58 protein-coding genes (2 of these 58 cut by a window edge) are annotated in these 55,550 nt (G+C 62.3%); 47 read left to right on the top strand and 11 right to left on the bottom strand.

Going from position 1 to position 55,550, the window contains the following annotated elements:
* The 6 genes in view from ACZCWR_RS31965 to ACZCWR_RS31990 are tightly spaced (at most 50 nt apart) and all read left to right on the top strand, a layout consistent with a single transcriptional unit that may run on beyond the window.
* Window positions 1–58: the 3' portion of an amidase gene (locus ACZCWR_RS31965; RefSeq protein WP_487306687.1), read on the top strand. Its footprint begins 1,460 nt before the window's first position; the window shows 58 of its 1,518 coding nt (coding positions 1,461–1,518); the start codon falls outside the window, past its left edge; its stop codon occupies window positions 56–58.
* Between the two features lie 50 nt (window positions 59–108).
* The gene (locus ACZCWR_RS31970) at window positions 109–1,335 is read left to right on the top strand and encodes a transporter substrate-binding protein (RefSeq protein ID WP_487306688.1); all 1,227 of its coding nucleotides are present in this window, start codon (window positions 109–111) and stop codon (window positions 1,333–1,335) included.
* 23 nt (window positions 1,336–1,358) lie between these two features.
* Window positions 1,359–2,225 (top strand): branched-chain amino acid ABC transporter permease, encoded by an 867-nt coding sequence (locus ACZCWR_RS31975; protein WP_487306689.1) that lies wholly within the window; start codon window positions 1,359–1,361, stop codon window positions 2,223–2,225.
* Window positions 2,225–3,316: a branched-chain amino acid ABC transporter permease gene (locus tag ACZCWR_RS31980; RefSeq protein ID WP_487306690.1), complete on the top strand. Its 1,092-nt coding sequence runs from the start codon at window positions 2,225–2,227 to the stop codon at window positions 3,314–3,316. Before ACZCWR_RS31975 ends, ACZCWR_RS31980 begins: the two co-directional genes overlap by 1 nt.
* Window positions 3,313–4,032 carry an ATP-binding cassette domain-containing protein gene (locus ACZCWR_RS31985; protein ID WP_487306691.1) on the top strand — a complete coding sequence of 240 codons (720 nt, stop codon included), beginning with the start codon at window positions 3,313–3,315 and terminating at the stop codon, window positions 4,030–4,032. The genes ACZCWR_RS31980 and ACZCWR_RS31985 overlap by 4 nt, the downstream gene beginning before the upstream one ends.
* A gap of 11 nt (window positions 4,033–4,043) precedes the next feature.
* On the top strand, window positions 4,044–4,748 hold the full coding sequence (locus ACZCWR_RS31990; protein ID WP_487306692.1) for an ATP-binding cassette domain-containing protein: 705 nt from the start codon (window positions 4,044–4,046) through the stop codon (window positions 4,746–4,748).
* On the opposite strand, the gene ACZCWR_RS31995 is transcribed toward ACZCWR_RS31990, so the two are convergent.
* The gene (locus ACZCWR_RS31995; RefSeq protein WP_487306693.1) at window positions 4,749–5,447 is read right to left on the bottom strand and encodes a DJ-1/PfpI family protein; all 699 of its coding nucleotides are present in this window, start codon (window positions 5,445–5,447) and stop codon (window positions 4,749–4,751) included.
* A gap of 77 nt (window positions 5,448–5,524) precedes the next feature.
* Here ACZCWR_RS31995 and ACZCWR_RS32000 point away from each other — a divergent pair, with 77 nt between their 5' ends.
* The gene (locus tag ACZCWR_RS32000) at window positions 5,525–6,493 is read left to right on the top strand and encodes a GlxA family transcriptional regulator (RefSeq protein ID WP_487306694.1); all 969 of its coding nucleotides are present in this window, start codon (window positions 5,525–5,527) and stop codon (window positions 6,491–6,493) included.
* A 3-nt stretch (window positions 6,494–6,496) separates the two neighbouring features.
* Here ACZCWR_RS32000 and ACZCWR_RS32005 read toward each other — a convergent pair whose 3' ends face one another.
* Window positions 6,497–9,676, bottom strand: a complete 3,180-nt coding sequence (locus ACZCWR_RS32005; RefSeq protein ID WP_487306695.1) for a bifunctional diguanylate cyclase/phosphodiesterase — start codon at window positions 9,674–9,676, stop codon at window positions 6,497–6,499.
* A 373-nt stretch (window positions 9,677–10,049) separates the two neighbouring features.
* Between ACZCWR_RS32005 and ACZCWR_RS32010 the strand changes: the two genes are divergently transcribed.
* The 8 genes from ACZCWR_RS32010 to ACZCWR_RS32045 are packed head-to-tail and all read left to right on the top strand — an operon-like array spanning window position 10,050 to window position 15,334.
* A complete protein-coding gene (locus ACZCWR_RS32010) occupies window positions 10,050–11,072 on the top strand; it encodes a CobW family GTP-binding protein (protein ID WP_487306696.1) in 1,023 nt (340 codons plus the stop codon).
* Entirely contained in the window at window positions 11,059–11,562 is a 504-nt protein-coding gene (locus ACZCWR_RS32015; protein ID WP_487306697.1) for a DUF1097 domain-containing protein, read from the top strand. The genes ACZCWR_RS32010 and ACZCWR_RS32015 overlap by 14 nt, the downstream gene beginning before the upstream one ends.
* A gap of 27 nt (window positions 11,563–11,589) precedes the next feature.
* The gene (gene nthB, locus ACZCWR_RS32020; protein WP_487306698.1) at window positions 11,590–12,333 is read left to right on the top strand and encodes a nitrile hydratase subunit beta; all 744 of its coding nucleotides are present in this window, start codon (window positions 11,590–11,592) and stop codon (window positions 12,331–12,333) included.
* 17 nt (window positions 12,334–12,350) lie between these two features.
* Complete coding sequence (gene nthA / locus ACZCWR_RS32025; protein ID WP_487306699.1) at window positions 12,351–12,968, top strand: nitrile hydratase subunit alpha; 618 nt, start codon at window positions 12,351–12,353, stop codon at window positions 12,966–12,968.
* A 10-nt stretch (window positions 12,969–12,978) separates the two neighbouring features.
* The gene (locus tag ACZCWR_RS32030; protein WP_487306700.1) at window positions 12,979–13,320 is read left to right on the top strand and encodes a nitrile hydratase accessory protein; all 342 of its coding nucleotides are present in this window, start codon (window positions 12,979–12,981) and stop codon (window positions 13,318–13,320) included.
* A 24-nt stretch (window positions 13,321–13,344) separates the two neighbouring features.
* Window positions 13,345–13,554 (top strand): CbtB domain-containing protein, encoded by a 210-nt coding sequence (locus tag ACZCWR_RS32035; protein WP_487306701.1) that lies wholly within the window; start codon window positions 13,345–13,347, stop codon window positions 13,552–13,554.
* Window positions 13,555–13,567: 13 nt separating this feature from the next.
* Window positions 13,568–14,320, top strand: coding sequence for a CbtA family protein (locus ACZCWR_RS32040; RefSeq protein ID WP_487306702.1), 753 nt, complete (start codon window positions 13,568–13,570; stop codon window positions 14,318–14,320).
* 60 nt (window positions 14,321–14,380) lie between these two features.
* Entirely contained in the window at window positions 14,381–15,334 is a 954-nt protein-coding gene (locus ACZCWR_RS32045; RefSeq protein WP_487306703.1) for a GlxA family transcriptional regulator, read from the top strand.
* Here ACZCWR_RS32045 and ACZCWR_RS32050 read toward each other — a convergent pair.
* Entirely contained in the window at window positions 15,312–16,385 is a 1,074-nt protein-coding gene (locus ACZCWR_RS32050; RefSeq protein ID WP_487306704.1) for an Ldh family oxidoreductase, read from the bottom strand. The genes ACZCWR_RS32045 and ACZCWR_RS32050 overlap by 23 nt on opposite strands.
* A gap of 142 nt (window positions 16,386–16,527) precedes the next feature.
* Between ACZCWR_RS32050 and ACZCWR_RS32055 the strand changes: the two genes are divergently transcribed.
* The 11 genes from ACZCWR_RS32055 to ACZCWR_RS32105 all read left to right on the top strand — a co-directional run bounded on the left by ACZCWR_RS32055 (window position 16,528) and on the right by ACZCWR_RS32105 (window position 27,456).
* Entirely contained in the window at window positions 16,528–17,052 is a 525-nt protein-coding gene (locus ACZCWR_RS32055) for an FAS1-like dehydratase domain-containing protein (protein WP_487306705.1), read from the top strand.
* 48 nt (window positions 17,053–17,100) lie between these two features.
* Complete coding sequence (locus ACZCWR_RS32060) at window positions 17,101–17,550, top strand: hotdog family protein (RefSeq protein ID WP_487306706.1); 450 nt, start codon at window positions 17,101–17,103, stop codon at window positions 17,548–17,550.
* Window positions 17,547–18,770: a CaiB/BaiF CoA transferase family protein gene (locus ACZCWR_RS32065; RefSeq protein WP_487306707.1), complete on the top strand. Its 1,224-nt coding sequence runs from the start codon at window positions 17,547–17,549 to the stop codon at window positions 18,768–18,770. Before ACZCWR_RS32060 ends, ACZCWR_RS32065 begins: the two co-directional genes overlap by 4 nt.
* A complete protein-coding gene (locus tag ACZCWR_RS32070) occupies window positions 18,770–19,939 on the top strand; it encodes a CaiB/BaiF CoA transferase family protein (protein WP_487306708.1) in 1,170 nt (389 codons plus the stop codon). Before ACZCWR_RS32065 ends, ACZCWR_RS32070 begins: the two co-directional genes overlap by 1 nt.
* 21 nt (window positions 19,940–19,960) lie before the next feature.
* Window positions 19,961–20,893 carry a hydroxymethylglutaryl-CoA lyase gene (locus tag ACZCWR_RS32075; RefSeq protein WP_487306709.1) on the top strand — a complete coding sequence of 311 codons (933 nt, stop codon included), beginning with the start codon at window positions 19,961–19,963 and terminating at the stop codon, window positions 20,891–20,893.
* A 108-nt stretch (window positions 20,894–21,001) separates the two neighbouring features.
* Window positions 21,002–22,330 carry a citrate synthase gene (locus ACZCWR_RS32080; protein WP_487306710.1) on the top strand — a complete coding sequence of 443 codons (1,329 nt, stop codon included), beginning with the start codon at window positions 21,002–21,004 and terminating at the stop codon, window positions 22,328–22,330.
* A gap of 260 nt (window positions 22,331–22,590) precedes the next feature.
* The gene (locus ACZCWR_RS32085) at window positions 22,591–24,039 is read left to right on the top strand and encodes an MFS transporter (RefSeq protein WP_487306711.1); all 1,449 of its coding nucleotides are present in this window, start codon (window positions 22,591–22,593) and stop codon (window positions 24,037–24,039) included.
* Between the two features lie 24 nt (window positions 24,040–24,063).
* Window positions 24,064–25,458 carry an MFS transporter gene (locus ACZCWR_RS32090; protein WP_487306712.1) on the top strand — a complete coding sequence of 465 codons (1,395 nt, stop codon included), beginning with the start codon at window positions 24,064–24,066 and terminating at the stop codon, window positions 25,456–25,458.
* Window positions 25,459–25,460: 2 nt separating this feature from the next.
* Window positions 25,461–26,336 (top strand): SMP-30/gluconolactonase/LRE family protein, encoded by an 876-nt coding sequence (locus ACZCWR_RS32095; protein WP_487306803.1) that lies wholly within the window; start codon window positions 25,461–25,463, stop codon window positions 26,334–26,336.
* A gap of 50 nt (window positions 26,337–26,386) precedes the next feature.
* The gene (locus ACZCWR_RS32100) at window positions 26,387–27,127 is read left to right on the top strand and encodes a dienelactone hydrolase family protein (RefSeq protein WP_487306713.1); all 741 of its coding nucleotides are present in this window, start codon (window positions 26,387–26,389) and stop codon (window positions 27,125–27,127) included.
* On the top strand, window positions 27,127–27,456 hold the full coding sequence (locus tag ACZCWR_RS32105; protein WP_487306714.1) for a cupin domain-containing protein: 330 nt from the start codon (window positions 27,127–27,129) through the stop codon (window positions 27,454–27,456). Before ACZCWR_RS32100 ends, ACZCWR_RS32105 begins: the two co-directional genes overlap by 1 nt.
* 120 nt (window positions 27,457–27,576) lie before the next feature.
* Here ACZCWR_RS32105 and ACZCWR_RS32110 read toward each other — a convergent pair whose 3' ends face one another.
* Entirely contained in the window at window positions 27,577–27,780 is a 204-nt protein-coding gene (locus ACZCWR_RS32110) for a cold-shock protein (protein WP_487306715.1), read from the bottom strand.
* Between the two features lie 240 nt (window positions 27,781–28,020).
* Entirely contained in the window at window positions 28,021–28,986 is a 966-nt protein-coding gene (locus ACZCWR_RS32115; RefSeq protein ID WP_487306716.1) for a 2-hydroxyacid dehydrogenase, read from the bottom strand.
* Between the two features lie 205 nt (window positions 28,987–29,191).
* Here ACZCWR_RS32115 and ACZCWR_RS32120 point away from each other — a divergent pair, with 205 nt between their 5' ends.
* The 3 genes from ACZCWR_RS32120 to ACZCWR_RS32130 all read left to right on the top strand — a co-directional run bounded on the left by ACZCWR_RS32120 (window position 29,192) and on the right by ACZCWR_RS32130 (window position 31,136).
* On the top strand, window positions 29,192–29,887 hold the full coding sequence (locus ACZCWR_RS32120; protein WP_487306717.1) for a nucleotide-binding protein: 696 nt from the start codon (window positions 29,192–29,194) through the stop codon (window positions 29,885–29,887).
* A 69-nt stretch (window positions 29,888–29,956) separates the two neighbouring features.
* A complete protein-coding gene (locus tag ACZCWR_RS32125) occupies window positions 29,957–30,364 on the top strand; it encodes a DUF6632 domain-containing protein (protein WP_487306718.1) in 408 nt (135 codons plus the stop codon).
* Between the two features lie 10 nt (window positions 30,365–30,374).
* The gene (locus tag ACZCWR_RS32130; RefSeq protein WP_487306719.1) at window positions 30,375–31,136 is read left to right on the top strand and encodes a 3-oxoacyl-ACP reductase; all 762 of its coding nucleotides are present in this window, start codon (window positions 30,375–30,377) and stop codon (window positions 31,134–31,136) included.
* Here the strand turns inward: ACZCWR_RS32130 and ACZCWR_RS32135 are convergent.
* Complete coding sequence (locus ACZCWR_RS32135) at window positions 31,126–31,569, bottom strand: cupin domain-containing protein (RefSeq protein WP_487306720.1); 444 nt, start codon at window positions 31,567–31,569, stop codon at window positions 31,126–31,128. The two genes, ACZCWR_RS32130 and ACZCWR_RS32135, sit on opposite strands and share 11 nt — an antisense overlap.
* A gap of 225 nt (window positions 31,570–31,794) precedes the next feature.
* Between ACZCWR_RS32135 and ACZCWR_RS32140 the strand changes: the two genes are divergently transcribed.
* From ACZCWR_RS32140 to ACZCWR_RS32200, 13 genes are all read left to right on the top strand, one after another.
* The gene (locus ACZCWR_RS32140) at window positions 31,795–33,210 is read left to right on the top strand and encodes an MFS transporter (protein WP_487306721.1); all 1,416 of its coding nucleotides are present in this window, start codon (window positions 31,795–31,797) and stop codon (window positions 33,208–33,210) included.
* A gap of 27 nt (window positions 33,211–33,237) precedes the next feature.
* Window positions 33,238–34,257, top strand: coding sequence for a hypothetical protein (locus ACZCWR_RS32145; protein WP_487306722.1), 1,020 nt, complete (start codon window positions 33,238–33,240; stop codon window positions 34,255–34,257).
* A gap of 108 nt (window positions 34,258–34,365) precedes the next feature.
* On the top strand, window positions 34,366–36,105 hold the full coding sequence (locus tag ACZCWR_RS32150) for an acetolactate synthase catalytic subunit (RefSeq protein WP_487306723.1): 1,740 nt from the start codon (window positions 34,366–34,368) through the stop codon (window positions 36,103–36,105).
* Window positions 36,106–36,110: 5 nt separating this feature from the next.
* The gene (locus tag ACZCWR_RS32155) at window positions 36,111–37,115 is read left to right on the top strand and encodes a dihydroxyacetone kinase subunit DhaK (protein WP_487306724.1); all 1,005 of its coding nucleotides are present in this window, start codon (window positions 36,111–36,113) and stop codon (window positions 37,113–37,115) included.
* A gap of 1 nt (window position 37,116) precedes the next feature.
* Window positions 37,117–37,773, top strand: a complete 657-nt coding sequence (locus ACZCWR_RS32160) for a DAK2 domain-containing protein (protein ID WP_487306725.1) — start codon at window positions 37,117–37,119, stop codon at window positions 37,771–37,773.
* Entirely contained in the window at window positions 37,757–38,905 is a 1,149-nt protein-coding gene (locus ACZCWR_RS32165; RefSeq protein WP_487306726.1) for a CaiB/BaiF CoA transferase family protein, read from the top strand. Before ACZCWR_RS32160 ends, ACZCWR_RS32165 begins: the two co-directional genes overlap by 17 nt.
* A 31-nt stretch (window positions 38,906–38,936) precedes the next feature.
* Window positions 38,937–39,944, top strand: a complete 1,008-nt coding sequence (locus ACZCWR_RS32170; protein ID WP_487306727.1) for an ABC transporter permease — start codon at window positions 38,937–38,939, stop codon at window positions 39,942–39,944.
* Window positions 39,945–39,950: 6 nt separating this feature from the next.
* Window positions 39,951–40,721 carry an ATP-binding cassette domain-containing protein gene (locus ACZCWR_RS32175; protein WP_487306728.1) on the top strand — a complete coding sequence of 257 codons (771 nt, stop codon included), beginning with the start codon at window positions 39,951–39,953 and terminating at the stop codon, window positions 40,719–40,721.
* Window positions 40,718–41,647 (top strand): CoA transferase subunit A, encoded by a 930-nt coding sequence (locus tag ACZCWR_RS32180; protein ID WP_487306729.1) that lies wholly within the window; start codon window positions 40,718–40,720, stop codon window positions 41,645–41,647. Before ACZCWR_RS32175 ends, ACZCWR_RS32180 begins: the two co-directional genes overlap by 4 nt.
* A complete protein-coding gene (locus ACZCWR_RS32185; RefSeq protein WP_487306730.1) occupies window positions 41,640–42,404 on the top strand; it encodes a CoA-transferase subunit beta in 765 nt (254 codons plus the stop codon). Before ACZCWR_RS32180 ends, ACZCWR_RS32185 begins: the two co-directional genes overlap by 8 nt.
* Window positions 42,405–42,411: 7 nt before the next feature.
* Window positions 42,412–43,095, top strand: a complete 684-nt coding sequence (locus ACZCWR_RS32190) for a CoA-transferase (RefSeq protein ID WP_487306731.1) — start codon at window positions 42,412–42,414, stop codon at window positions 43,093–43,095.
* Between the two features lie 130 nt (window positions 43,096–43,225).
* Window positions 43,226–44,275 (top strand): LacI family DNA-binding transcriptional regulator, encoded by a 1,050-nt coding sequence (locus ACZCWR_RS32195; RefSeq protein WP_487306732.1) that lies wholly within the window; start codon window positions 43,226–43,228, stop codon window positions 44,273–44,275.
* Complete coding sequence (locus tag ACZCWR_RS32200) at window positions 44,272–44,946, top strand: HAD family hydrolase (protein WP_487306733.1); 675 nt, start codon at window positions 44,272–44,274, stop codon at window positions 44,944–44,946. The genes ACZCWR_RS32195 and ACZCWR_RS32200 overlap by 4 nt, the downstream gene beginning before the upstream one ends.
* Here the strand turns inward: ACZCWR_RS32200 and ACZCWR_RS32205 are convergent.
* The 3 genes from ACZCWR_RS32205 to ACZCWR_RS32215 are packed head-to-tail and all read right to left on the bottom strand — an operon-like array spanning window position 44,943 to window position 47,665.
* The gene (locus tag ACZCWR_RS32205) at window positions 44,943–45,761 is read right to left on the bottom strand and encodes a hypothetical protein (RefSeq protein ID WP_487306734.1); all 819 of its coding nucleotides are present in this window, start codon (window positions 45,759–45,761) and stop codon (window positions 44,943–44,945) included. The genes ACZCWR_RS32200 and ACZCWR_RS32205 overlap by 4 nt on opposite strands.
* A complete protein-coding gene (locus ACZCWR_RS32210; RefSeq protein WP_487306735.1) occupies window positions 45,758–46,660 on the bottom strand; it encodes a CoA transferase subunit A in 903 nt (300 codons plus the stop codon). Before ACZCWR_RS32210 ends, ACZCWR_RS32205 begins: the two co-directional genes overlap by 4 nt.
* A gap of 15 nt (window positions 46,661–46,675) precedes the next feature.
* Window positions 46,676–47,665 (bottom strand): sugar ABC transporter substrate-binding protein, encoded by a 990-nt coding sequence (locus ACZCWR_RS32215; protein ID WP_487306736.1) that lies wholly within the window; start codon window positions 47,663–47,665, stop codon window positions 46,676–46,678.
* Window positions 47,666–47,881: 216 nt separating this feature from the next.
* On the opposite strand from ACZCWR_RS32215, the gene ACZCWR_RS32220 reads away from it, so the two are divergent.
* From ACZCWR_RS32220 to ACZCWR_RS32235, 4 genes are read left to right on the top strand one after another with little or no spacing between them, the layout of a single operon-like run.
* Complete coding sequence (locus ACZCWR_RS32220) at window positions 47,882–48,970, top strand: LacI family DNA-binding transcriptional regulator (protein ID WP_487306737.1); 1,089 nt, start codon at window positions 47,882–47,884, stop codon at window positions 48,968–48,970.
* A complete protein-coding gene (locus tag ACZCWR_RS32225; protein ID WP_487306738.1) occupies window positions 48,967–49,854 on the top strand; it encodes a CoA transferase subunit A in 888 nt (295 codons plus the stop codon). Before ACZCWR_RS32220 ends, ACZCWR_RS32225 begins: the two co-directional genes overlap by 4 nt.
* A 9-nt stretch (window positions 49,855–49,863) precedes the next feature.
* Window positions 49,864–50,670: a CoA-transferase subunit beta gene (locus ACZCWR_RS32230; RefSeq protein ID WP_487306739.1), complete on the top strand. Its 807-nt coding sequence runs from the start codon at window positions 49,864–49,866 to the stop codon at window positions 50,668–50,670.
* 22 nt (window positions 50,671–50,692) lie between these two features.
* The gene (locus ACZCWR_RS32235) at window positions 50,693–51,910 is read left to right on the top strand and encodes a CaiB/BaiF CoA transferase family protein (RefSeq protein ID WP_487306740.1); all 1,218 of its coding nucleotides are present in this window, start codon (window positions 50,693–50,695) and stop codon (window positions 51,908–51,910) included.
* Between the two features lie 172 nt (window positions 51,911–52,082).
* Here the strand turns inward: ACZCWR_RS32235 and ACZCWR_RS32240 are convergent, their stop codons facing one another.
* Window positions 52,083–52,952, bottom strand: a complete 870-nt coding sequence (locus ACZCWR_RS32240) for a manganese catalase family protein (protein ID WP_487306741.1) — start codon at window positions 52,950–52,952, stop codon at window positions 52,083–52,085.
* An 877-nt stretch (window positions 52,953–53,829) separates the two neighbouring features.
* On the opposite strand from ACZCWR_RS32240, the gene ACZCWR_RS32245 reads away from it, so the two are divergent.
* Entirely contained in the window at window positions 53,830–54,918 is a 1,089-nt protein-coding gene (locus ACZCWR_RS32245; protein WP_487306742.1) for a lipopolysaccharide biosynthesis protein, read from the top strand.
* 44 nt (window positions 54,919–54,962) lie between these two features.
* On the opposite strand, the gene ACZCWR_RS32250 is transcribed toward ACZCWR_RS32245, so the two are convergent.
* On the bottom strand, window positions 54,963–55,550 hold the final stretch of the coding sequence (locus tag ACZCWR_RS32250) for an SGNH/GDSL hydrolase family protein (protein WP_487306743.1). Its footprint extends 696 nt past the window's final position; only the last 588 of its 1,284 coding nucleotides appear in the window; its start codon lies off the right edge, out of view; it ends in the stop codon at window positions 54,963–54,965.

The following is a 55,550-nucleotide window of genomic DNA, read 5'->3' on the forward strand; positions in this document are numbered from 1 at the left end:
GACCATCTATCGCGGCGCGTATGCATTCGAACAATCCGTAGACTGGATGAAGCTCTAAGCCCGACCCTCGTTATCTAACCGTTGCGCGTCCCTTTCCGGAACTTCCATATGGATCGACGTTCGTTTCTGAAGTCGTCCGCGGCGTCGGTGGCCGCGGGCATGGCGGGATCGTTTCCCTTCGTGGCCGAGGCCGCTGATGAGATTCTCGTCGGCGGTATTACCGATCAGTCGGGCGGCCTCGATATCTACGGCAAGCCGATGGCGGATTGTCTGACCATCGCTGTCGAGGAATGGAACGCGCAGGGCGGCCTGCTCGGCAAGCAGATCAAGCTGCTCAACTACGATCCGCAGTCGAGCATGCAGCTTTACACGCAGTTCGCGCAGCAGTCGGCGTTGAAGGACAAGGTGGCGGTGGTGCATGGCGGCATTACGTCGGCCTCGCGCGAAGTCATGCGGCCGGTGTTGGACCGTTACCGCACGCTTTATTTCTACAACACGCAATACGAAGGCGGCGTGTGCGACCGCAACACGTTCTGCACGGGCGTGACGCCGGGGCAGACAGTGGCCAAGTTGATTCCTTATGCGATGAAGCAATGGGGCAAGAAGGTCTACGTGGTCGCGGCGGACTATAACTACGGGCAGATCACCTCGCAATGGGTGAAGAAATTCGTTCAGGACAACGGCGGATCGGTCACGTCAATCGACTTCTTTCCGCTCGATGTCACCAACTTCGGTTCCACGATTTCAAAGATCGAATCGGCCAAGCCGGACATGCTCGTGTCAGCGCTAGTCGGCGGGTCGCATGTTTCGTTCTATCGTCAATGGGCGGCGGCGGGGCTGCACAAGAAGATTCCGCTCGCCTCCACCACATTCGCGGGCGGCAACGAGCAGATCATTCTGTCTCCTGACGAATGCGACGGCTTTCTGGTGTCGTATAACTACTTCGAAAATCTGGACAATCCCACCAACAAGGCTTTCAAGGAGCGCTTCCACAAGCGCTTCGGCGCGGATTATCCGAACATCACCGAACTGGCGATGGGCACGTACCAGGGCTTCAATCTCTGGGCGCAGGGCGTGAAGAAGGCGGGCAGCATCGACCGCATGAAGGTGATCGAGGCGCTCGAATCTGGAATCAGCATCGATGCGCCGAGCGGCAAGGTGTCCATCGATCCTGCCACGCACCATTGCGTGCTCAACGTGAGCATTGCACAGGTGAAGAACCACAAACTCGATATCGTGCAGACGTTCCAGAATCAGCCGCCGGTCGATACGAGCGCCGTGTGCAATCTGATCAAGAACCCGCGCGACAATCAGCAGTACGTCATCAAGCTTTGAAGCGGTCATAACGAGGAACGACGATGGATCTAGCCGCGATCATCCTGATTCAGATTCTGTATGCGATAGCGAGCCTGGTGGTGATTTCGTCGGGCCTCGCCGTCATCTTCGGCATGATGAAAGTAATCAATCTCGCGCACGGCGAATTCATGATGCTGGGCGCGTATGCCGCCATCGAGGCGATGCGGCTCGGCGTGAATCTGTGGATAGCCATTCTCGTCGTCGCGCCGATCGTGGTTGCGTTGATCGGCGTCGTGCTCGAACGCGTGTTCATTCGGCGGCTCTATGGCCGCATGATCGACACGATGCTCGCGACGTGGGGTTTGTCGCTGCTGCTGATCGGCATCGTCACGTCGATCGCGGGCAACACGACTACAGGCATCTCCGCGCCGCTCGGCAACTTTGCCATCGGGGGATATTCGGTGAGCAGTTACACGCTCGTCATCATCGCGGTGGCGGTGGTGCTTGGCGTGGCGTTGCGTTGGGTGTTGCTGCATACGTCGCTCGGGCTGATCGCGCGCGGCACCATGCAGAACCCGCAAATGGCCGATGCGCTCGGCATCGCGCCGGGACGTGTCTATTCGATCACCTTCGCGGTCGGCGCGGCCTTGTCGGGGCTCGCAGGCGCATTGCTCGCGCCGATGACCGGCGTCGTGCCCACGATGGGCGGCGCGTTCGTCGCGAAGGCGTTCATCACGGTGATCGGCGGCGGGCCTGCGATCGTCGCGGGACTGGTGAGTTCTTCCGCGCTGTTCGGTGCGATCAACCAGATCGCGACCTTCGCGTCCACGCCCGTGTTCGGTGAAGTGGCGCTGCTGATCGGCGCCATCGTGATGTTGCGGCTGCTGCCGCGCGGCATCACCGGACGCTTCTTCAAGGGAGCATTGTGATGACGCCGTTCGAGGGTGCCCGCTCCATTCCCGTGCCCGACGCGCTCTCGCGTTTCTCGAAGTCGTGGAAAAGCGCGGCGTTGTCGCTGGCGGTGGGCGTCATCATGCTGATCGTGCTGCCGCGTGTGCTCGACGACTTCGCGCTCGTGCAGGCCACCGTCTATGCCGTCATGGCGATCCTTGCCGTGAGTCTCGGTTTCGTGTGGGGATTCGGCGGCATTCTGTGTTTCGGGCAATCGGCGTTTTTCGGGCTTGGCGCATACACGTATGCCATCGCCGTGACGAACATGGGCGACAGCACGGTGCCGTTTCTGCTCGCCATCGTCTTGCCTGCGGCGTTTGCAGCGGTGCTCGGCTATCTGATTTTCTACGGGCGATTGTCGGATGTGTACATGGGCGTCATTACCCTGACTGTCACGCTGATTCTGTTCAATGTGGTCAACTCCACCGCTGGCCCCGAATGGAAAATCGGCAATGCACCGCTTGGCGGATTCAATGGCATTCCTAACATCGCGCCGCTCAACACGCCGGGCAATATCGATGACGTAATAAGCCCGCGCGGTCTGTTCGAACTGTCGCTCGGCGCATTGCTTGGCGTTTATCTCTTGTTGCGCGTGTTGCTGGCTTACAAGGTCGGACGCGTGATCGTGGCGAGCAAGGAGAACGAACAACGCCTGCTGTTGCTCGGTTACGATTCGCGCGTCTACAAGCTCTTTACCTTCGTGCTGGGCGCGGCTATCGCGGGATTGTCGGGATGCCTCTTTGCCAACTGGGGCGCGTTTACGAGTCCCGGCGTGTTCGGTCTTGCGCAATCGGCGCAGATCATCATCTGGGTCATCGTGGGCGGGCTGGGCACGCTTGTCGGGCCGGTGGTCGGATGCGTCGCGATTCAGTGGATCACCACGCAAATCGGCACGCAGCAGACCATCAACTCGAATCTGGTGCTGGGCGCGATTCTCGTCGTGTTCGTGTTGATGGTGCCGAAGGGCATCGTGCCGAGCATCGGCGAAGTAGGGATGCGTGTTTTCAGCGCAATGCGACCCAAGCGTGTGCCGCCGAAAGTAACGAACGAAGCGAAGGAAGCCGCATGACGACGCCGCTGCTCGAAACCCGTCAGCTCAATGTTCGATTCGGCGGCGTTCACGCCACGCGCGATGTCAACTTCACCTTGGCGGAAGCCGAATTGCGGTGTGTGATCGGCCCGAATGGTGCGGGCAAGAGCACGTTCTTCAAGTTGCTCACGGGTCAGGTCAAAGCGACTTCGGGCGAGATACTTTTTCGCGGAAAAGACATTACGTCGATGCAGCCGCACGAACCGGCGCGTCTTGGCATCGGCATCAAAACGCAGGTGCCGAGCCTGTTCAACGGGCTTTCCGTGTGGGAGAACGTATGGCTCGCGGCGCGGCGCGTGAATACGCCCAGACAGACCGAGCGCGTGACGCGTGAAGTGCTCGAGCGTGTGGGCATGCTGTCGCATCGCGAAGCCATAACCGGGCTTCTGGCGCATGGCGAACGTCAATGGGTTGAACTCGCCGTGGTGATCGCCGCCGACCCGCCGCTCATTCTGCTCGATGAACCCGCCGCCGGCATGAGCGATCTCGAAGTCGCGCGCACAGCGGAGCTCATCATGGAAATCAACCGAAGGCATGCGCTCGTAGTCGTCGAACACGACATGAGTTTCATTCGACGCATTGCCAAGACGGTGACGGTGCTGCATCAGGGCGCGGTCGTGCGCGAAGACACGCCCGAGCGCATCATGAGCGATCCGTTCATCCAGCAAATCTATCTCGGCAAGAAGCCGCACTGAACGGAGGCGCGATGCTGGAAGCAACAGGCCTGTGCGCGGGATACGGCGGAATTCCGGTGCTCTATGACGTGGCGCTTGCCGTGCGCGACGGCGAATCCATCGGCATACTCGGCCATAACGGCATGGGCAAGACCACGCTGCTGCGCACGCTGATTGGCGCATTGCCAGCGACAGCGGGCACGCTGCGTCTCAACGATGAAGACATCACCTCATTGCCGCCGCACGCGCGCGCCAAACGCGGCATGGCGTATGTGCCGCAAGGGCGCGAGATATTCCCCACGCTCACCGCTTACGACAATCTGCGGCTCGGGCTCGTGAAGACCGGGCGCAAGCCTGACGAAGCCCTCGGCGCGCTGCTCGAAGATTTTCCGCGATTGAAGCCCTTGCTCGATCGCGCGGGCGGGTCGCTGTCGGGCGGCGAACAGCAATTGCTCGCCTTGGCGCGCGCGCTCGCGGGCGAACCGACGCTCTTGCTGCTCGACGAGCCGACCGAAGGCATTCAGCCTTCGATCATCGAGGAAATAGCGGAAACGCTCGTGACCTTGCGTGAGCGGCGCGGATTGACCATCGTGCTGGTGGAACAGAATCTCGATTTCATCGCGGCCGTCTCACAGCGCGTGCTTGTCATTCGACGCGGGCATCTCGGCGGTGAGATCCCGCGCGAACATCTCATGGATCTTGATAAGGTCAGCGAATATACCGGCGTGGCGGCGTAATCAATCGGCAAGCATTTGCGCGGCCTTTTCAACGGCCGCCGCACGCATCGCCCGACGCTCGGCACTAAGCGACAAAGCGCGCTCGACAATGTCCTTCGGCGCGACGAACGGCGTTCCCGCATTGAACGGCGGCGCCGGATCGTACTCGATCTGCAACTGAATCTGCTGCGCGATCGCATCGCCTGCCACATCCGCCGCGACACGCAAGGCCATGTCGATTCCCGCCGTCACGCCACCCGACGTATAAAAATTCCCGTCGATGGTCATCCGATCATCCGACGGAACCGCGCCGAATCGAGCCAACAGTTCGCGCGCTTGCCAGTGGCTTCCCGCACGACGTCCGCGCAGCAAACCCGCCGCGCCCAGCAGCAACGAACCCGTGCAGATGCCGAAGACATACTTCGCCGCCTTAGCCCGCTCGCGAACGAAGCGCACGATGTTCGGATCGAGCATGGCGGTATCCGTTCCCGGTCCGCCGGGCACCACGAATAGTTCGTAGGTCGAAGCGGTTTCGAAATCCACATCCGGTTGAATGACGAGACCTTTATCCGTGCGCACGGGCGAACGCGTCGGCGCGACGACTTCCGTTCGCCATCCCGGCAAGCGCGCCAGCACTTCCAGCGGGCCGGTGAGATCGAGTTGCGTCATCTCCGGGAAAAGCAGCAAGCCTGCGACTTTCGTTTGGTTGGATTGCGTCATGAATTCCTCCATTCGATGACGACATTAGACCTGCAGAGGCATTGGCAAAAAAGACAGAAATCGCGTATTTTGTGCCAATGACCAAAATCGTTAAATCTGCTGCACGCCGGATCGTGATCTTCGCTTACGAAGGCGCGCAGCCCATCGACGTATCCGGCCCGCTCCAGACATTCGACACCGCGGGCGAAGAATCCGCAAGCGCGCGTTATAAATGCAGCGTCGTTTCCGCCGAGGGCGGCGCGGTGCGTCTGCAAAGCGGCATGACCGTGCTCACCGAAAAGCTGCCGAAGGGCGCGCGCATCGATACGTTGCTGATACCGGGCGGGCCGGGTGTGCATGCGGCGCGTCGATCGCCGGAGATCGTGCGCTATGTGCAGAACCTGGCGAAGCGCGCGGAACGGGTGTGCTCCGTCTGCACGGGCGCGTTCCTGCTGGCGCAAGCCGGGTTGCTCGACGGGCTCGATGCAGCAACACATTGGCGCGCGTGCAGCGCGTTATCGCAAGAGTTTCCGGCCATCCGCGTGCAGCCCGATCCGATCTGGATTCGCGATGGCCGCATCTGGACATCGGCGGGCGTGACCGCTGGCATCGATCTCGCACTGGCGATGGTCGAAGCCGACCACGGCAGCGCGCTGGCGGCACAGACCGCGCGCAGGCTCGTGGTGTACATGCGGCGTTCGGGCGGACAGGCGCAGTTCAGCACGCCGCTCGCGCTGCAATCGTCGGATGCATTCGGCACGCTGTTCGACTGGCTCGACAAGAACCTGCATCGCTCATTGAAAGTCACCGATCTTGCCGACGAAGCCAACATGTCGCCGCGCACGTTCATTCGTCATTTCACGGAAAAGACCGGCAAGACCCCGGGCAAGGCGCTCGAAGGATTGCGTCTCGAACGCGCGCAATCGTTGCTGACAACGACCACGCTTTCGTTATCGGCCGTCGCGCGGCGAACAGGCTTCGGGCGCGAAGAACGCTTGCGCAATGCGTTCGTCAGGCAATTCGAAATTGGCCCGGCGCAATGGCGCGAGCGCTTCGGTGAAACATGAACGTCAAGCCGCAGCCAACGTCTGTGACCACGCGTGCAACTCGCTCGCCGGAATCGCGGGCGAGAACAGAAAGCCCTGCAACTCATCGCAACCGATGCCACGCAACACCTGCGCCTGATGCTCCGTCTCCACGCCTTCCGCGACCACGCGCAAACCAAGCTCATGTCCCAGTTCGATGATCGCCTTCACGATGGCAAGATCAGCAGGTTTATCGAGCATGTCGCGCACGAACGCACGATCGATCTTGAGGCGGTCAAGCGGAAAGCGGTTCAGATAACTCAAACTCGAATAGCCGGTGCCGAAGTCATCGAGCGAGAGCTTCACACCAAGCGCGCGAATGGCGCGGATGGCATCGACATAATGTTCCGCGCCTTCCATCAAGACCGTTTCGGTGATTTCGAGTTCGAGACAATGCGGCGGCACGCGATACGCATGCAGACTCCTCGAAAGCGCCATCAGCAGTTCGGGATCGCGAAGCTGAATGGCGGAGACATTCACCGACACGCGCATCTCGATGCCTTCCTCATCGCGCCACGCGGCAATCTGTCGGCACGCTTCATCGACCACCCACGCACCAATCCCGATGATGAGCCGCGTTTCCTCCGCGACCGGAATGAACACGGCCGGACCCACATCGCCGAGTTGCGCATTGCGCCAACGCAGCAAGCCCTCGACGCTCGTCAGCGCGCCGGTGTGCGCATCCAGACACGGTTGCCACGCAAGCCGCATCTCGCGCTCCTGAATGGCGGTGCGCAGACACGTCTCAAGCGTGAGCCTGTGACGCGCCTGTTCGGCCATGTCGGCGGAGAAGAACTTCACGAGGTTGCGGCCTGCTGACTTTGCCTGATACATCGCGGCGTCGGCGTTCTGCATCAATGTATCGATATCCTCACCATCGTCGGGATAGAGCGCGACGCCCACGCTGCATGATACTTCCAGCGTCAGCCCGCTGACTTCGTGCGGTTCGCGCAGCAGCGGAATCAAACGTTGTTCGATGGTGCGCGTGACGTCAGCCGCATGACCGACGCCATTGAGCAGGATCGTGAATTCATCGCCGCCCAGACGGCTGACCGTGTCGTTGCCACGCACGGCCTTGAGCAGCCGCCGCGCGACCGAACGCAACAGCCCGTCGCCGATATGATGCCCAAGCGAATCGTTGATATTCTTGAAGCGGTCGAGATCGATGAACAGCACGGCGGCGCGCTGCCGCGCCCGTTGCGCCTGCGCAATGCCCAGCCCCAGCCGCGACGCGAACAGCGCACGATTCGGCAACTCGGTTAGCACATCATGCTGCGCGAGAAACTGAATGCGCGCCTCGCTTTTCTTGCGGTCCGTGATATCGATCAGCGTGCAGATGTAATGCGAGACGTGGCCGCTCTTGTCATGCACCGCGCTGACCATCAACCACGCCGGATAATCGCCGCCTTCGCGCCGCCGCACATGCGCCTCGCCATGCCACGTGCTGCTGCGTCCCACGCGATGAAGCAAGTTGCCGAGAACATCGCGTTCATCATCTTCTGCGAGCGCCACGATGAAACCCGGCGGCTTACCCGCCACATCGTCGGTACGATAGCCCGTCGCGCGATAGAACGAAGGATTCGCGGTCACGAGCAACGCATCCGCATCGAGAATCACGATCGCTTCCGACGACGCCTCGAACACCTTGCCCCACAACTCCAGCCGTTGCTCCATGAGCTTGATCTGATTGATTGGTGTGAAGGCGGTGAGAATGGCGTCGCGCCCCTGAAAGTCGAGACGGCGCGCGGAGAGCATCGCCCAGCTCGGTTGTGCGGTGGCTTTCCAGTGAACCTCGAATTCGTCGATGGCCTCGCGGTCGGAAATCTGCTGGAAAAAGCGGGCACGGGTGGAGGAATCGAGACCGAAGGCCCACGGATCGGTCGCGCAACCATTGAGCCAGAACAGGCCGGGCGCGTTCGCATGCAGCACTTCATGTCCCGGAATGGCGGTGACGACCATCGGCACGGGCGTGGCTTCTACGAGCGCCGATTGCGCGGCCGAGGCGCGCGCGGTCGCGGCCAGTTCCTTTTGCACATCGCGTTCGCGGTCTAGCTGCGCGAGCATTTCATTGAAGCCACGCACGAGTTGACCGATTTCGTCCTGACTGTGCCAGCTTGCGCGCTTCGTGTGATCGCCGGTGCGGCGCACGAGGTCCATCACGCGTGCCAGTTTGCGCAGCGGCGAGGAAATCTGCTGCGCGACGCAATACACCATCGTCAGGATGGCGCAGAGCAGGAACAGCGCGGTGCCCAAGTGCAGCCACATGCGCGAGAACAAGCCATGCACGCGTGCGTGCAAGAGGCCGTCGAGTTGATCGCCGGTTTGTCGCCATACATCGTCCACGCTGCGCACCAAGGCTTGTTGCGCGGTATCGACGATCGCGAGTTCGGCGGGATCGGGCGCGGCGTTGTCATCCACGACGATACGCGTCGCGTGCCGATACGCTTCGACAGCGGTACGCATGCGTTCGAACGATGGCGTGAGCGTTTGTTCGAGCGCATGATTGGCCGCGCCCGCTTCGGCGAAGTCGGAGCGCAGACCTTGCATGACGCCATCGAGCTGACCTTCGAGCACGAGATAATGCGAGCGCACTTCCTCGCGCGAACGCGCATGCACGCCATCGTGAAGATGCCGTCCGATGCCATTCACCGCCGCCAGCAAAGCCGGATAACGCAGGATCGATTGCGACATCGCGTAATAGCTGTCGAGATCGGGATCGAGGATCAGGTTCGACTGATTGCCGATGCGCGTGATGAGTTCGCGCGATGCATCGAGCGCCGCATCCGTCGAGGCAATGGCGGGCGTTGCTTCACGCGCCATCGTTTGTAAATCGGCGCGCAACGTGCGGTTTGGCTCCGCGCTCTGCATGCGATCGCCGTATTGCTGTTCCGCGTGCGCAAGTCGTTCGGCTTGCTTATCAAGTTCAGCAGATGTCGGCGCTTTGCCCGCACCCGCTAGCGCGATGCCCGTGATCGCGCGCTCAACTTCATGCACATACGCGTTGCCGACGATCTCCTTGTTCGAGAAATCGATGGCCAGATACTTCTCGTGAATCAGAATGCCGCTGATGTAGATCACCGCGCTCAGATCGAGCAGATAGATGAGCAGCAGTTTGTGGCCCACGCGCAGACGCGCAAGCAGCCTGAAAAACGGATTGCGTTTCATAAAGCGTTGCGCGTGAAAGTCCGCGCCGAAAGTGAGGCAGTTCGATGCTTCAAGAGGGCACCTTGCGATCGGTTGCGTCAGCGGTGTTGTTGCACGTCGATCACGCCTCTATCGGCTCGCCAAAAATAAGCTTTAGGTTTAAGGATTTATGCACGAATACGGCGCGTCATTGCCGTGTTAAGGGGCGCGCACGCGTCTTTCGAGTGCATGACGAAAGCGCTTTAAATGGCTGTTTGCGCTGAAACCATAAAAAACAGACACGCGCAGTTCAACGCTTTGCCAACTCGCGTTCCGCCACGGACAGCACAGCGTTTTCGGCGTGGAAGTCGCTATGAGTAGCCGGTCTTCAACCTACGCGCCGCGAGGCACTGAGATGCAACTCAAGCGAATTCCCACCACGGTCATCACCGGCTTTCTCGGCGCGGGCAAGACCACGCTGGTCAATCACATTCTCGATGCGACGCGGCCGATGCAGATCGGCATCGTCGTGAACGAGTTCGGCGAGGTCGGCATCGACGGGCAGCTTATTGCCGCGGATGAGCAGGCCGTCATCGAGATCAAGAACGGCTGTGTGTGCTGCACGGTGCGCACGGATCTCGTGGCAAGCGTGCGTGATTTACTCGCGCGCTTCGGCGAGCGGCTCGACCGGTTGATCGTCGAAACCTCGGGACTGGCCGATCCCGCGCCCGTTCTGCAAACCTTTCTGGCGGACCTCGAAGTGCGCGAGCGCGTGGAACTGGAATCGGTCGTGTGCGTCGTCGATGCGCTGCATGCCCACGCACAACTGAGCGATGACATCGCGCGCGAGCAGATCGTGTTCGCGGACCGCATCCTCATCAACAAAACGGATGTGGCGACGCCTGCTGGCATGAGCGCGTTGCTCGCGGAGATTCGTAGGCTCAATCCGACAGCGCGAATCGATCACGCGGATCATGCGAGCGTGGATGTGCCCGCGTTGCTCGGCGTGCGCAGTTTTTCGCTCGACGCGTTGCTCGCTATCGAGCCAGATATTCTGGATGACGAAGGACATGACCACGAGCACGACGACAGCATCGTGTCCTGTGCGTTCGTCATGCAGGGCGCACTCGATGCGCAACGTTTCAATCGATGGGTCAATCAACTTACGCAAGTAGAAGGCCCGCAACTGCTGCGCATGAAAGGCGTGCTGGATTTGCACGGAGAAGCACGCCGCCTGCATTTCCACAGCGTCCACATGCTGCTGGACGCACGTTTCGGCCGTGCATGGAAACACGACGAACCGCGCGAAAACCGCTTCGTCGTGATTGGCCGTCATCTCGATGCAGCGCGTCTGCGCGAAGGCCTGATGGACTGCATGCATCGACCCGTTCAATCGCTTTCAACTCTACCGGAGGAACCTGCAAATGAAGAAGCCTGAGGCTTATACCGTGAGCATCGGCGTGCTGGCCGTTGCCGATACGTGGCTCACCGCCACTATCTTTCCTGTGCCCGTTTGGGTGACGTTCATCGCGTGGGCATCGTTTTTCGTGTTGGGCGGCGGGCGTGCGGGTTTCGTCAAGAGCGTCGCGTCGAATCTTACCGGGTTGGTGATCGCGTCGTTGACGCTGCTGTGTATCGCGGGATCGAGCGGCGGTGCGTTGGTGGTGGCGGTGTGCGTGGGCATCGGCAGTGCGGCGATGGTGCAGACATCGAAGATCAAATTGCTCGATGTATTGCCCGCGATCGTATGGGGCTTCGCATCGACCGTGGGCACGACCGTGGCGACCGGGCATGCGATCACCACGGCAGGCATCGGCAATCCGGCATTGATCGCGGCGGCGGCGCTCGTGACCGGCGCGGTCTTCGGATTCGTGTCCGAAGTCGTGGGCGAAGCGCTGCTGTTCAGGCGCGAGCATGGGCTCGGATAAAACAAGCATCACAACGCGGAGCACATCATGAAGCTGCAACATCATTTGGGCGGCATCGAGAACCTCGGTCCGGTCAGCACGGAAACGCGCGTGTTCGTCGAGCCGTGGGAGGAGCGCATCTTCGGCATTCACACGGTGATGATGGCGGAAAGCGCGCATCTCGCGAAGGCGCTGCATGCGTATCCCGTGGGCCAGTTGCCGACGACCTTCAAGAACGACTGGACGTGGGCCTCGTTGCGCACGGGCGCCGAGGGCATGCATCCGTTCGAATACTTCAAGTACCGTTACTACGAAAAGTGGCTGGGTGGCATCTCGCAGTTCTTCGTCGATCAAGGCTATATCACTGCCGCTGAACTCGCGCAAAAGACCGCCGAGTTTCGCGCCGATCCGCAAGCGCCGCTGCCGGAGCAGCCCAGCGCCGAACTCGCGACGCAGATTGCCGCGTATCTGGAAAAGGGCGATTCGGGCCTTCACGCGCTCGACGGCACCGCGCGCTTCAAGGCAGGCGACAAGGTAATGATTAGCGATCCAGAAGATGTCGATCACACGCGTTTGCCGGGCTATTTGCGCAATCACATCGGCGAGATCGATCTCGTCTATCCGGGCGCGTTTTCCTATTTCGTCTCGACGGGACCGGATGGAATCGGCGCGCCGATGCCTGTCTATCGCATCGCGTTCAGCGCGACGGATATCTGGGGCCCCGACAAGAGCGAACCCAACACCACGATCTACGCGGACCTGTACGAAGCCTACGTGCAGCCCGCGCCCTGAACTCACACGAGACCACGATGACCTTACTTTTCGACTATCCCGATGACCGCGAAGCGTCCAGTGCCGCGAAGGTGCGTGCGCTCGAAGCGCTGCTGATCGAGAAGGGCGTGATCGGCAGCGATTCCGTCGATGCCGTGCTCCAGCACTTCGAAACCATGGCCGGCCCGTTCAACGGCGCGAAGATCGTCGCGCATGCGTGGACCGATCCCGAGTACAAGAAGCGTTTGATCGAAGACACGCCGAAAGCCATCGCCGAACTTTCGCTGCCGCTGGGCATGGCGGGCGCGGAAGGCGAGCACATGGCCGCCGTCGCCAACGATCCGAACGTGCATAACCTCATCATCTGCACGTTGTGTTCGTGCTATCCGTGGCCGGTGCTCGGGCTGCCGCCGTACTGGTACAAGGACCCGGTGTTTCGCGCGCGCGGCGTGCGTGAGCCGCGTGCGGTGCTGCGTGAATTCGGCGTCGAGATTGCGCAGGAAAAGGAAGTGAAAGTGTGGGACAGCAGCGCGCAGATTCGCTGGTTCGTCGTGCCGGAAAGGCCCGAAGGCACGGAGCATTTGAACGAGGAACAGCTTGCCGCGCTCGTCACGCCCGAATCGATGATGGGCGTCGCGCTGGTCACTGCATCTTAAGGAGCACACCATGTTCACCCGCTTCGAGGAATACGCGGCCACGTCCATGCTCGGTGCGCTGGATTCGCCGCCGCGTCTGGACGGCAAGCTGTTTTTCACGAACCGTTGGGAGCGCGATGTATTCGGGCTGGCGTTGTCCTTGTCAAAGGCGGGCTGCTTCGAATGGGAAGACTTTCGTCAAAGCCTGATCGCGTCGATTGCGAAATGGGAAGCGGCCGAGTGCGAGAACCAGCCGCGCTGGGATTACTACGAACGCTTTCTCGAAGCGCTGCTGAACGTGATCGATGCGAGCGGCACGCTGTCGCGCGATGAACTTCTGAAGATCGCGACCGCGCGCCGTCCAGCCAACTAAATTCATTTAATAACGAGGTTTTCCATGAACGATACCGTTCTCAATCCCGTCGATGCCATCGCGCCCATTCCCGTGCGCGAACTGCTTCCGTGGGTCGTCTTCGGCGGCTTGCTGATGTTGCTCATGCTGTATTTCGTCGGCGCGGAAGAAGGCGCTACATCGCTCGTCTCAGGGATGTACGTGCATGAGTTCGTACACGACGGACGCCATCTGCTCGGCTTTCCGTGCCATTGATGAGGAGCGCGACATGATCGGCAGACTTCTGTTGCGCGGCATGCTGGCGGGCGTGATCGCCGGGCTTCTCGCGTTCGGTTTCGGGCGCATGCTCGGCGAGCCGCAAGTCGAACGCGCCATCGCTTTCGAGACGCACGAACACGCCGCAGCCGGTGAAGCGCCCGAGCCGGAACTCGTGAGCCGCGCCACGCAATCGGGCATTGGTTTGCTGACGGGCGTGGTGGCGTATGGCGCGGCGTTCGGCGGGTTGTTCGCGCTGACCTTCGCCTTTGCATGGGGACGCGGACGCGCGGCCAAACTCGGCGCACGGCCGCTCGCCGGATGGCTGGCGCTCGCCGCATTCGTCGCGCTGGTCGCGGTGCCGAGCCTCAAATATCCGGCAAATCCGCCTTCGGTTGGCGATCCCGACACCATCGGCTATCGCACGGCGCTGTATTTTCTGACGATTGCCGTCTCCATCGCGATCATGGTGTTGTCGCTCAACCTTCGCGACATGGCCGCGCGAAAGTTCGGCGAGGGCAACGGTGCGCTGATCGGCATCGTCGCGTATGTCGTGATGGTGGCGCTCGTGCTCGCCTGCTTGCCGGAGATCGACGAAGTGCCCGCAGCTTTTCCCGCCGCGCTGCTGTGGAAGTTCCGCATGGCGTCGCTCGGCATGCAGGCGATCGTGTGGACCGGCATCGGCGCAATTTTTGGTGTGCTGGCCGAGCGTGCATCCAATGCTGAAAAGCGCTCGCCGCAAGCGTTTTTTAGCGTTGTAAAGTGAGGTCGGATACGCGTTTTCGAGGAGAAGCGAATCGACGCGAAGAAACGCATCAAGGTCGGCATGCTCGTGTTTCCGGGGTTTCAACTGCTCGACATCGCGGGGCCGAAGGACGCCTTCGCGGAAGTCAGAGTCCTGAGCCAGGGCGAATGCGAGTACGAAATGCTGACAGTCGGCACGACGCGCGGCAGCGTGGTGTCGTCGAGCGGACTCACGACCGTGCCGGACCGCACGATCTTCGACATTTGCCCGGAGTTCGACACGATCATCGTGCCCGGCGGTCTGGGTATTTTCGATGCCTTCGACGACCCCGCGCTCAGCGGATGGCTCAAGAGCCAGAGCCGTCAGTGCCGCCGCGTGTCGGCCATCTGCAATGGCTTGTTCGCGCTCGGGTCGGCGGGGCTGCTCGATCAGCGCGTGGTCACCACGCACTGGATGGATGTGCCGCGTCTCGCCGCCACCTTCCCGAAGGCGAAGATCGAGCCGGATCACATCTACGTGCGCGACGGCAATATCTATACGACGGCGGGCGTGACGGCAGGCATCGATCTGGCTTTGGCGATGATCGAGGACGACTTCGGCCGGCAGATGGCGCTCGATGTGGCGAAGTATCTCGTCGTCTATCTGCGCCGTGCGGGCGGGCAATCGCAGTTCAGTCCGCTGCTCGAAACGCAGGCGTCGCCGGGCTCGCAAACGGTCGCGTTGCAGGAGTACATGCTCGATAACCTGCAACTCGGGCATACGGTGGCGTCGCTCGCGCAGCGCGTGCACATGAGCGCGCGCAATCTGTCGCGCACGTTTGCCAAGGAAAGCGGCATCACGCCGATGACGTTCCTCGCCAATGCGCGTATCGATGCGGCGCGTCATCTGCTCGAAGCCTCCGATCTCTCGCTCAGGGAGATCGCGCGGCGCTGCGGCTTCGAGGATACGGATGGCTTCAGAAGAACGTTCAGCCGCCGCTTGCAGATCAATCCGGCGGAGTATCGGGAACGCTTCAGGTCGAAGGCGACGAGTTGATGCACGCCGGAAACGCCAGCCCGTAACGCGCGCCGCACGCTTCGAGCGGCGCGCGGATATTCGGATGCAAACGCACGCCGTGCGCGAGTTGTTCGGCGCGGCGCGCCATCGCGCGGTCGCCGGGCAGGCGCACGGGGTCATCGGTTAAGCGCGGTGGATTGCTGCGGCTTGCATCGGCGAGCCAGTCCATTTGGCGGCGAAACGCATCGAGGCCGCCGAACGCTTGCGGATCATATAGCGCAATGAACACCGTCGCGCCCCAGCCTTCGTGCGGGTCCGCGCGTCCGAAGCCCGCGAGGCCGCCCGTGAGCGCTTCGATCAGCAACGCAAGACCGAAGCCCTTGTGACCCGCTGCGAGCCCGCCGAGCGGAAGGATAGTGCCAGGCGGGTCGGCGAACAATACGCCGGGGTCGTGCGTGGCGTTGCCTTGTGCGTCGAGCATCCACGGTTCTTCGAAAGATTCGCCCGCCTGATGACGCCGCGCGGTCATCGCGTTCGTCGTTACGGATGACGAAATATCGATGAGGATCGGCGTGGTCGATGTCGGCACGCCCATCGCAATCGGATTCGGCGTGAACAGCGCGCGCGTGCCGCCGAATGGCGCGACGCTTTGCACGCTCGGATCGGAACTGGCGAGCATCATCACCAGATTCAATTCGGTGGCGCGCAACAGATACGCCGCCAGACACGCGATGTGATGACTGCGCCGGATCACGAGCGTCGCGCTGCCGAGTTCGCGGGCGCGCGGGGCGAGTGCATCGATGCCCGCATGAACGAGCGCAGGACCCGGCAAACGATGGCCGTCCCACAACAACGTAGCCGGGCGATCGTTGAGCACTTCGGGCACGCCCTCGCGCGTCATCCAGCCATTTTCAAGTTGCCCGACATAGCCCGCAAGCAAGGCGAGGCCGTGCGTATCGTGGCCCATCAGATCGCCTTCGACTAGTGTGCGCGCCACATCGTGCGCGTGGTGGCGTGCAAGTCCTGCCTTGCACAACAGTTCGACAGCGTAGTCACGCAAGGCTTGCGCATCGTGGCGTTCTGGTTCCATCGACTTCTCCGTGTAATCGGGCTCGGTGACCGACGATAGTCGATCGCTCATCCACTGAGAAGACGTTGATTCAACGATCAAGTATTGTGCGCCGCACGCATGCTCACCTAGACTGGGTTCGCCGTGGAACGAGGAGACATGCATGAGCAACGAGCACATCACCGACAAGGTGAAGGCGATCATCGGGGCGCAGACCGAGTGGGTGGAATCCACTCATCCGGTCGAGGCCAGCGAAGTGCGGCGCTTTCATCACGCGACCATGGACGATGCGCGCCGCTACTGGGACGAGGACTGGGCCGCGACGAGCCGCTATGGCGCGCGCGTGGCGCCGCCCGGTTTTCCCGTGCATGCGTTCCGACGTCCAGCGGATTCACCCGATCCGCTCGACGAGATGAACCGCCCGGACTACGACGGACTGAGCCGCAGTTTCAGCGGTCTGCCCGCCGTCGAAGTGGATTTGCCGCGCGATCTGAACGGCGGCTACGAATACGAGCTATACCGCTATGCGCGCGTCGGCGAGAAGGTGATGCGCCGGGCGCGTTACAAGGACATCGTGCAGCGCGAAGGCAAGAGCGGGCCGATGGTGCTCGTCATCATCGAGGAAACCTATACGACCGAAGCGGGCGAAACGCTCATGAAAGTCACGAATACCCAGATCATGCGTTAGGCGAGGATCGTCATGGCCGGATTATGTTTTGAGGATGTCGAAACAGGCATGGAGATTCCGCCTGTCGTGAAAGGGCCGATGACCACGGCGCATATCGTGCGATGGTCGGCGTCGATGGAGAACTGGCATCGCATTCATTACGACTGGCGCTTCGCCACGCAGCACGACAAGCTGCCCGATGTGATGGTGAACGGTTCGTGGAAGCAGCACGTCATGCTGCAATTGCTCACCGACTGGGTGGGCGAAAGCGGCTGGGCGTGGAAGCTCCAGTTCCAGTTTCGCGGCATGAATGTGCCGGGCGATGTCATCACCGCATGGGGACGCGTGACCGGACGCGAGCGGCGCGGTGCTTTCGGGCTCGTGCATCTGGAAATCGGCTTGCGCAATCAGGAAGGGCGCGAGAGCACGCCGGGGAGCGCCACGGTCGTGTTGCCGTTGCGGAATGGGGCGCGCGTGCCTTATCCGTTCGATCCTGCGGTGCTGGAGGAGGCCGCGTGAACGCCGCGCCGCTGGCAGGCGTTCGCGTGATCGAATGGAGCGGTTCGATGTCCGCATCGTTCTGCGCGCGCGTGCTGTGCGATCTCGGCGCGCATGTGCTCAAACTCGAACCGCCCGGCGCGGGCGATCCGTTGCGGCGAGTGGGTCCGTTCGCATCCGACGCGCGTTATGGCGATGATGGCGCGTTGTTCGCGTATCTGAATCACGGAAAGGAAAGCGCGACGCTCGATCCCTCACGCGGCAGCGGCGCAGCGTTGCTCAAGCGGCTTGTAGAACAGGCGGATTTGTTGATTACGTCCGAACACGCACTCGATGGCGATGCATTGCGCCGCGTGCAACCCGCACTCGTCACACTTGCCGTAACACCGTTCGGCACGCCCGCGCTAAACGATGCACACACCGATTTCACGCTGACCCATCACGCAGGCTATGCCTTTCATCAGGCAAGGCCCGTGCATGCACCCGACGAACAACCGCCCGTGGCGTGCGCGGATCGCGAAGTCGCGCTGGCGACGGGCGTTGCTGCGGCCAATGCCGCGCTGTGGGGCTTGCTCGATGCGCAAATGTACGGCGAAGGACGCAGCATCGAATGCGCGGAGTTGGAAGTGATCGCGCATCTGCTGATCGAACCGGTAGCCGATTACGGTCGCGGCGAACGCACCTTCAGCCGTCTGCGCGAACAATTGCAGGGCACCGAAGTGGCGGGCGGGCTGATCTGGCTGCTGCCGTGCCGCGATGGCTTCGTGATGATCTCGCCGCGCGAGGAGCATCAGTGGGAGCGTTGGGTCGAGTTGCTCGGCAATCCCCCGTGGTCGCGCGATAAAGCCTTGTGCGGCGAACGCACCGCACGCAATGAAAACTGGATGATCCTGCAAGACGAAATGTCGAAGTGGACGCGCGAACACACTCGCGCCGATGTCTTCGAACGCGCGCAGGCCGCACGCGTCGCGTGTTTTCCGGTAAGCGGCGCGCGCGATCTGCTCGACAACGCGCAACTGGCCGCGCGCGATTTCTTCGACCGTTGGCAGGGCGCGGGCGTCACGCCTTTGCCGATGCCGGGCTTGCCGTTCCGCATGCGCACGCGTTCCGGCGCCGAACTGCCGCGCGGCCGCGACGTGCTCGCCCCGACGCTGGGCGCCGCGAATCGCACGGTGTACGAAACACGCCTCGGCCTCACGCCGGGCGAGATCGAAACGCTGCGTCAGCAGGGAGTCGTGTGATGAGGAAGCAGACATTGGCCGGCCTGCGCGTGGTCGATTTCAGTTGGGTGCTGGCCGGCCCGATGACCACCAAGATGCTGGCGGGCATGGGTGCCGAAGTCATCAAGATCGAATCGGCGACGCGCCGCGAACATACGCAGCGTCAGCCGTGGTGGGCCGTGGTGAATGCGGGCAAGAAAAGCTGCACGATCAACCTGAGCCGCGCGCAAGGCCCGGAATTGATCCGCCGCCTGATCGCGCAGAGCGATATGGTGGTCGAGAACTTCTCGAACGGCGTGCTGGCGAAGTTCGGGCTGGATTACGAGACGCTCGCCGCCATTCGTCCCGACCTGATCTTCGTGTCGGCATCCGGTACGGGGCGCGAAGGACCGCAACGCGATGCGCTCGCTTACGGCTCGCTCTTGCAGGCTTACAGCGGCCGCGCGAGCGTGGTCGGCACGCCGAACGAACGCGTCGAAGCCATGGGCATCCTTCCTGCGTGGACCGATCCGATCACCGCGCTCTGGGAATGCTGCGCCGTGCTCGCGGCCATCCGCCACCGGCGCGCGACGGGCGAGGGCGCTTTCATCGACCTGTCGATGCTGGAAAGCACGGTTGCCTTGCTGCCGGAGTTGTTGTTCCGCGAGTCATTGGGCAGCGAAACGCCCGCGGCAAGCGGCGCGCGCGAATGGGATGCGGTGCCGTCCGGCTGCTTCCGTTGCGCGGGCGATGACGCGTGGCTGGCCGTATCGGTGCAGGATGACCGCCAGTGGCATTCATTGTGCGATGCCATGCGCAAGCCCGATCTCGCCACCGACCCGCGTTTCGCCGATGCCGTGAGCCGCGCCGCGCATCGCGCGGAAGCGGACGCGTTGCTGGCCGCGTGGCTCGCGGACCAGCCCGCCGCGCGCGCGCTCGATGCGCTGCAATCGCGCGGCATTCCGGCGGCGCGTTCCCGGCACATCGGCGCGGTGATGGAAGACCCGTATTTCAGCGAGCGCGGCCTGTTCCCGGAACTGGCCGACGGCTCGCGCAGCATCGCCTTGCCGTGGCGCGACAGCGACGGTTTTCGCGGCGAATTCGCGCCGCCGCCGCGTCTGGGCGAGCACAACGACTACGTGTTCCGCGAGCTGCTCGGGCTCGATGCGAACGATATCGAAACATTGACCGAAGCGGGCGTGCTGCGTTGAGGGCAAATCGAGGAGATTGAAATGAAAGAGAAAGTAGCGGTATGCGAAGTCGGGCCGCGCGATGGCCTGCAAATGGCGCATGAAATCATGCCGACGGCGCTCAAGACGCGCTGGATCGCGGCCATTGCGCAGGCGGGCGTCGGCGAAATCGAAGTGGGCAGCTTCGTGCCGCCCAAGCTCGTGCCGCAAATGGCGGACACCGATGCCATCGTGAAGGCCGCGCTCGCGCAGCCGGGCTTGCGGGTGATGGCGCTGGTGCCGAACTTGCGCGGCGCGCAGGCGGCGTATGCGGCGGGCGCGCATGGCGTCGGCGTGCCGGTGTCGGTGAGCGAAGGGCATAGCCGCTCGAATACGCGCAAAGGGACGATGGAGCAGGTGGAAGAGGTGCGCCGCATCGTCGAATGGGTGCGGGAGCAGGAGCGGCCGATGGCGGTCGAACCCGGTTGCGCCACCGCGTTCGGCTGCGCGATCGATGGCGTGATTCCGCTGGAGAAAGTGATCGAAACCGCCGTGGCGCTGGCGGAAGCGGGCGTCGATGCGGTCGCGCTGGCGGATACCGTGGGTTACGGCAACCCTGCACAAGTGCGCCGCATGGTGAAGGCCGTGCGCGCGGAAATCGGCGGGAAGCTGACCAAGCTGCATTTGCACGACACGATGGGCTTAGGGCTGGCCAACGCGCTCGCCGGGCTGGAAGAGGGCATCCGCAGCTTCGATTCGGCACTGGCGGGCTTGGGCGGCTGTCCGTTCGCGCCGGGTGCGTCGGGGAATATCGTGACCGAGGACCTCGTGTTCATGCTGGAGAGCATGGGATTCGATACGGGCATCGATCTGGACCGGCTGATTGCCGCGCGCGAACTGCTGCACGAAGGCGTGCCCGCCGAGCCGATGTACGGTCAGGTGCCGAAAGCGGGCGTTCCCAAGACCTACCGCGCGCAGGCCATCGCTCATGCGTGAGCGCGGCGAATCTGCTGGCATGACCCGATTGTGAGCGCCCATGCGTTCGATTATCTTGTGGTGCATTGTGCCCTCGAACGGCGTCCAAAAGCCGTCAAGGAGACCGCGGTGCATTCCGATCATCGAGACAGCGCCGACATACCCGGCGATTACCTGACGCGCGCGGAAACGCTCGCGCTGCTGCAGATCAAGCTGCAAACGTTGTACGCCTATGTGAGCCGTGGCCTGATCCGCAGCGTGCCGCAGGGCGATGGTGGCCGCCGTCTGTATGCGCGGCAGGATGTCGAGCGCATGAAGTCCCGCGCCGATGCCCGCAGCGGCCACGCGCCCGTCGCCGCCGCCGCGATGCGCTGGGGCGAGCCGATCATCGCAAGCACGCTCACAGAAATCACGGCGCAGGGGCCGCGCTATCGCGGTGTCGCGGCCATCGACATGGCGCGTGGCGGGCAGACCTTCGAAGCGGTCGTGCGAACGCTGTGGAATGTGGGCGATGACATGGCGCTTTCATGGCAGCCGTGCGCCAAGACCCTGCGTTTCGCGGATGCCTGGTCGCATACCGCTGGTTTGCATCCACGCCGGGAACTGGTGCGCTTTTTCGCGGATATCGCGCTGCGCTTCGGCGGCGAGCATCTGCGTGCGTCGCGTGCATCCGATGATCAGCAGTTCATCGCCGCGAGCCGCATGATCGCGACGATGGGGCATTGCCTCGCGCATCTGCGACGTTCGTCGGAAGGCGCGGCGGCGACCATCGGCCGCAAGCGCAACGAAGGGCTCGCGGCCACCTTGCTCGATGTGCTCGGCGGCACGCATACGCCGCAACACATCGCCGCACTCGATGCCGCGCTCGTGCTGTGCGCCGATCACGAACTGGCGCAGGCCACGTTCGTTGCGCGCATCGCGGCTTCTGCCGGTGCGGATGTCGGCGAATGCGTCGCCGCTGCCATTCTCACGCAAACGGGCCTCACATCCGCGCGTTCCTACGAAGCCACGGAAGACTTGCTGCGCGCCTGCCGCACGAAAGCGCAGGCGCAGCGCCTGTTCGAGGAGCATTACGCGGCGCATCGCAATTTGCCGGGGTTCAACCATCCGCTCTATCCCGAAGGCGATCCGCGCGCCCGGTATCTGATCGATGTCGCGCGAAGGCTCGAAGGGCGTCATGCAGCCGTTGAACCCTTGCACGCAGCACTCGAAATCGCCGCAAAACATGGCTGCACGCCGAGTCTGGAAATCGGGCTGACCTTGCTGACGATCGCGCTCGGATTGCCGGCACGCAGCGCGTTTTGTCTCTTCATCATCAGCCGTCTGGCGGGGTGGATCGCGCATATCGTCGAACAGCGACAGTCCGGCGCGCTGATCCGCCCGCGCGCGGATTATCTGCAAGCCATTCCCGCGAGGGAAGAAGCGGCGAACTCGCCGATTGCAGACGTCACACGCTGACCGCTTCCTTACCGCGTATTCGAAACGGCCCGCAAGGGCCGTTCGTCTTTGCGCATGACAACGCTGAAAGCCACGGTTGATTCAACGATCAAGTATTGTGGCGCTTGCCGCGCGTCACTAGACTGGGCTTTGAAAGCAAGGCGTGCGGGTTCATCGCGAAGACCTCCTTGCGCAAATAATTAGTATCCCGACATTCATGCCGGAGACGAAGCGGGCCCGCTATCGAGAGCCCGTCCACAAGGTGCAAGGAGGAAGACACGATGAACACCCCAAACAGGGCGATGGGCGCGGATGTCGCCGGGTCGCTCGAACGGGAAGAAGTCCGCGCGCGACTCACTACCGCCGGCGCCGTGACCGCGCGCTTCGACCGCCTGCCGATGACCGCCACGCTCTGGAAGCTGCTGACGCTCGTGGCGCTGGGCGGCTTCTTCGAGCTATACGACGTGTACTTCGCGGGTTACATCGCGCCGGGGCTGTTTCGCTCGGGCATTCTCACGCCGACCACGCCCACCTTCTTCGCGATGAACGGCCTTGCCGGTTTTCTGGCGTCGCTATTCATTGGCCTGTTCATCGGCACGTTCGTGTTCGGCGGTCTGGCGGATCGCTTCGGACGGCGGCGCGTGTTTGCTGCGTCCATGTTGTGGTATTGCGTCGCCACCATCGTCATTGCGTTTCAGGACACCGCGCTCGGGTTGAACGTGTGGCGGCTGATTTGCGGCATCGGTGTGGGCGTGCAGTATGTGACGATCGATTCGTATGTGTCGGAACTCACGCCGCGTCGTGCGCGCGGCATGGCCTTCGGTCTCGTGTATGGCGTGGCGCAGATTTGCGCGCCGTTGATCGCGTTTCTCGCCTGGGTGCTGGTGCCGATCGCGCCGCTCGGCTTCGAGGGATGGCGCTGGGTGATCGCGCTCGGATCGGCGGGCGCGTTGCTCGTGTGGTATCTGCAATTGCGTCTGCCGGAATCGCCGCGCTGGCTCGTGCAGAAAGGGCGTATCGAGGAAGCGGAACGGGTCATGCAGGATATCGAAAGCCGCGTGCGCGCCGAATATGGCAAGGAGCTTCCCGCGCCTGAAGAAACGGTCGAAGCAGACGAGCAAAAAAGCACGCTGCGCGAAGCGTTCAGTCCGCAATATCGCGGCCGCACGATCATGCTCGCGGTCGTCAACTTCTTTCAGGTGATCGGCTATTACGGCTTCGTGAGCTGGATTCCGACGCTGCTCATCGCGAAGGGCATTCTCGTCACGCGCAGTCTCGAATACACGTTTTTGATCGTCCTGCTGTATCCGATTGCGCCGTTCGTCGTGATGCTGGTCGCGGACCGCTTCGAGCGCAAATGGCAACTCGTGTGCAGTGCCATTTCTGTAGCGATTATCGGCGTGCTGTTTTCGCGGTTGAATGCGCCGGGATGGCTGATCGCGGTCGGTATCGTGCAGACGTTGGTGGTGAACTGGTTGTCCACCATCGTGCATACGTATCAGGCCGAGTTGTTCCCCACGCGCATGCGGGCGGGTGCGGTCGGCTTCGTGTATTCGTGGAGCCGGCTCTCATCGATCTTCGTGGGCTTCTTCATCGCGTTCTTCCTGCGCGAATTCGGCGTGGGCGGCGTGTTCGCGTTCATCGGCGGGGCGATGGCGATTGTCGTCGTTGCGGTCGCGTTGTTCGGGCCGCGCACCACGGGCCTCGCGCTCGACGACATCGCACGTTGATTGCAACGCGCACCGGAGACGACGATGGAATCCGTGGACCCCGAAGTCCTCGCCGGTCACATCAACGGGCGTCTGGACCGCCTGCCGATGACGCGGCATATCTGGACGCTCCTCACGCTGATCGCGGCGGGCGGCTTGTTCGAGCAATACGATATCTATTTCACGGGCTATATCGCGCCGGGACTGTTCCAGAGCAAGCTGCTGACATCGACCACCGCGTCGTTCTTCGATCTGTCGGGGCTGGCCGCGTTTCTGGCTTCGCTGTTCCTGGGGCTGTTCATCGGCACGATCTGCTTTAGCTATATCGCGGATCGCTTCGGACGGCGCACGGTCTTTCTCGGCTCGATGATCTGGTATAGCGCGACGACCTTCATTCTCGCGTTTCAGGCGTCTGTCCATGGCTTGGAGATATGGCGGCTGATTGGCGGCATCGGCATTGGCGTGGAGATGATTACGATCGATACGTATATCTCCGAACTCGCGCCGCGCAGCGCACGCGGCAAGGCCTTCGCGCTGTTCTACGGGCTGGCGCAGATCAGCGCGCCGCTGGTGGCGTTCCTCGCATGGATGTTCGTGCCGATGAAACCCTTCGGCTTCGACGGCTGGCGCTGGGTGATTCTGTTCGGCTCGTTCGGCGCGGTGCTCGTGCTGTTTCTGCGACGCGGTTTGCCGGAGTCGCCGCGCTGGCTCGCGGCGCACGGACGGCTGGCCGAAGCGGATCGTATCGTGTCGGCGATCGAGGCGAAGGTGCAGGCCGAATACGGCAAGCCGCTGCCGGAGCCGGATAAGGTCGTGGCGCAGGTGCATCCGCCGGGCACCATCGCGGAGATGTTCGGGCCGGTGTATCGCCGCCGCACGATCATGCTGATGATCGTGAACTTCTGCCAGACCATCGGTTATTACGGCTTCGTGAGCTGGATTCCGACGCTGCTGATCGCCAAGGGCATTCTCGTCACGCGCAGTCTCGAATACACGTTTTTGATCGTGCTCACGTATCCGGTCGCGCCGCTGGTGACGATGTTCATCATCGACCGATACGAACGCAAGTGGCAGCTCGTGTCGAGCGTGATCTCGGTGGCGGTCATCGGTTCGATCTTCGCCATGCTGGATGCGCCGGGGTGGCTGATCGTCGTCGGCTGTTTGCAGACTTTCGCGGTCAACTGGATGTCCACCATCGTGCACGCCTACCAGTCCGAGCTTTTTCCGACATGGATGCGTGCCCGCGCGGTCGGCTTCGTGTTTTCGTGGAGCCGGTTGAGTTCGATTTTCGCGGGCTTCTTTATCGCGTTCTTTCTGCGCGAGTTCGGTCAGGCGGGCGTGTTCGCGTTCATCGGCGGCGCGATGGCGATCATCGCGACCACGGTGGCGTGGTGCGGGCCGCGCGTGACCGGGCGGGCGCTGGAGGAGATCGCGCATTGAACGTGCAGACGACGCTGCAACGCCTGGGCGCGACGCGCGATGTGCTCGGCGAATCCGCGTTCTGGTCCGTCGATGAAGCTGCGCTTTATTGGGTCGATATTCGCGGGCAGTGGATTCGTCGACGTGCTGACGGCGCAAACGTCACGCTGAGTTGGCGGATGCCGGAACTGGTTGGATCGATCGCGCCTTGTTCTTCTCGGCGTGGTTTGATCGTGGCATTGCGCACGGGTATCGCGTTCTTCGATCCGCAAACCGGCGCGCTCGAACGCTGCGGCGAACCACTTGCCGATCAGCCGTCCATGCGCTTCAACGACGGCAAATGCGACCGTCAGGGACGCTTCTGGGTCGGCTCGATGGACGATGTAGGCCGCGGCCCGGTCGGCGCTTTATATCGCTTCGAGAACGGCCGCTATACGCGGATGATCGAAGGCGTCGCCGTGCCCAACAGCCTGTGCTTCTCGCCCGACGGCACGACGATGTACTTCGCCGATGGCGTCGAACCCGTCATCTGGTCGTTTCGCTTCGACACCGCGCGCGGCGAGCCGGGCGAGCGCCGCATGTTCGCGCGCCTCACGCCCGGCACCGGCATTCCCGATGGCGCGACCGTGGATTGCCACGGCTATCTGTGGAGCGCGCAATACGGCGGCGGCGTGGTCACGCGCTATGCACCGGACGGAAGCGTGGATCGTGTCGTGCCGATGCCGGTGAGCCAGCCCGCCAGTTGCACATTCGGCGGTCCCGACATGCGCACGCTGTTTATCACCAGCGCCACGCGCAAGCTCTCTGCTGCTGAGTCGGATCGACAACCGCTCGCAGGCGCGCTGTTCTCGCTCGGCACCGATGTCGAGGGTTGCCCGGAAGCGGCGTATCGTGGGTAATCTGTCGGATGCGGCGATCCTGCCGCGCATCGTGTCGAAAGGACGAAGCCATGACCCATGAGCAGGTGAATGTTCCGACGCGCGACGGCGTGTGTCCGGTGCATGTCTTCACGTCGAACAAACAAACGCGCTCGCCCGCCATCGTCTTTTACATGGATGCGGGCGGCATCCGTCCCGCCGAACTCGACATGGCGCAGCGCCTGGCCGATGCGGGTTATGTCGTCCTGCTGCCGGACCTCTTTTATCGCTACGGTCCTTATGGTCCGCTCGTTCCGGTTGAAGTCTTCAAGGGCGACGTGCGCGCGATCCTCGGTCCGTTGATGGCGACCACGAGCAACGAAATTGCTGCCGAAGATACCGGAGCGCTGCTGTCCTATCTCGACACGCGCAGCGATATCGAAGGCAGCAAGATCGGCGCGGTCGGCTTCTGCATGGGCGGCGGCATGGCGATCGCGGCGGCGGGCGCGCATGCGGATCGCTTCGCGGCGGTGGCGAGCTTTCATGGCGGCAATCTCGCCACGGATGCGGCGGACAGTCCGCATGGTTATGCGTCTCGGCTGAAGGCGGAGCTATACATCGCCGTGGCGGATGGCGACAAGAGCTATCCGCCCGAGATGGCGAAGCGTTTGGAAGACGCGCTCGATGAGGCGGGCGTGACGTATCGCTCGGAGACGTACGAAGGCGCCGCGCATGGCTGGATGAAACCCGACTTCCCCGTCTACGATGAACAAGCCGCCGAGCGCGGCTGGTCGCGGATGATCGAGTTCTTCGACAGGACGCTCAAGCATTGATGCCGCTTCGAACAGGCAACCTGCTGCGCGTCGCAGAAAAGCGCGGCGCTGACGAACACATCGACGTGCTTATCAAAGAGCCGCGTTTGAACATCGAGCGAATCGTATCGATGGGACACGCCAGTCCCGAAGGCTTCTGGTACGACGACGCGCGCGCCGAATGGGTCGTGCTGCTGTCGGGCGAGGCCGCGCTCGAATTCGAAGGCGAGCCCACGCTGCATGAGATGCACCCCGGCGATTACGTGCTGATCGAGCCGCATTGCAGGCATCGCGTGGCGTGGACGCACGACGAGCAGGCCACCGTCTGGCTTGCGATTTACTACGAGTGATGGATTGACAGCGAGAAGCGAGACATCGCCCGAGCAGACGCGCGGCGAAGATAGAAAAAGCGAGGGAGAAAAAAACAGGGGCCCGGAAGGGCCCCATGTCGCTACAGCACGAACTTCAGCTTAGACCGGCTTGATGTTCGAAGCTTGCATGCCCTTCGGGCCGCGCTTCGTTTCGAAGCTGACCTTTTGGCCTTCGGCCAGGGTCTTGAAGCCGTCTGCACGGATTTCCGAGAAGTGCGCGAACAGGTCGTCGCCGCCGCTTTCCGGGGTGATGAAGCCGAAGCCCTTAGCGTCGTTAAACCATTTGACGGTACCGATATCCATTTGGATCCTTGAGGTAAAAAATTTAATGTGCCCGAATGGGCGGGAGAAGCATCAAGGAGGGAGTGGACAACGAATTCCGCAACCGACGGACTATTGATGAACAGCAATCGACTTCTTGAACTTCGCTGAGCATTGTGCCGTTTCTCATCGATCAGGTCAAGCATCAATTGCAGCGTTCTTAAAATATTTCATCGAAAGCGCTGGCCTCGGTCGTTTGCCCGTTCTCCGAATTGTGCATTTTCAGGCAAATTTGGCGATTTTCGCCGCTGAATGCGCGCCGCGCGGGCCCGCGATGCCGAAATGCGCCCCGAGCGCATCGACGACGTTTTCCGCCATGCGCTGACGCGTTTCCTCGGTGCCCGAGCCGATGTGCGGCGTCAGGATCACGCGGCGGTCGTGGATCAAAGCATCCGGGACGGCGGGTTCGTGCTCGAACACATCGAGCGCCGCCCCCGCGATGTTGCCGGCCGCGAGCGCCGCGATCAGCGCGGTTTCATCGATCACCGGACCGCGCGCGACGTTCACGACGAAACCGCGCGGACCGAGCGCATCGAGTGTCTTCGCGTCGATCAGGTGGAATGTCGCCGGGGACAGCGGGCAGGTGAGGATCAGCATGTCGCTGTGTTGCGCGAGGCGCGTCACATCGTCGAAATAGGGGAAATCGACGGGCTTGCGGTTCGGGCCGAAGTAGGCGATATCCGCGCCGAACGCGAGCAGACGTTTCGCGATGGCCGTGCCGATCGTGCCGAGCCCGACGATCCCCACCTTCATGTTCGAGATCGAGCGCCCGAGCGCGTACTGCGTCTGCTCCGGCCAGCGTCCGGCGCGCACGAAGGCATCCGCGTTCACGAAATCGCGCGTGATCGCGAGCGCGAGGCCGAGCGCGGCGTTCGCCACGTCATCGGCGAGGATATGCGAAGTGTTTTCGATGGCGATGCCGCGCGCCTTCGCCGCCTGCACGTCCACGTTGTCGAGCCCGGCGCTATAGCTCGAAATGATTTCGAGCGCGGGCACGGCAGCGAGAAAGTCAGCATCGATCTTCGTCTTGCGCAGCGCCACGCCGCGCACCTTACGGCCGTGTTTCGCGAGGAAGGCGGGCGCGTCCTGCGGGTCTTTCGGCAGATCGAGCACGTCGAAAAGATCGTTCAGTTCCGCGTGCGCCCAGTCGGGCAGGACGGCTGCGTTGAGGATGACCGGCTTGTTCATGATTGATCTTCGGTGAAGGTGTCGCGTTGCATTAAACCGGTGCAGTACGAAGGCGTCAATCTTGATTGATTGAATCAACGTGAAGAACTTCACGACTCGCGACGATGCCCGCGCCTTTTTGCAAAACCCGCTTCCGACATCTTTCGCGTGTACCCTGTAGCGCGGTCGAAAAGCCACCTCAACTAAGACATAAGGATAGAAACACGTGAGCTTCGTGCACTTCATCGGCGGTGAGAAAGGCGGCGTGGGCAAATCGCTCGTGGCGCGTGTGCTTGCGCAATACTTCATCGATCGCGGCATCAAGTTCCTCGCGTTCGATACGGACCGTTCGCACGGCGCGTTGCTGCGCTATTACGCGCCATACACCGCGCCCGCCGCGATCGACGGTCTCGAAAGCCTCGATCCGCTCATCGAACGCGCATTGGAAGACCCGGAACAGCGCATCCTCGTCGATCTCGCGGCTCAGACGCGCGAGTCGATGTCGAAGTGGATGGAAGACTCCGACGTGCTCGCCATCGCGGCGGATAACGGCATCACGCTGACGTGGTGGCATGTCATGGATGCGGGCCGCGATTCGGTGGATCTGCTCAGGCAATGGCTCGATACGTTCGGCGGCAAGATGCGTCTGGTCGTCGTGCTCAACGAGATTCGCGGCGAGCGTTTCGAACTGCTGGAAGCCTCGGGCGAGCGGCAGCGCGCGGAAGCAATGGGCGCGCGTTTCGTCTCGCTGCGTCATCTTTCGGATGCGACCATGCAGAAGATCGATCAGGGCAATACGAGCTTCTGGGCGGCGGCGCATCATCCCGATCGTGCGTCCACGGGGCTGGGCTTGCTTGAGCGGCAGCGCGTGAAGGTGTGGCTCAATCGCGTGTATGAGGGCATCGATCAGGTTGCGCCCTGAAGCGACGTGACATGACATGCGCGGGCGTATCCTTGATGCGGTGAACGTTGCCGTATCGAGGAGACCGTCATGGACGACGCCAAACGCCTTGCTGCCTTGCGTATCGTGTTGATCGTGGTGGGGCTGATCGCCATTTTCGCGATCGGGCCGTTCATGATCTACTGGCCGTCCGGATGGGCGTGGCACAGCGGCCATTCCGACTATCCTCTGATGATCGTCGGCATTTACGCGACGCTTGGCGTGTTCCTGCTGCGAGCGTCGCGCGATCCAATGCAGCACTTGAGTCTGATCTGGTTCACGGTATGGTCGAGCATCGTGCATGGCGCGATCATGACCGTGCAGTCGTTCGGCGTGGAGATGGACGGCCAGCGGCATGTCGGGCATTTGCTTGGCGATGTGCCCGCGCTGTTTATCGTCGCGGCGGCGCTGGCGTGGGTCACGCTGCGCGCACAACATCCAAAACAATTCGAAGCTTGACGGAGAACCCATGCTGCTGTCCGAACAAAACGTACTCGTCACCGGCGGCGCGCGCGGCCTTGGCGCGGCGATTACCGAAGCGCTCGCACGCGAAGGCGCGGGCGTGGTCATCAACTATCGTCGCAGCGATGCGCAGGCTCACGCGCTGGTCGAGCGGCTCGGTTCGCGCGTGGTCGCCGTGCAGGCCGACATCACCGATCCTTCTTCAGTCGCACGTCTTTTCGATGAAGCGCGCGCGAAAACCGGCCGTCCCATACACGCCGTAGTGAACAACGCGCTCGCCGATTTCAGCTTCGATGGCGATGCGCGCCCGAAGATCGGCGAGATCGAATGGACGCGCTTTCAGCAGCAGATCGACGGCGCGTTGAAGGGCGCGCTCAACACGATTCAGGCCGCGCTGCCCGCCATGCGCGAAGCCGGTTTCGGGCGCATCGTGAATGTCGGGACCAATCTTTTTCAGAACCCCGTCGTGCCGTATCACGATTACACGGCGGCGAAAGCGGCTTTGCTGGCGCTGACGAGAACCGCATCGAACGATCTCGGGGCTGATGGCATCACGGTGAACATGGTGTCGGGCGGATTGCTGCGCACGACCGACGCCAGCAGCGCGACGCCCGAAGCCGTGTTCGACATGGTCGCGGGTTTCACGCCGCTGCGCCGCGTCACGACGCCCGCCGAATTCGCCGACGCCGTGTTGTTCTTCCTCTCGCCGTGGGCGCGCGCGGTGACGGGCCAGAATCTCGTCGTCGATGGCGGGTTGGTCAAGGGCTGACGCTGGCCCAATTCGGTAGCGCGTCAAGGTCCGGCCGCATGGTGACGCTCTCTTGCTCGTTCGGATCGGTCCGCGCGATCACCGCGACGCACGGTTCATCCGCGCTCGCGTTATACGGCACATGCGGCACGCCCGCCGGAATGTAGAAGAAATCGCCCGCGCGAACCGTCACGTGGTGCTCCAGCCGCTCGCCATACCAGCATCCCGAGATGCCGCTCATCTGATAGATGGCGGTCTCGTGCTGCGCATGCAAATGCGCCTTCGCGCGCGCACCCGGCGGAATGGTCGCGAGTTGCAGATGCACGTGCTTCGCGCCGACGCTCTCGGCTGAGATGCCGACCGCGTAGGTCAGTCCTTGCTTGCCTTCGAATTCGGCTCCGGCCTGCACCAATCTGCAGGCGGCTAATTCAGGCGTGGTTGCACGGGTGTTCATCGCTTCTCCGACAATGAGCGCCGATGGCGGGGAACACGCAGAATACACCCGGCGCGGTTTCTCGGTAATTACCCCAGTCCTCGAATAAAAACGTTTCGTAGAAACGTTTTTATGTTTATCGTTGAGTCCTGAAAGCAAGGTGGCTTGCCTGTCCCGCATCGCCTTGCGCATCGGTTCGCGTCTGCCGCGAATTGCATAGACCAACAAGGCATTGAGGAGGAGCACGTGGACAAATCATTCGATGGGGCGGCCGGGCTGACAACCGGCGAAACACTGCTTCCGGGCACAGCGGAAGAGCGCGCCGCGCTCGTCCGGCGCGCGGTCTTCGCGAGTCTGGTCGGGACAGCAGTGGAGTGGTACGACTACTTCATCTTCGCGACAGCCTCGACGCTCGTGTTCGGCGAACTCTTTTTCCCCGGCACCGATCCGATGATCGGCGCGATCAAGGCTTTCGCCGTGTTCGGCGTGGGCTTCTTCGTGCGGCCGCTGGGCGGCATCATCTTCGGCGATATCGGCGACCGCTTCGGGCGCAAGAAAGCGCTCGTCATCACCTTCATGACGATGGGCTTGTCCACCTTCCTCATCGGACTCTTGCCGACGACGCAGAGCATCGGGCTGTGGGCGCCGATCCTGCTCGTCGTGTTGCGGCTGTGTCAGGGCTTCGGCGTAGGCGGCGAGTGGGGCGGTGCGGCGCTGGTCGCGGTCGAATACGCACCGCCGGGCAAGCGCGGCGTGTTCGGCAGCGTGCCGCAGATCGGCAACGCCATCGGCCTCGTGGCCGCGACGGGCGTGTTCGCGCTGGTCTCGCGCATGCCGCGTGAGGACATGCTCGCGTGGGGCTGGCGCGTGCCGTTCCTGTTCTCCATCGTGCTCGTGCTGGTGGGGTTGTTCATCCGTTTTCGGCTGACCGAAACGCCTGCGTTCCTCGCGGCACAAGAGGCGGCGAAAAAGAAGCACGCAGGCGACATGACGCGCAAGGAACCGGTCGATACGAAACTGCCGCTCTCGCTCGTGCTGCGTCACTTCTACAAGCCGCTGCTGCTCGCCATGGGCATGCGTCTGGGCGAGGCGTTCTTCGGCTACATCATCCTGACCATCGGTCTGGCCTATGCGAGCCATTACACGACGGTGCCGAACACGCACATTCTCTGGGCCGGCACGCTGGCGGCGGCGGGCGGCGCGTTCACGTATTACTTCTTCGGCGCGCTCTCGGACAAGATCGGGCGGCGCGGCACGTTCATCATCGGCGCGGTGACGGGCATCCTGTTCATCTTCCCGTTCTTCTGGATTCTCAAGTCGGGCAACATTCCGATGGTGTACCTCGCGTACTTCATCGCGTACACGGTCGGCGTCGGCGCTACGTATGCGGTCGAGCCGAGCTTCTTCTCGGAGCTGTTCGGGACGAAGGTGCGCTACACCGGCATTTCGCTTGCGGCGCAGATTCCGAGCATTCTCGTGGGCTTGTGGCCGATGGCCTCCGCCGCGTTGCTCGTGTGGTCGAAGGGCGATCCGTGGCCGATCGCCGCGATCACGGCGGTCACGTGCCTGATCGGCGCGGCGTGCGCGTTCATCGCGCCGGAGACGAATCGCGCCGATCTCACCAAGCTCGATCACGACGAGCGCGAGACCATCGCGCGCTGAACCCGACCTAGCGGAGACATCAGAACGATGACTGACACGACCAACACGGAGCGCCCGTGGCGCGATCTGACCGACCCGCGCCGCGCAATCGGCGTGGACGATCTCGAAGCGGGTTTGAAAGAGCCGGTGTTCGAGAACCTCGACATTCCCGAAGCGCTCGGCCCGGTGACGATCACCGTCGATGACCACAAGATCAAGCGCTTCTCCTTCACGCAGGACGATTATTCGCCGTGGTATCTGACGGATGGCGCGAGTCCCTTCGATGGCGCGCGCATCGGCCAGCCGTGTCTGCTCGGCAACGATCTCGTGCAACTGTTCACCACGCGTTATCGCGCCAGCAAGACGGTGGGTTTTCATACCGAGGAACAGATGTGGTTCGACAGCCCCGCGAAACTCGGCGAACGCGTCACGATGAAGGGCACTTATGTGGAAGCGTACGAGCGTCGCGGGCAAGGTTATGTCGTGATGGAAGCGCAGGCCACGGGTGAAGACGGACGCAGCATCGTGCGGCATCGCGGCGTGGAGATTCTGCGCACGGTGCCGGGCAAGATCGCGGGACGCGGCAGCGAGAAGCCCGAAAAGCGCGTGACCGGCGAAGTGAGCAGCGATGCGCGCCGCATCGATACGATCACGCGCGATGTGCGCGTGGGCGATGTGCTCGCGCCCACGCTCAAGACCATCACGGCGGAACAGGCGGCGGTGTTTTCGCGCATCGGCGAATACGTGCACAACATTCATAACGATCTGCGAATCGCGCGGGCGGGCGAGTTGCCGACGCTCATCGTGCAGGGCCAGCAGCAGGCGGGTCTGATCGGCGAAGTCATGGCGCGCGCGTTCGGTGCATCGTTCTTTACCGATGGCTGGTTCAAGGTCAAGTTCGTGTCGCCCTTGCAGGTGTTCGATCCGATCGAATTGTCGGGCGTGGTCACGGAAATCACGGAAATCAGCGGCGGAAAGCTCAAGGTGGAACTGGAAGTGTGGGCGCGCCGCGCCTCCGATCAGCGGCTCACTACCGTGGGCTGGGCTTCGGGCATCGTCGGGAAATAACACTGTAAAGAAGGGTCAACGTGCCCTTCGATATCATCAAATAAAAACGTTTTTATAGAAACGTTTTCATGCTAGATTGAAGTGGTCAATGAATATTCAGGAGGGGTCATGCAGGTGAATCGTGGAGAAGTCGCGGCAGTGGCGCAGCCGCAAACCGTCGCGCATGCGATGGCAGCGGCGCTCAAGCGTCACGGCGTCGAAGTGATCTTCGGTCAGGCCATTCCGGCCGCGCTTTTCCTGGCGACGAAGCACTGCGGCATCCGCCAGATCGGCTATCGCGCCGAGAATGCGGGTTCCTACATGGCCGATGCCTACGCGCGCCTCTCGCACAAAGTGTCGGTGGTGACCGCGCAGAACGGCCCGGCGGCGACGCTGCTGGTGGCCGGTCTCGCGGAAGCGTTGAAGGCGTCCGTGCCGGTCGTCGCCATCGTGCAGGACGTGCATCGCAAGCAGACGGACAAGAACGCGTTTCAGGAACTCGATCACCTCGAACTGTTCAAGGGCGTGTCGAAGTGGACGCGGCGCGTGACCGAGGCGGATCGCATCGACGATTACGTGGACATGGCCTTTACCGCGGCGGCGTCGGGACGTCCGGGTCCGGTCGTGCTGATCGTGCCGATCGATCTGTTCAACGAGCCAGCGGCCATCGTGCCGCGCAAGCATGCGTCGAATCTCGGCACGTTTCCGCTGGATCGCTGCGTGGCGGACCCGGCATCGGTCGCGGCGGCGGCTGATTTGCTTGCCAACGCGAAGGCGCCGCTCATCATCGCGGGCGGCGGCGTGCACGTGTCGGACGCGGCGCAGGAGCTCGCGGCCTTGCAGGAAGCCGCGTCATTGCCGGTCGGCACCACGGCGATGGGCAAGGGCAGCGTCAGCGAGACACACGAGTTGTCGCTCGGCGTGGTCGGTTACTTCATGGGCACGCGCGGGCGCACGAAGCATCTGCGCGAGATGGTGGAACAGGCCGATGTCGTGATGCTGATCGGCAATCGCACGAACCAGAACGGCACGGATAGCTGGAAGCTGTATCCGCAGAATGCGCGGTATATCCATCTCGACATCGACGGTCAGGAAGTGGGCCGCAATTACGATGCACTGCGCCTCGTTGGCGATGCGAAGCTCACGCTTGCCGCCCTCACCGATGCCCTGAAAACGCGCGACCTGAGCGCCCGTCACGCCGCCCGCCCGCACATCGCGCAAAAGATTTCGGCGGCGCACGAAGCATGGCAAGCCGACATGAAGCAGGCCGTCGATCTGAACGCCGCGCCGGTGCGCCCCGAACGTCTGATGGCCGATCTCGACACCGTGCTGACCGAAGACATGGTGGTGGTCGCGGACGCGAGCTATTCGTCGATCTGGGTCGCGAACTTTCTGAAGGCGCGCGCGGCGGGCATGCGTTTCGTGACGCCGCGCGGGCTGGCCGGGTTGGGCTGGGGCTTGCCGTATGCCATTGGCGCGAAGGTCGCGCGTCCCGATTCGACGGTCGTGGCACTCGCAGGCGATGGCGGCTTCGGCCACGTCTGGTCGGAACTGGAAACCGCGCGCCGCATGAAGCTCAATCTCGTGCTGATCGTGCTGAACAACCAGATTCTCGGCTACGAGAAACACGCCGAGAAAGTCATCTTCGACGACTACACCGACGCCTGCGATTTCGAGCCCGTGGATCACGCGGCTATCGCCAGGGCGTGTGGATGCGAAGGCGTGCGCATCGAAAATCCGGCTGATTTCCTGCCTGCGTTGAAGACCGCCTGCGCGTTCGACGGCGTGACCGTGATCGATGTCGTGACCGATCAAAACGCGTATCCGCCGGTCACCATGTTCGAAGGGCAGAACGCACTGGGAGGCTGAACACGATGAAAAAACTCCTGAACAAGCCGGATGCCTACGCCGGCGAAGCGCTCGCCGGACTGTGCGCGGCGCATCCGCATATCTACCGTCAACTGGGCGAAACCGGACGCGTGATCGCGCGCGCGGGCGGCATGCGCGAGGGCAAGGTCGGTGTCGTGTCGGGCGGCGGCTCGGGGCATCTGCCGACCTTCACGGGTTATGTCGGCGAAGGTCTGCTGGATGCCTGTTCCGTCGGCAACGTGTTCGCCGGACCGAGCGTGCTCGATTGCATGGAAGCGGCGAAAGCAGCCAACGGCGGACGCGGCGTGCTGCTGCTGTACGGCAATTACGGCGGCGACAAGATGAACTTCAACATGGCCGCCGAAATGCTGGAAATGGAGGACATTCCGACGAAAACCGTGCTCGTCGCGGATGACGTCGGCAGCGCGGCGCGTGCGGAGCGCGAGAAGCGTCGCGGCGTCGCGGGGCTGATCTATCCGTACAAGATCGCGGGCGCGAAGGCCGAACAAGATGGCGCGAGTCTCACCGATGTCGCCGCCATCGCGCAAAAGACGGTCGATGCGACCGTGACCATCGGCGTTGCGCTCACGCCGTGTACCGTGCCGGAAGCGGGCAAGCCGACCTTCGGCATCGGCGAGGGCGAGATGGAAATCGGCATGGGCATACACGGCGAGCCGGGCATCGTGCGCGGTCCGCTCAAGAGCGCGGATGAAGTCGCCGACGACATGCTCGCGCGTCTGATCGACGATGCGGGCATCGGCCGAGGCGAGCGCGTATCGGTGCTCGTCAATTCGCTCGGCGCGACGCCGCTCGAAGAACTGTACATTCTCTATGCGCGCGTCAGCGGGCGTTTGAAGGAGCAGGGCATCACCATTGCGATGCCGCGCGTCGGCCGCTATGCGACGTCAATGGAAATGGCCGGTGCGTCCTTGTCGCTGTGCCGACTGGACAGCGAACTCGAAGCGCTGCTCGCCGCGCCCGCGAAGTGTCCGTACTGGAGCGCGCTCTGACATGGCGATCACAGTCGAAGCATTGACCACGATCCTGCGGCGCAGCGCGTCACAGGTCGATACCTTCGCCGCCGAACTGAACGAGCTGGACGGCAAGCTCGGCGATGGCGACCTCGGCGCGACCTTGCAGAAGTGCGCGGCGAATATTCTCGCGGCGCTGGAACAACCTGCATCGTCCGTCGATGCTGTATTCAAAGCCTGCGCGATGGCCTGTGCGCGCGCCTCCGGTTCGAGCTTCGGCACCTTGCTCGGCGTGGCGTTCGTCGCGTGCGCGAAATTCACGGCGGGTTCGTCGTCGATAGAAGCGGTGCAGATGCCCGCGTTGCTCAAGAACGTGCTCGATGCCCTGATCGCACGCGGCGGCGCATCGCTCGGCGACAAGACCGTGCTCGATCCGCTCGATGCGGTGCGCGCGGCCATCGCCGATGCAACCGGCAGCGCGACGCAATACGCCGCAGCAACGCGCGCCGTCGATGCCACGCTCGACACGTTTCGCACGCGTCCGAACCGCATCGGCCGGGCGCGCATGTTCGCGGAACGTTCAATCGGCATGGACGATCCCGGCATGGTGGCGTTCGCGCATCTGCTGCACGCGGCGGGCGGCGATGTCTTCATCCACGAAAAAGACAGTGAGGAAACAGATGGCAGGCGCGCTTGAAGGTATCAAGGTACTCGATCTGTCGCGCTTCATCGCGGGACCGTTCTGCGCCATGCAGCTTGCGGACCTGGGCGCGGATGTCGTGAAGGTCGAGCGCGCGGGCAAGGGCGAGGAAACGCGTCAGAACTTGCCGCAGCTCAACGGCGAGAGCCTGTATTTCATGAGCTTCAACCGCAACAAGCGCAGCCTCACGCTCGATTTTCGGAATCCGAAGGATCAGGAAACCTTGCGCAAGTTGATCGCGAAAGCGGACGTGCTGATCGAAAACTTTCGTCCCGGCACGATGGAGAAAATGGGCTGCGGCTGGGACACGCTGCATGCGCTGAATCCGCGTCTGGTGATGGTGCGCATCTCCGGTTTCGGGCAGACGGGGCCGCTCTCGCAGCGTCCGTGTTTCGATGCCATCGCGCAGGCCATGAGCGGCCTCATGAGCATCACCGGTCAGCAAGACGGCCCGCCGATGATGGCGGGCACGTTCATGGTGGACTACGCATCGGGCCTGTACGCGACCATCGGCACGCTGGCGGCGCTCAACGTGCGCACTCAGACCGGACGCGGGCAACTCGTCGAAGCCACGCTGCTGGAAAGCGCCATCAGCATGCTCATTTCCGCGATTCCCGCGCAAGTGCAGCTTGGCGAAGCGATGGAACGCTGCGGCAACGTGGACCGCTACACCGCGCCGGTGAATAGTTATCCCTCGGCGGATGGCGCGTTCGTCTATATCTCGGCAGGCACGGATGCATTGTTCCCGCGTCTGGTCGAAGCAATGGATCAGCCGGGCCTGCTGGCCGATGCGCGTTTTTCCACCGCACGCGCGCGGCTGGAAAACGCGGTCGCCATCAGCGATATCGTCGCTGCGTGGGTGCTCAAACAAAACGCCGCCGATGTCGTCGCCGCGATGGACCGTGCAGGCGTGCCGTGCGCCAAGGTCGCGACGCTGAACGAAGTGGTGACCAATCCGCAATTGCTGGCGCGCGGGCAGATCGTCGATATCGATCATCCGATTGCGGGCCGCTATTCGACGCATGGCGTGACGGTATCGCTCTCCGAGACGCCCGGCGAAATACGCCGCGCGCCGCCGGTGCTCGGCGAGCATACGGACGAAGTGCTGCGCGGATGGGGCATCGCCTGACGCGCAAAAAATAGAAGCAAGGAGACGCATCTTGGACGCGACACAACGAGCCGTTCACGATTCCCGCTCATCATCCGAAGCGGGACGATGGCGCGAAACGCTCGGCACCTGGCGCACGGAAATCGGCGTGGGTCTGGGCTTGCTGATTCTCATCGCGCTGTTCAGCGCCATCGCGCCGCATTTCGCGAGCCTCGACAACGCATCGTCGATCCTCACGCAAACGTCGGTCACGGCCATCGTCGCGGTCGGCATGACGATGGTCATCATCGCGGGAGAGATCGATCTCTCGGTGGGCGCGAGCGTGGGTCTCGCGGGCACGCTGTTCGCGCTGTTCGTCGTCAAGGCCGGCATGCCGATGTGGCTCGCCTTCGTCTGCGTGATGGGCGTGGCCGCGTTGATCGGCATGTTCATCGGCGGGCTGCGCGTGCTGTGGGGCATTCCGTCGTTCATCACGACCATCGGATTGTTGTCGGCGGTGCGCGGCTTCGCGTTTCTCGTGAGCGACAGCACGAATATCGGCCCGTTGCCGGATTCGCTGGCCTCGCTCTGGTTCGGGCATTTGTTCGGCTTGCCGGTGCCCATCTTGCTCACGTTGATCGTCGTCGCCTACGGATGGTTCACGCTGTCGAACACGCGCTTCGGACGGCATTTGTACGCGCTGGGCGGCAACGCGGTGACGGCCACGCGCTACGGCATTCCGGTGCATCGCATGCGCATCACTGTGTTCGCGATCGTGCAATGTCTGGCGGCGCTCGGCGGCGTGATGTTCGTCGCGCGCCTGAACAGCGGCAGCGCGTCCGTCGGCGATTTGCTGGAACTGGATGTGATCGCGGCGGTGATCGTCGGCGGCACGACGCTCGCGGGCGGCGCGGGACGCATGGCGGGCACGGTGCTCGGCGTGCTGTTCGTCGCGACGCTGCGCAACGGCATGGTGCTGATGGGCGTCGATCCCATTGTCTTCATGATCGCGCAAGGTCTGGTGATCATTCTGGCCGTGTGGTGGAGCATGTTGCGTCGCGCCGGCTGGCGCCAGGAGTAAGCGATCATGAGCCATTCCTTCTTGATGAAGGCAAGCGAGATCCGCAAGTCGTATGGCGCGGTCGAGGCGCTGCGCGGCGTGGATTTTCACATCTCGCGCGGCGAGACGGTGGCGCTCGTCGGCGACAACGGCGCGGGCAAGAGCACGCTCGTCAAGATTCTCTCGGGTGCGACGCGGCCCACGTCCGGCGGCATCGAGTTCGATGGGAAGAACGTCGCGCTCGACAATACCGATATCGCGCGCGATCTCGGCATCGAAACGGTGTATCAGGATCTGGGGCTGTGCAGCAATCTGACGGTCGCGGAGAACATCTATCTGGGCCGCGAGATCGTGCGGCGGCTCGGGCCGATCAAGATGCTTGCCAAGCGTGAGATGCATCGGCGCGCCGCGCATGTGCTGAAGGATTTGTCGATCAACGTGCCGCGCACCACGGCCAACGTCGCGGGCCTGAGCGGCGGTCAGCGTCAGGCGGTGGCGCTGGCGCGCGCGCGTCTGTGGGAACGCTCCATGATCCTGCTGGACGAACCCACCGCCGCGCTCGGCGTGCAGGAAACGCGCCGCGCCATGGATAGCGTCCGGCAGATTCGCAACGAAGGCACGGCGGTCGTGCTCATCACGCACAACATGCCGATGGTGATGGAAATGAGCGACCGCGTGGTGGTCATGCGGCGCGGCGAGAAAGTGGGCGATGTGTCCACCTCGAAGCTCGGCAGCGCGGATGCCATCGTGTCGCTCATCACGGGTGCGACGGAGCGGTGGATCGAGGAGCCTGCATGAGCAGCAAGCTCGTTTCGATGGACGCCGCGCTCGATGCCCTGCGCGACGGCATGTCGATCACCGCAGGCGGCTTCGCGCATTCGCATCAGCCGATGGCGCTGTTGCGCGCGCTCATCAAACGCGGCGTGAAACATCTCACCTTGATGGGCGTGGCCGAATGCTGGGTCGCGGAGTTGCTTGCGGCGGCGAATGCGCTGGATCGCGCGTACTTTTCAAACTTCATGTTCGAAGGCTTCGGGCGATGCCGGCGCTTTTCCGAAGGCGTGGAGCGCGGTTCGATTGAAGTCGAGGATCATAGTCACTTCGGCATGGTGAACCGGTTGAACGCGGCGGCAACGGGCTTGCCTTTCATGCCGATGCGCTCCATGTCCGGCACGGATATTCTCGCGAAGCCCGGCTTCGAGCCGCGAGAAACGAAGTCGCGTCTGATCGAATCGCCGTTCGATGCGCGCGAGCGTGTGCTCGCCGTGTCGCCACTCACGCCGGATGTGGCGATCATCCACGCCGCGCGTGCGGACGAGCAGGGCAACGTGCAGTTGTACGGGCCGACATCGGTGATCGTGGAACAGGCGCGGGCGGCGCGGCATGTGATCGTGTCGGTGGAAGAAATCGTCGATACGGCAATCATCCGGCGCAATCCCGAGTTCACGGTGCTGCCCGGTTTGCTTGTGGATGCGGTCGTGCACGCGCCGTTCGGCGCGCATCCGCTGGGCAATTTCGGGTATTACCAGCACGATCAGGCGCATCTTCAGGACTATTACGACGCCTCGCGCACGCTGCAAAGTACACAAGCGTTTCTCGATGAATGGGTGCAGGCGCCCGCCGATCATTGGGCGTATCTCGACCGCATAGGCGTGGCGCGGCTGCTGCGTTTGCGCGTCGATCCCGCGCTCGGTTATACCCCTGCGGAGCGCGGTCATGCGTGATATTTCGCCCGATGAATACATGGCGGTCGCCGCCGCGCGCGAGATTCGCGATGGCGATGTCGCGTTTATCGGCACCGGTCTGCCGATGGTCGCCGCGTATCTTGCGAAGGCCACGCATGCGCCCGAGGTCAAGCTGGTGTTCGAATCCGGCATCATCGATCCGCAGCCGCGCGAACTGGCGAGCGGCGTCGGCGATTACCGTCTCGCACACGGCGCACCGATGATCGCCGGCACGTCTTACGCGTTGAGCTTGCTGCAAGGCGGCGTGATCGATCTGGGCTTTCTCGGCACGGCGGAAATCGATGCATACGGCAATCTCAATTCAACCGTGATCGGCGATTACCGCACGCCGAAAGTGCGGTTGCCGGGAAGCGGCGGCGCGAACGATATAGCAAGCATGGCGGGGCGCTTTGTCGTGATCGCGCGGTTGGACAAGCGGCGTTTCGTCGAGCGCTTGCAATACGTCACGACGCCGGGTTTTCTCGATGGCCCCGGCGCGCGCGAAGCCGCAGGTTTGCCGGGCGCGGGACCGGTGCGCGTCATCAGCGATCTCGCGGTGCTCGGCTTTCATCCTTCGAGTGTGCGGATGCGGATCGATGCGCTCTATCCCGGCGTGAGCGTGGACGATGTGCAATCGCGCTGCGGTTTCGAACTCGGCCTCGCAGATGAACTCGGCACGTTCGCCACGCCGAGCGACGAACAATTGCGCTTGCTGCGCGAGGTGATCGATCCCGAAGGCGTTTATCTCGGCGCATGAGGCATGCATGGAACGACAACACAAAGTAGGTTCGTTGACGGATGCCGTCGCCATGATTCGCGATGGCGCGACAATCGCCATCGGCGGACGAAAGAACCAGCGCGTGCCGATGGCGCTCGTGCGTGAGATAGCGCGTCAGGGAAAGACTGATCTGCATATCGTGGACGGCGACGAACATGTCCTGCGCGCGCGCTTGAAAGCCGCGGCAGCGGGCCTCGCTTTCATGCCGCTCGATCCTTCTACCGACCGGAGCGCCGACCGCGCAATAAAAGCTGTCGATGATCCGTTCACCGGCAAGACGATTTTAGTGGCAGCCGCATTGCATCCCGATGTGGCGATCCTTCATGCGCATTGGGCGGATTGTCACGGCAATGTCGTGCTGGACGCGCACAGCGATCCCGCATTCGATGCCACCCTGGCGCGCGCCTCCAGACGCGTGATCGTGTCAGTAGAGCAAATCGTCAGCGATGAAACCATCCGCCGCAATTCGCACGCCTTGCTACTGCATGCGGACGAAGTGGCCTGCGTGATCGAAGTCCCTTACGGCGCGCACCCCAGCGCCTGCGATTCACGTTACGACCACGACCCCGACGCCATCGAAACGAACGCCGAAACCCACGATGTGTACTTGCAGCAAATCGGCGCGCGCAGGCTGTTCTTACTCACGCGGCGGCTCGCGAACCGTCTATGAAAACCCACTCTGACGCGTCGCAATGAAAACGTTTTTTCCCGTGTGGCAAAGATGCAATAATGGCGGCACGATGAACCGGTAGTCTGCCGACACAGAAGCGGCGCACCGGCGGGCCACCATGGAAGATGCAATGGTCAAAAAAGCCACCGCAATCAAAACGAAAGTCTCCATTCACGATGTCGCGCGAGAGGCGGGCGTCGCGCTGTCCACCGTGTCCAATGCGCTTTCAGGCAAGGACAACGTGAAGGAATCGACACGGCTGAAGGTTCAGGAAGCCGCCGACCGTCTGGGTTATCGCGTATCGGTCGTGGCGCGCGCGCTGAGAATGCAGCGCACCTTCACGCTGGGCGTGTTGCTCGCCGATGTCGCCAACCCTTCGTCACCGGATTTTCTGCGCGGCGTGGAAGACATGGCGGAGCGCGAGTCGTGCAGCCTGCTCGTGTGCAATACCGATGGCCTGCTCGAAAAACAGATCGCGCAAATGCATGTGTTGCTCGATCGTCGCGTGGACGGTCTCGTGCTCTTGTCGCAATACTGCGATCCGCCGCTCGTGCGCGAACTGCTCAACTCGGGCACGCCGTTCGTGCTGCTTCAGCGGCGTTCGCGCCAGTTCCAGGACGATTACATCGGCGCGGATAACCACGAAGGCATCACCGCTGCCATCGAACATCTGGTGAGTTTCGGGCACAAGCGTATCGGCCTCATTCGCGGGCCAACGGAATCCACCACGGCGGATGAGCGGCTCGATGCGTATCGCATCGCGGTCGAACGGCTCAAGCTCGACAACGATCCCGCGCTCGTCATTCAGGGCAATTATCAGGTGGATGGCGGCTATCGCGCGGCGCGTGAATTCATCGCGATGGATCAGCGTCCCACGGCTATCCTCGCCGCCAACGACATGAGCGCGATTGGCGTGATGAATGCCGCGTCCGAAGCGGGCCTCTCGATTCCCGGCGATCTCTCGCTCGTCGGTCTGGACGATATCGAACTCGCTTCATATGCGCGCATCGATCTGACGACTATCGCGCTTCAGCGGCGCGACATGGGCGCGGCGGCCGCAGCCTTGCTGATGGACCGTATCCGCAAGAAGCGCAAGAAAGCCAAACAAGTGCTCTTTCCGATGAAGCTCATCGTGCGCGGTTCGACGGGCCCGGCTCCATCGAAGAAGAAGGCGCGATGATCCGCCTCTGCATTCTCGATTTCGACGGCACGCTATGCGGCACGCACGATGCCATCGCGTTCTGCATCGACCATACGTTCGATCATTACGGCGTGGCGCGGCCGAGTATCGAGCGGCGCGAGGCGGTGATCGAAACCGGCGTGGTCATGGCCGAAGCCATGGCGATACTCAACGCCGGAACGCCGCATGCACGCGATGCCGAACAATGGGCGAGTACGTATCGCGCGCTTTATCGTGAGCATGGAATCGCGCATAGTCATTTGTTCGAGGGCGTGAACGAAGCGCTCGCGCAACTGAAGGCGAGCGGGCGCGCGCTCGTGATCGCGAGCAACAAGGCGCCTGCATCCGTGGATATCGCGCTGGCGCATTACGGGCTGGCGCCGTTCATCGACTTCGCCGTGTGCGATCCTCAGGGCGTGCCGAAGAAGCCCGATCCGGCTTCATACACGCAACTGATCGCGCCTGCGTTTCCCGGCATCGCGCCGAATGAAGTCGTGATGGTCGGCGATACCGCGGCGGACCTCGGTTTCGCGCGCAATATCGGCGCTTATTTCGCGTGGGCGAGCTACGGTTACGGCGATCCGCGCGCCGGGTTGGCGGCGCGTTCGGATCGTGTGCTGAAGGCGTTCGCGGAGTTGCCGGACATCATCGACACGCTGCCGCTTCGTTAATTTCGTAGTCCGAGAATATTGCGCGGATCGACTTGCGTGCGAAGGATGTGCAGTTCCTCATCGCTCGGAGATTGAGTGCGGGGCACGCCGCCGAGATCGCCCAGATCGAAGCCGGTGGCATCGCGCAAGGCTTCGTCGCTCACGCCCGCATGGATCGACGCGACCTTCATGCGGCCCGCTTCACGATCGAAATCGAAGATGCATTTCGGCGTCACGACCATGCACGGACCGCCCGAATCCAGCCCCAGTTCGCGCCGTCCCGCCAGCCCGCCCGGATAGCCCACGCCCGATACGTAGTCCACTTTCTCGACGAAATTGCGCCGGTCGTGGTGCGGCATCATCACGTATTCGCGGCCGAATAAGGTCATGTGTTCCGGCTGAAGGATAGGCCCGACGAGCCGCACCTTCGGCTTGTCATGCGGCCCGATGCACACGCTGTTGATATTGCCCACGCGATCGACCTGTCCCGCGCTGCTGAAGCCGAAGCGCACATCGCCACGTTTCAACACCCACGGACCGGGATGGCTGGTCATTTGCGCTTCGCAGGGAAGATCGCGCAGCAGGGCGTCGTGTTCGGAATCGGGCAGACGTTCGAGATCGTCGAGCACGGGATTGTGATAACACCCTGCAAGCAAAATGGTGAGATTCGGCGCGTGCGTGCGGCGTGCGAGTTCCATGGCGGCGAGCGGGATCGACGTGCCGTATGCAGCGGCGGCAGCGCCCGTCAGAAGGCCGGTGAAGCCCACTTCGCCATCGACGAAGGTGCGGGCCAGAACGACGGCGAGCGTCTCGTGAAGGGTGGCGGACGGGTTCATAGCAGGGACTCGAGATCGAAAAGACGCGCAAGGCGGGCCGCGCCGACGCGCTCCAGATAATCGTGCTGATCGTGCGGCTCGATGACGTAGCGCTGAAGGTAAGCATCGAATGCTTCCCCGCTCGACGATGCTTCCACATATTCGCTCATATGCTGCTCATCGGCGAGATAGCGCGACAACACCGGCGTGGGATGCGCGCCCCAAGGCACTTCCACTACCGCAGTCGTGCGATACGACGGCACTTCGTTGAGATGCGCATGCTTGCGGATGAACGCCTTCGAGACGATCTTCTCGACCGTCACGATGACCTTCTCGCACGAACGCGCGAGCAGCACGTCGCCGTTCTGCGGCAACAGCCTGTGCGCCGGAAAGATCACGTTGCCTTGCTCGTCCGCGGCGACGGCGTGGATCACGACGACATCGGGCTCGGCGGCGGGCAGCGCCTGCATCGGTCGGCCGGTGATCGGACAGGCGAACGACTTGATAGCCGGGTTATGCGTGAGCACGTCGTTGCCGCCGAGAAAGCTCACGGGCCAGAAGGCGAGCCCTTCCTGACTCGCGCGGAAACGGTCCCAACTCGCAAGCTCAGGATAATCGACCACCTTCAACGCGCCGCTTTCCACATGACGCCGGAAGTTGCGCGCAAGCCCGTATTTTTCCAGTCCGACGTAGGACGTCTCGACCGTTTTCAGACAGCCCGCGCCCGCGAGCAGATCGATATCGTAGCTATTGGCCGTGCCGACGATGGTGAGATCGCGGCGGCGCGCGCGGGCGAGTGCGCGCACGAAGGCCATCGGCTTCTGATAGACGGCGAAACCGCCGAGCGCGACCCGTGCGCCGTCGGGCACGAGCGCGACGGCTTCATCGAGTGTTCTTAGCTTGCTTGCTGGTGCAGTCATTTCGCTTTGGATGATTTACGACAGGGATTTCACGAGATCGAGGTATTGCTTCACGCTCGGCGCGTCTTCTTTCGTATAGAGCTTGGGCGGCACGAGTACGTAACGTTGTTCGTTCGAACCGCGCTTGGCCTTCACGGCGGTTTCGACCGCGAGATAGCCGACGCGATAGGGTTGTTGATCCGCGACCGCTTCGAGATTGCTTTTCGGGTCGAGCAGCATGTTCGCGAGTTCCTGACTCATGTCGATGCCATAGAGCCGCGCTTGCGCCTTCGAACGCGTCGCCGCCACCGCCGCGCCCGCCACCGTGCCTGCGTTCGAGGCCCACACGATCTGCGTGTGCGGGTCGCGCTGAAGAATGTTTTCCAGCCCGTTGGCGCCTTGTTCCGGCGTGCTGCCGGACACTTCCGCGACCACGTTGAGCTTCACATCGGCGAGCGCTTTCATCATGCCGTCGCGGCGCGGGGCGCTGTTCGCGTTCATCGGCGGCAATGAGATCAGGCCGATGGAAGCCGTGCCCTTGAGTTGCTTCTCGATGTAGTCGTGCATTTGCTTGCCGACCGCCGAGGCCAGCGCGAAGCTGTCCACGCCGATCGAATGGCTCGCGATGGACTTGTCCGCGAGTTGCGTGTCGTATTCCACGACCATGATGCCTTTGACCTTCGCGCGTTTCGCGGCGGCTTCGGTGCCTTGCTTGTCGAGCGGCGGGATGATGAGCGCATCGACGTTGCGGGTCATGTAGTCATCGACAAGCTGGCTTTCCACCGGCAACTGCCGCCGGTTCATGCCGACCAGAAGTTCGACGTTGTTGGCCTTGGCGGCATCGCGCATGCCGCGCTCGATCTGCTGCCAGAACTGCGAGTCGCGCGCGTAGATGATCGCGCCGATGGTGAGCTTGTCGCCGGATGCCGCGCGCGCCGGTCCCGCTGCGGCGATCACGCCCGCCACGCCGAGCTTGAGGATGTCGCGGCGGCTGCGTTTGACGGGTGCTTCGGGATCGCTGGGCATGATGTTGTCTCCTGAGGCGTGGATCGCGCCGTGTCTCCGGCGTTGAAATTTAAAACGTTTTAAGAAAACGCCGTTTGAGCCGGAAAAAGATTCGCGCCTTGCAGGCTCATTGCACGTACTTCGGGCGAACCCTGTTGCGTTCGTACCTTCGATGAGTCAGAATTATTGAAACGTTTTTATTCCGGCGCAAGCTCTTTTTTCTTGGGTGTATCCCTGATGTCGAAACAGACGACCGCGCCCGAACCGCTCGAAACACCCGATCGGCCCACCATCCTCGATGTCGCGGCGGCATGCGGTGTGTCGCCCGCTACCGTGTCGAACGTGCTGGCGAACAAGCCTTACGTGAAGGAACAAACGCGCTTGCTCGTGCAGCAGAAGGTGGCCGAACTCGGCTATCGGGCATCGCGCGCGGCGCAGAGTTTGCGCACCGGGCGTAGCTGGTCGGTGGGGCTCATCATCGGCGACATTTCGAACCCGTATGTCGCGGAAATCGTGCGCGGAGTGGAAGAAGTGCTCTGGGCGAAGCGCAACAACCTCATTCTCTGCAATACCGAATTCGACGCGGACCGCAAGATGGCGTATGCCGCCTCGCTGCTCGATCAGCACGTCGAAGGGCTGATCCTCGTTTCGCAGACCTTCAGCGAGGAAGAAGCGCGCCTGCTCAATCTCGCGGATGTGCCCGTTGTCACCGTCAATCGTCCGTGCGAAGTGTTGAACGCGGATCAGGTCGGCGTGGATGGCGCGGGCGGCATTCGCGCGGCGGTGCAGTATCTCGCGCAGCTCGGGCATACGCGTATTGCGTTCGTGAAGGGCGCGGCTTCGTCGCCTTCGGCGCAGGAACGCTTCGTGGCCTACAAAAAAGCGCGGCGCGCGCACAAGCTCGTGTCGGATGCGGCGCTCGTCGTGCAGGGCGATTACACGATGGAGTCGGGCAGCATCGCGGCGCGCGAGTTGTGGGCGCGTGACGCTGCGCCGACTGCCATCGTCGCGGCGAACGATCTGATGGCCATTGGCGCGCTCGGGGCGCTCAAGGAAATGGGAATCGACGTGCCGCGCGAGGTGTCGGTCGTCGGCTTCGACGACATCTTTCTCTCGAATCATCCCCTCGTGCGGTTGACGACCGTGCATTACTCGAAGCGCGATATCGGCGTGAATGCGGCTCGGCTGTTGATGCGCCGCATCGAAGGCGAGCGTGGCGACGGGCCGCGCGTGGTCACGCTGGATACATCGCTCGTCGTGCGAGGCACCACCGCGCCGCCACGTTTGCTCAAGTCACGCTCATTTAGGAGGACATCGCAATCATGAAGGACAAGCTGGTCGACCTCGATACCGCGCTCGCGCCGGTCGAATCGGGCTGCACGCTCGCGCTCGGCGGCAGTCTGCTCAGGCGTCAGCCGAACGCGGCGGTGCGCGCGCTCATTCGACGCGGCATCACGGATCTGACCTTGCTGACTTGGGCCACCACTACTGCTACCGACATGCTCGCGGCGGCGGGCGCGGTGCGTCGATGGGAAGGCATTTACGCGGGCATGTTCAGCCACGGTCTTGCGCCGAACTTTCGGCGCGCGGTGGAAGCGGGCGAGATCGAAGTACGCGATTTCTCGGAAACGGCAATGGTCGCGCGTTTTCGGGCAGCGTCGGCGGGCGTGGAGTTTCATCCCATTCGCACGCTGCTCGGCTCGGATATCGCGCGGCTGAACCCGGAGCAGATCCGCGAGTTCACGTGCCCGTTTTCCGCCAAGCCGCTGCATGCGATTGCCGCTGCCAAGTCCGACTTCACGATCATTCACGGCTATGTGGGCGACTGCTACGGCAACGTGCAATGGCCAATCGTGCGCGACAGCGACGACATCGATCAGATGATCGGCAGTTCGGCGAAGCGCCTCATCGTGACCGTGGAAAAGATCATTCCGCACGATGAAATCAAGCGTAGACCGACGCTCACCTACATTCCGGGCAACTGGGTCGAGGCCATCGTGGAAGTGCCTTACGGCGCGCATCCGGTCGCGTGTGACGGGCATTACAACGAGGACGAAGCGCATCTCGCCGACTACCTCGCACGATGCCGCACGCGCAAAGGCGCATCCGATTATCTCGATGAATTCGCGCGCTACGTGGCATCGCATGAAGCGTATTTGCAGAAGGTCGGTGGCATCGACGCCTTGCGCGCGTTCGATGTCACGGCCTGAGGACAAGCCATGAACACAGAGACCTTCACGGGCAATGAATTGCTGACGAGCGTGGTGGCGCGACTGGTGCGCGATGGCGATCTCGTCTTCGTTGGCGTAGGCACGAACGGGCGCGCGTTCACGCTTGCGGTCGGCATTCCGCTCACTGCCGTGCGGCTCGCGCAACTCATGCATGCGCCATCGTCCGCTGTGTATTGGGGCAATTTGCTCGAACCGGATTTGGGCAACGTGCCGACCGATATTCGTCAGGATACCTTCACGAAGTGGCCCGCAGCGGCGAGCCCGAGCGACACTGGCATCAAGTGCGACATGCTCGCGCGGCTGGCCTTCGACGTGTGTTTCGATTCCGCCGCGCAGATCGACCGGCACGGCAATCTGAACATCACCGCTATCGGGGATTATCGGCATCCCAAGGTGCGGCTGGTCGGCTGCCTTGCGCAGACGGAGCACTTCGCGTTCGTGGCGCGGCCGATTGTCGTCGTCGATCTGGATCAGCGTACGTTCGTGGAGGAAGTCGATTTCATCACGAGCGTGGGGCACGTCAGCCGGGGACGTTCGCGCGAAGAACTGGGCTTGCCCGGTGGCGGGCCGCATCGCGTGGTGACGGACAAGGCGGTATTCGATTTCGATCCTTCGTCGAAGCAGATGCGAATTGCCTCGCTGCATCCCGGCGTGACGCTCGAAGAAGTGCTGGACAACATGTCGTTCAAGCCGCGTGTGCCTGCATCGATTTCTGAAACTGAATTGCCCAGCGCCGACGAATTGCGCTTGATTCGCACGGTGATCGATCCGCATCGCGTGTTGTTGCGGGCTTGATGTGTTTGAGGAGACTGCATTCATGACATCGCAAAACAAAGAGAACACGTGCCCCGGTCCGCTTGCCGGCCTCAAAGTGCTGGACCTCTCGCGCTTCATCGCCGGCCCGCATTGCGCGATGCAACTCGCCGATCTCGGTGCGGACGTGACCAAGGTCGAACGCGTGCGCACCGGCGACGACACACGCGCGCTCGCGCCGAAGATCGAAGACGAGAGCGTCTATTTCATGGTGTTCAACCGCAATAAACGCAGCATCACGTTGAATTTTCGGGAGCCGCGCGCGCAGGCGTTGCTGCGCGATCTGATCGCGAAGGCGGATGTCGTCGTGGAGAACTTCCGGCCCGGCACGATGGAAAAGATGGGCTGCGGCTGGGACACGCTGCATGCGCTCAATCCGCGGCTCATCATGGCGCGCATCTCCGGTTACGGGCAGACCGGTTCGATGGCCGCCGAGCCGTGTTTTGACGCGATTGCGCAGGCCTCCACGGGTCTGATGGATCTCACCGGCCAGCCGGACGGACCGCCGACCGTGGCGGGCACCTTCGTAGTCGATTACACGACTGCGCTCTATACGGCCATTGGCGTGCTGTCGGCGCTGTCGCATCGCGACAAGACCGGCGAAGGGCAGATGGTCGATGTAAGTTTGATGGGCAGCGGCGTCTCCTTGCTGCTCACGGCCGTGACCGAGCAGGCTGTGCTCGGCCGCACGATGTCGCGTGTCGGCAGTCGCGATCGTTATTCATCGCCTGCGCAGACGTTTCAATCGCGCGATGGTCACTGGGTCTATCTCATCGCCGGAAACGACGCGCATTTTCCGCGTCTCGCGCGCGCAATGCAGCGTCCCGAGTTGCTCGACGATCCGCGCTTCGCCACGCATGCATCGCGCATGAGTCATATCGCGGAGATTGAAACGATCGTGGCCGAATGGGTCGCGCAACACGATGCGGATGAAGTCGTCGCGAAACTGCGCGCGGTGGAAGTGTCGTGCTCGAAGGTAGCCACGGTTGCCGATGTCGTCGCCAGTCCCTACATGCGTGAGGCCGGGCATGTCACGACGGTTCATCATCCGAAAGCGGGCGAGGTAACCATGCAAGGCTTGCCGATCCGTCTTTCCGCAACACCTGCAAGCATTCGCAAATCCGCACCGTTGCTAGGTGAGGACAATGCCAGCGTGTTGGGAGAATGGCTTGGGATGAGTGAGGCGGATATTGCCGTGCTGCGTCGAGAAGGTGTGATCTGACGCGACGGTGCGTCGTTTGATGGGTGAGCACTACCGATTGCCAAGTGCAACTAACGATCTATCGTTCAAGCAGACGCCATATCAACGTCAAACACCGTCACCATGGCAATGTCTAGATAGGACCGCGAAGGCGAAGGTCACGATGCGACCTTCGCCGGGAACGCTGAAATATTTAGTTCATCTGGCCCGAGCCGATCTCGGCACCCGTCACCGGATCACTCGATGTATCCGATGCAGTGCGTGCAGCCATCGCCTGAAGTACTTCGATATCAGCCTTGTCGACGCCCACGCGCGCCGTGCCGTCGCCGCCATCGACAGCCGGTTCCGGATCGTCGATGAACTTCCAGTCGTTACCTTCGTTCCACGCGCCACGCACATCTTCGCCATGCGACATGTTGTAGTACACGCTCGTGTATTCGGGCACGCCCGGCAGCTTGCCTTGCGGGAAATTGGGTTGAATGGAATGCAATGCCTTCTCGAAAGACTTTTGGTGAGCAATTTCCCGCGTCATGAGAAAGCCCAGGGCTTCCTTGATGCCCGCATCATCGGTGACGTTGATCAAGCGCTCATAAACGATTTTGGCGCGCGCTTCCGCCGCGATATTCGAGCGCAGGTCGGCGGTCGGTTCGCCGATCGTATCGATATAAGCGGATGTCCAGGGCACGCCCGCCGAGTTGGTCAACGCGGGGCCGCCGCCATAGAGCAGCGCCGTGGTGTGCGAGCCATTGCCGTTACCGGTCATCGAACGATACAGCTCCGCTTCGGACTCCACCGCTTCGGCGAGTTGGCCCTTGGCGCCCTTGTTCAGCATCGCGACGATCGACCCGATGATCTCAAGATGGCTCAACTCCTCCGTTGCGATATCGAACAGCAAGTCCTTGCGGCCTGCGTCGTCTTCGCTTACGGCCTGTGTGAAATACCTGCATGCGGCGGCAAGTTCGCCTTGTGGGCCGCCAAATTGTTCGAGCAACAAGTTGGCAAGACCCGGGTTCGGTGCAGCAACACGGACGGTGTATTGGAGACGCTTATTGTGAACAAACATTTGAAACTCCTTTTTTAAGGACGAACTGATCCGCTGCGCTGCTTGCGTGCAGGCGCAGATCGAGACATGAAGTAGGAAGTGCCTTGCAGCGACTGGCCGAGGCACGCCGAAGCGACGCTGGCTAGTTCAGCTCAAGGTCTCGGGCGAATTGCCCCGGCGTGGGCGCGACCATCAGGCCGCGCGAGGTCTGCAAGGAAGTAGTGCGATTGAATCGTAACGACCCATGCAATGGCGCAAGGCATGTACCCGCGTTGTCCATTTAATGAGCGCGGATTATGTAACGCCTCAGAAACATTTCGGCTGATTTTTATTTTAGTCAGGATGGCGATATATTTATGACCGACAAAAATTTAACGCGTCGAGGCTTTGAGCGAGTAATAAGCAATTTTTCTAGGCAAGTGAGCCAGTAAATTGTGTGACATAGGTTTACATCAGCTTCATAAACCGTTAACCTCTCGCCGTTGCCTAAGTTTCGGCAACGCTTGCCGAACTGTTACATATATCGGTAAATCTTAGACAGTCATTGTGCTGTCCGCAATGTGGCACACGTCCGAGTCGCCGGGAACGGTCGAACTCGCGCGTACCTCCCGGCTCGTCTTTACCGTGGCCGGGCTTGGGTCGCATCAGCACATTCGTGTCGCCGTCGCGGTTGCCCGCCAGCGTTCGACGTCTGGCGCATGGACAACCTCTTTCAACATCAGACCCAAGTCATTCGGGCTGCTAACGGTCGTTCGCTTCGTGCATTTTAATTGGCCTTCGAGTTGGGGCCACGCGAATCGAATCGTCCGGGATGGAATCAGTCAGTGCGGCAAAAAAGCCCCGGGCATGCGCTCAGGCCCCTGCACATCCAAACCTTTCTTTAGTACACCGAACTCCTATGAAGAAACTTACAACCCTTCCGGATTTCTCCTCGTTCCGCGCAATGAAGTTCACGTCGATCGCGGCCGCGGTCGCGACGAGCGTGCTGCTCGCCGCATGTGGCGGCAGCAGTGACGGCGCCATCGATGCCACGGGAAAGAGCGCGACGGAATTGAAAGCGACGGCAAAGGCCGGCACCAACGGCTCGATCTTCTACGGCATGAACGGTCACGTGAGCGGCGGCGGCGCATACGATGCCTCGAGCGCGCAACAACAGCTTTCGCAATTGCAGGATCTGGGCGCGAAGATCTATCGCAATGACGTGTATAACCAGGCTTCCGCCCAACGTCTCGCCAGTGTCGCCCAGGTCATGGCCAATGGCGGCGTGACGGTGTATCCGGTAATGATGATGGGCCTCGGCTTCAATAACGAAAGCGACGCCTACAACGCGGGCTACGCGATGGGTCAGCAGACCGCGAACGCATACCACTATGCTTATTACGAGGTTGGCAACGAGCTGGAGTCGTACACGCTGAACGGCAACGTGGACGGAACGAACTGGCAGAACTACAACAATCACTCGTATCAGATCGCGCGTGGCGTGATTCGCGGGATGATTGCCGGCGTGCGTTCGGTCGATAGCGGCGGCAAGATCGTGGTGAGCGGAACGTGGCTGCACACGGCGTTCTTCCAGATGCTCGCCGATGGTTCGCAACCCGATGGCACGTGGGGGCATCCCACGGTGAGCTGGGACATCACCGCGTGGCACTGGTATTCGAACGAAGGGAATATCACGAACGCCTGTGGCGGCACGGGCTGCTACAACGTGCTGTCCATGCTCAATCAGATGGGCCATCCGATCTGGATCAACGAATTCGGCGTGCGTCCCGATCTCGGTTCGCTCTCGCAGATCGCATCGTATCTGTCGGGAAGCTGGATGATGGCGCAGTATTACGGCCTGGCGTCACAGTACAACATCCAGTCGATTCAGGGTTATGAACTGTATGACGACAACGAAGGCGCATACGGGCTGATGCAGGCGGATGGAAAAACGCAGAAGCCGTCCTACTGGGCATACAAGAGTTTTGTGCAATACCGTCCCAGATAATCGTGGGACCTGTCGGCCAGATTTCTCTGGCCGACAGCGTTAGCTCAGTCGCCGCTCGTTGAGCGCAGTAACGACAGATTGACCGCGTTGGCCATCGCGGCGTAGCCCGCATCGTTCGGATGCAGGTGATCGCCGCTATCGAAGTTGGCCAGCACGGAATCGGGCTGACGGGGATCGCGCAACACGGCGTCGAAATCGACGATGGCATCGAACGCGCCGCTGGTGCGAATCCATTCGTTCACCTGATGGCGGATAGCCTCCTTGCTCGGGTTCCAGTAGCCGCCGTTGACGGTATCGTGGAGGGCGCCCTTGAAAGGCGTCAGCGTGCCGCCCATGATCTTGATTCCGCGTAGATGGGTGCGCGCGATAATCTGCTTATAACCGGCGATGATCTCGTCGGCGCTCACGATATGCCCCGACTGGTCGAGCGGGGTATCGGGCCAGCCGATATCGTTGATGCCTTCCAGGAAGATCACCCACTTCACGTTGCCCTGACTCAGCACATCACGATCGTAGCGTGCCAGCGCGCTCACGCCGGAACCATCACTCACCACGCGATTGCCGCTGATACCCTGATTGATCACCGCATAGCCGTTGCGTGCCGAGCCTGAATTGAGCCGCACCGAAAGATC

It is taken from the genome of Caballeronia sp. A2-2 (genome assembly GCF_057612605.2).

Bases quoted from the DNA above. Each gene is read 5' to 3' on its own strand.
- ACZCWR_RS31970 (WP_487306688.1), top strand. From the start codon at position 109: ATGGATCGACGTTCGTTTCTGAAGTCGTCCGCGGCGTCGGTGGCCGCG.
- ACZCWR_RS31975 (WP_487306689.1), top strand. From the start codon at position 1,359: ATGGATCTAGCCGCGATCATCCTGATTCAGATTCTGTATGCGATAGCG.
- ACZCWR_RS31980 (WP_487306690.1), top strand. From the start codon at position 2,225: ATGACGCCGTTCGAGGGTGCCCGCTCCATTCCCGTGCCCGACGCGCTC.
- ACZCWR_RS31985 (WP_487306691.1), top strand. From the start codon at position 3,313: ATGACGACGCCGCTGCTCGAAACCCGTCAGCTCAATGTTCGATTCGGC.
- ACZCWR_RS31990 (WP_487306692.1), top strand. From the start codon at position 4,044: ATGCTGGAAGCAACAGGCCTGTGCGCGGGATACGGCGGAATTCCGGTG.
- ACZCWR_RS31995 (WP_487306693.1), bottom strand. From the start codon at position 5,447: ATGACGCAATCCAACCAAACGAAAGTCGCAGGCTTGCTGCTTTTCCCG.
- ACZCWR_RS32000 (WP_487306694.1), top strand. From the start codon at position 5,525: ATGACCAAAATCGTTAAATCTGCTGCACGCCGGATCGTGATCTTCGCT.
- ACZCWR_RS32005 (WP_487306695.1), bottom strand. From the start codon at position 9,676: ATGAAACGCAATCCGTTTTTCAGGCTGCTTGCGCGTCTGCGCGTGGGC.
- ACZCWR_RS32010 (WP_487306696.1), top strand. From the start codon at position 10,050: ATGCAACTCAAGCGAATTCCCACCACGGTCATCACCGGCTTTCTCGGC.
- ACZCWR_RS32015 (WP_487306697.1), top strand. From the start codon at position 11,059: ATGAAGAAGCCTGAGGCTTATACCGTGAGCATCGGCGTGCTGGCCGTT.
- nthB (WP_487306698.1), top strand. From the start codon at position 11,590: ATGAAGCTGCAACATCATTTGGGCGGCATCGAGAACCTCGGTCCGGTC.
- nthA (WP_487306699.1), top strand. From the start codon at position 12,351: ATGACCTTACTTTTCGACTATCCCGATGACCGCGAAGCGTCCAGTGCC.
- ACZCWR_RS32030 (WP_487306700.1), top strand. From the start codon at position 12,979: ATGTTCACCCGCTTCGAGGAATACGCGGCCACGTCCATGCTCGGTGCG.
- ACZCWR_RS32035 (WP_487306701.1), top strand. From the start codon at position 13,345: ATGAACGATACCGTTCTCAATCCCGTCGATGCCATCGCGCCCATTCCC.
- ACZCWR_RS32040 (WP_487306702.1), top strand. From the start codon at position 13,568: ATGATCGGCAGACTTCTGTTGCGCGGCATGCTGGCGGGCGTGATCGCC.
- ACZCWR_RS32045 (WP_487306703.1), top strand. From the start codon at position 14,381: ATGCTCGTGTTTCCGGGGTTTCAACTGCTCGACATCGCGGGGCCGAAG.
- ACZCWR_RS32050 (WP_487306704.1), bottom strand. From the start codon at position 16,385: ATGGAACCAGAACGCCACGATGCGCAAGCCTTGCGTGACTACGCTGTC.
- ACZCWR_RS32055 (WP_487306705.1), top strand. From the start codon at position 16,528: ATGAGCAACGAGCACATCACCGACAAGGTGAAGGCGATCATCGGGGCG.
- ACZCWR_RS32060 (WP_487306706.1), top strand. From the start codon at position 17,101: ATGGAGATTCCGCCTGTCGTGAAAGGGCCGATGACCACGGCGCATATC.
- ACZCWR_RS32070 (WP_487306708.1), top strand. From the start codon at position 18,770: ATGAGGAAGCAGACATTGGCCGGCCTGCGCGTGGTCGATTTCAGTTGG.
- ACZCWR_RS32075 (WP_487306709.1), top strand. From the start codon at position 19,961: ATGAAAGAGAAAGTAGCGGTATGCGAAGTCGGGCCGCGCGATGGCCTG.
- ACZCWR_RS32085 (WP_487306711.1), top strand. From the start codon at position 22,591: ATGAACACCCCAAACAGGGCGATGGGCGCGGATGTCGCCGGGTCGCTC.
- ACZCWR_RS32090 (WP_487306712.1), top strand. From the start codon at position 24,064: ATGGAATCCGTGGACCCCGAAGTCCTCGCCGGTCACATCAACGGGCGT.
- ACZCWR_RS32100 (WP_487306713.1), top strand. From the start codon at position 26,387: ATGACCCATGAGCAGGTGAATGTTCCGACGCGCGACGGCGTGTGTCCG.
- ACZCWR_RS32105 (WP_487306714.1), top strand. From the start codon at position 27,127: ATGCCGCTTCGAACAGGCAACCTGCTGCGCGTCGCAGAAAAGCGCGGC.
- ACZCWR_RS32110 (WP_487306715.1), bottom strand. From the start codon at position 27,780: ATGGATATCGGTACCGTCAAATGGTTTAACGACGCTAAGGGCTTCGGC.
- ACZCWR_RS32115 (WP_487306716.1), bottom strand. From the start codon at position 28,986: ATGAACAAGCCGGTCATCCTCAACGCAGCCGTCCTGCCCGACTGGGCG.
- ACZCWR_RS32125 (WP_487306718.1), top strand. From the start codon at position 29,957: ATGGACGACGCCAAACGCCTTGCTGCCTTGCGTATCGTGTTGATCGTG.
- ACZCWR_RS32130 (WP_487306719.1), top strand. From the start codon at position 30,375: ATGCTGCTGTCCGAACAAAACGTACTCGTCACCGGCGGCGCGCGCGGC.
- ACZCWR_RS32135 (WP_487306720.1), bottom strand. From the start codon at position 31,569: ATGAACACCCGTGCAACCACGCCTGAATTAGCCGCCTGCAGATTGGTG.
- ACZCWR_RS32145 (WP_487306722.1), top strand. From the start codon at position 33,238: ATGACTGACACGACCAACACGGAGCGCCCGTGGCGCGATCTGACCGAC.
- ACZCWR_RS32150 (WP_487306723.1), top strand. From the start codon at position 34,366: ATGCAGGTGAATCGTGGAGAAGTCGCGGCAGTGGCGCAGCCGCAAACC.
- ACZCWR_RS32155 (WP_487306724.1), top strand. From the start codon at position 36,111: ATGAAAAAACTCCTGAACAAGCCGGATGCCTACGCCGGCGAAGCGCTC.
- ACZCWR_RS32160 (WP_487306725.1), top strand. From the start codon at position 37,117: ATGGCGATCACAGTCGAAGCATTGACCACGATCCTGCGGCGCAGCGCG.
- ACZCWR_RS32165 (WP_487306726.1), top strand. From the start codon at position 37,757: ATGGCAGGCGCGCTTGAAGGTATCAAGGTACTCGATCTGTCGCGCTTC.
- ACZCWR_RS32175 (WP_487306728.1), top strand. From the start codon at position 39,951: ATGAGCCATTCCTTCTTGATGAAGGCAAGCGAGATCCGCAAGTCGTAT.
- ACZCWR_RS32180 (WP_487306729.1), top strand. From the start codon at position 40,718: ATGAGCAGCAAGCTCGTTTCGATGGACGCCGCGCTCGATGCCCTGCGC.
- ACZCWR_RS32185 (WP_487306730.1), top strand. From the start codon at position 41,640: ATGCGTGATATTTCGCCCGATGAATACATGGCGGTCGCCGCCGCGCGC.
- ACZCWR_RS32190 (WP_487306731.1), top strand. From the start codon at position 42,412: ATGGAACGACAACACAAAGTAGGTTCGTTGACGGATGCCGTCGCCATG.
- ACZCWR_RS32195 (WP_487306732.1), top strand. From the start codon at position 43,226: ATGGTCAAAAAAGCCACCGCAATCAAAACGAAAGTCTCCATTCACGAT.
- ACZCWR_RS32200 (WP_487306733.1), top strand. From the start codon at position 44,272: ATGATCCGCCTCTGCATTCTCGATTTCGACGGCACGCTATGCGGCACG.
- ACZCWR_RS32205 (WP_487306734.1), bottom strand. From the start codon at position 45,761: ATGAACCCGTCCGCCACCCTTCACGAGACGCTCGCCGTCGTTCTGGCC.
- ACZCWR_RS32210 (WP_487306735.1), bottom strand. From the start codon at position 46,660: ATGACTGCACCAGCAAGCAAGCTAAGAACACTCGATGAAGCCGTCGCG.
- ACZCWR_RS32215 (WP_487306736.1), bottom strand. From the start codon at position 47,665: ATGCCCAGCGATCCCGAAGCACCCGTCAAACGCAGCCGCCGCGACATC.
- ACZCWR_RS32220 (WP_487306737.1), top strand. From the start codon at position 47,882: ATGTCGAAACAGACGACCGCGCCCGAACCGCTCGAAACACCCGATCGG.
- ACZCWR_RS32225 (WP_487306738.1), top strand. From the start codon at position 48,967: ATGAAGGACAAGCTGGTCGACCTCGATACCGCGCTCGCGCCGGTCGAA.
- ACZCWR_RS32230 (WP_487306739.1), top strand. From the start codon at position 49,864: ATGAACACAGAGACCTTCACGGGCAATGAATTGCTGACGAGCGTGGTG.
- ACZCWR_RS32235 (WP_487306740.1), top strand. From the start codon at position 50,693: ATGACATCGCAAAACAAAGAGAACACGTGCCCCGGTCCGCTTGCCGGC.
- ACZCWR_RS32240 (WP_487306741.1), bottom strand. From the start codon at position 52,952: ATGTTTGTTCACAATAAGCGTCTCCAATACACCGTCCGTGTTGCTGCA.
- ACZCWR_RS32245 (WP_487306742.1), top strand. From the start codon at position 53,830: ATGAAGAAACTTACAACCCTTCCGGATTTCTCCTCGTTCCGCGCAATG.